Genomic DNA, 53,281 nt, shown 5'->3' with positions numbered 1-53,281 from the left:
CTTCACGACCTGCGGCACCTGGTCACACTGGTGGTCGTGGTTGCCCAGCACGGTCACCACCGGCACGGCCAACCCGCCGAACTCCTGCGCCACGCAGCGCGCCTCGGCCTCGGTGCCGTGCCGGGTCAGGTCGCCGGCCAGCAGCAGCACGTCGGCGCACTCCGGCAGCTCCTCCAGCGCCGGGCGGAACCGGCCGACCACGTCCTCGTCCAGATGCACGTCGCCCACGGCGGCGATCCGGATCACCATGAAACCTCCCTCAGGGCAGTTGCTCGATCTCCGTGGGCGCCTGGGCGCGGATCACACCGATGTCGCTGGAGATCGGCACGTCCGGGAAGCGCTCCGCCACCCGGCGCAGGATCTCCTCCCGCCGGTGCGCGCTCTCCACCTCGCCGTACAGCACGAGGGTGTCCTCCCGGCGGATGACGGTGATCCCCTGTTCGGCGACAGCCGGATCCTCGGTGAGCAGCCGTTGGATCTCCGCTTCGACGTACTCGTCGGGTGGCGCCGCGCCACCGGCCTGATCGCTCGTCACGGTGTCTCCTCTCCTGCCGTGGTGCCGGGCTCGGGCACCACCTCCAGCCGGTCCAGCAGCACCAGGAACGCCTCGGCGTACGGCGAGTGCTGCGTCTCCTTGCGTACCCGTTCCCAGTCGATCTGCTCCCGCAGCGACCGGGCCAGTGGCAGGCCGCGGGCGAAGTCGCAGTAGTGCTGGGAGAAGCTCAGCAGCTTGTGCACCATGAGCTGGGTGGCGGAGAGGACCGGCATGTGGATGGCGTCCACCGGCCGCACGACGGTGTCGGCGAACGTCTCCTCGGTCACCGGCGTCTCGATCGGCCGGTGGATCAGATCCACCATCCGCCCGTCGTCGAAGACCTTGACCAGCCAGTCCTCCGGCGGCCGCTCGGCGCGGAAGCCCGCTGCCACGAGCGCCTCCAGGGACCGCTCGACGTCGGCCTCGCGGATCAGGAAGTCGACGTCGTGGTCGCTCGAGTGGCCGCCGTGGGCGTAGACGGCGAAGCTGCCGCCCAGGGCGAACGGGATCTCGGACTGCTTGAGCACGGCGGCGACCTTCTTGAGGGTGTGCACCAGACTCTCGTCCCCGCGCTCAGCCATCTGGATCTCCCGTCGGTCGTGTTGGTGGACAGGCGGTTGGATTCGAACTCCCGTACCCGGCATTCCGGTCGCCCACACCTGCTGTCGTCGCGCTCGGGTGCCAACGGGGACAAACAGCCACAAAAAGCGCGGCGCGCAAGCATCGGTCGGATATTCTGTCGAGGGTGGCCAGATCATCGGGGATGCGACGCGGCCGAGCCCGATTGCGCACCGTCGCCCTGATCGGCATCGACGGCTCGGGCAAGACCACGCAGGCACACCGGCTCGCCGACGCGCTGACCGCCGCCGGCCGCCCCGCGACGTACCGCCGCAACGCCAGCGGGCGTCGCTGGCTCGGCCGCGTCGCGCACCGGCTCGGCCTCCCGGACGCCCAGCGGCTCGTCGGGCGCGACGGCGTGCTCGCGGTGGAGTCCGTGCTGCGCTGGCTCGCCATCGCCGTGGCCCTGCTCAGTTGCCTGCTCACCGGCCGCACGGCGGTGATGGACCGCTACTCGGCCTGCCAGTACGCCAGCATCCGCGCGCACGGCGGGCACCGCTGGGAGCGTCTGGCCCGGGCCGGCTACCGGCTGTTTCCGACGCCCCAGGTGACCTTCCTGCTCGCCGTCGACCCAGCCGTGGCGTACCAGCGCATCGAGGAGCGCGGCACCGACCACGAGTCGATGGGTTGGCTCACGGCGGCGGACACCGCCTACCGGACCCTGCCCGAGTACCCGAGCTTCGTCCTCGTCGACGCGGGCCGCTCGACCGAGGAGGTGACCGAGCAGATCCAGGCGCACCTGGCGACCTGGCTGCGCTCGGACGTCCGCCCGGATCCCACAGGTGCAGCGGCGGAGGGACCGCCGCCCCCCGACGAGCCGCAGCCGGCGCCCCCGCCCGCGTCGGCGCAGGCGGCGCCCCCGCCCGCCGCGCCGCCGCAGGAGCGCACCGGGCGCGGCGAGGTCGCGTCCCTGCTCGTTCAGGCGCGTCCGTAGACCGGAACGCTGGCCCCGGTGGTCGGCGCGGAGTCCGTCGAAGCGAGGAAGCGGATCACCGGCGCGATCTCGGCAGGCGTGACCCAGCGGGAGTGGTCGGCGTCGGGCTGCGCGGCCCGGTTCGCCGGGGTGTCGATGACGCTGGGCAGCACGGTGTTGCAGCGCACGTTGCGGGAGCGGTATTCGACCGCCACCGCGTTGGCGAACGCCAACACCGCAGCCTTGGCCGTGACGTAGCCGGCCGCTCCGGCGAACGGGGTGAGGGCCGCACGGGCCGAGACGCACACCACCGCGCCGCCACCGGCCGCGACCAGGTGCGGCAGCGCGGCCTGGGTGACCAGGTAGGTGGGTCGCAGGTTGACGGTGAGCATCCGCTCGAACTCCTCGACAGGTGTCTCGTGCACCAGGCCACCGCTCGCGTACCCGCCGACGAGGTTGACCACCGCCCGCAGCGGCGCCGCGGGGTCGCCGACGGCGGCCTCGACGACGCGGGCCGCGCCGGCCGGATCGGTCAGGTCCGCGACGAGCGGGACCACCCCGTCCGCCGCCGGCTCCGAGCCGGGCCGGGCGGCCCGCTGCGGTACGACCACCCGCCAGCCCGCCTCGACGAACGAGGCGACGACCGCCCCGCCGAGCCCACCCGTGCCTCCGGTCACCACCACGCTGCGCTCCGCCATGCGCCACACGCTAACGCGTCCACCGGGCGGGGTGCTGTCTGCCGAGAGCAGAGGGATTCGTCTTTCTGGTCGGCCTCGGCGCAGGATCGGCGGATGCGGATCCTGATTCTCGGTGGCACCCGGTTTCTCGGCCGGGCGGTGGCCCGGCTCGCCGTGGCGCAGGGCCACGACGTGACCTGCGCGGCTCGGGGCGTGTCAGGTGTCGTGCCGACCGGTGCGCGGTTCGTGCCGGTCGACCGCGACGACCCCGAGGCGCTGGTGCCGCTCGCCGGCGCCGGGTTCGACGCGGTGGTGGACGTGACCCGCCAGGTCAGCCATGCCCGGCACGCGCTCGCCGCACTTGCCGATCACGTCGGCCACTGGTCGTTCGTGTCCACGATCTCGGTGTACGCGGACAACACCACCCCGGGTCAGACCGCTGCGGACGCGCCGCTGCTGTCGCCCGCCCCGCCGGACGTGGACGCTCCGGTCGGCCCGGACCACCGCTGGTACGGCGAGTGCAAGGTCAGCATCGAGCGGCTGGTCCGCGAACTGAGGGGCGCGCGGCCGTCGTTCATCTGCCGGGCGGGGCTGATCGTCGGCGCGGAGGACCCGAGCGACCGCTTCCCGTACTGGGTGCGCCGGTTGGCGCGCGGCGGGGAGGTCTCGCGCCCGGACGGCCGACCGACCGGGTGCAGTTCGTGGACGTCGCCGACCTGGCCGGCTGGCTGCTGCACGCCGCCGACTCCCGCCTCGCCGGCACCTACGACGGCATCGGCCCGGCGATGTCCCGCGCCGATCTGCTGACCGGTGTGGCGGCCGGTCTGGGTGCCACCGACGCGCGCCTCACCTGGATCGATCAGGACTTCCTGTCGGCCCACGACGTACGCGAATGGTCGGGGGAGCGGGCGTTGCCGCTCTGGGTGCGGCTGCCGGAGTCGGCTGGCCTGATGGACCGGGACGCCCGGCCGGCACTGGACGCGGGTCTGACGGTCCGTCAGTTGTCCGACACCGTTCGGGCGACAGTGTCCTGGATGACAGCGCGGCCCGACGCCGTACGGCAAGGTGGACTCGACCCGGCGGATGAGGCGGCGATTCTCCAGGAGTGGCAGGCTGGGCGGAACGCGTGATCCCGGTCGTCGACACTTTTCCCACTACATGTGGTCATGGTTGACGCTCACGCCTCGTGAAAGTAAGTTTCATCCGTGGCGAAGAGTCCGAAGATTTCTGCGAGTCACGAGCCTGGTGGGCTGATCGTCCACATCAGCGGGCTGTTGCCATCGCTGTCGCCCGCCGAGCAGCGGGTCGCCCGGCTGGTCGTGTCCGATCCGGCCGCTGCCGCCCGGCGGACCATCACCGACCTCGCCACCGCAGCGGAGACGTCGGAGGCGACAGTCATCCGGTTCTGCCGGTCGGTAGGCATGGACGGCTATCCACAGCTGCGGATCCGGCTGGCAGCCGAGGCCGCCCGCCGCATCGAGCCGCCGGACGCCCGGGTCGTCGGCGGCGACATCCCGCCCGGCGCGGACCTCGCCCAGATCATCGCCACCATCGCGTTCAATGACGCCCGAGCCGTCGAGGAGACCGCCGAGCAGCTCGACCCGGCCGTCTGCGAGCAGGTGGTCGAGGCGATCGCGGGCGCGGGCCGGATCGACATCTACGGCGCCGGCGCCAGCGGCTTCGTCGCCTCCGACTTTCAGCAGAAGCTGCACCGCATCGGGCGGATCGCCTTCTACTTCCCGGACGTGCACACCGCGTTGACGTCGGCCGCCCTGCTCGGCCGCGGTGACGTCGCGGTCGGCATCTCGCACACCGGCAGCACCTCCGACGTCATCGAGGTGCTGGAGCAGGCCCGGACGCGGGGCGCGGTCACCGTGGCGCTGACCAACTTCCCGCGCTCGCCGATCACCGAGGTCGCGGACTTCGTGCTGACGACCGCGGCCCGCGAGACCACCTACCGCTCCGGAGCGACGGCCAGCCGGCTCGCCCAGCTCACCGTCGTCGACTGCCTCTTCGTCGGGGTGGCCGCCCGCAACCGGTCCCGGGCCCGCAAGGCCCTGGAGGCGACCGCCGAGGCGGTTCAGTCGCACCGGGTGGGTGCCAGTCGGAGGCGGGCATGACGCCCGGTTCGGTGGAGCCGGACGAAGACATGTCAGCACCGCCAGCCCGCCCGACGGTCCGGGTGGGAGCGCCCACCGAACGGCGCAACCCCCTCAGCGCGGACCTCGACCTGATGTCGACCCGGGACGTGCTCACCGTGATCAACGAGGCCGACCGGCGGGTGCCGGCGGCTGTCGCCGCGGTGCTCGACGAGATCGCCACCACAGTCGACCTGGCGGTGGCGGCGTTGCGCGGCGGGCACCGGGTGCACTACTTCGGGGCCGGCACCTCCGGCCGGCTGGGCGTGCTCGACGCGGCCGAGCTGGCTCCCACCTTCAACTCGCCCCGGCACTGGTTCTGCGCCCATCTGGCCGGCGGCCCGGACGCCATGTGGCGGGCCGTGGAGGACGCCGAGGACGACGACCGGAACGGGGCGGACGAGGCTGCCGGTTGTGTGCGCGCCGGTGACCTGGTGGTCGGTCTGGCGGCCAGCGGACGCACCCCGTACGTCCTCGGGGCGCTCGCCGCGTCCCGCGCCGCGGGCGCCTCGACGGTGCTGCTGTGCGCCAATCCGGAGGCGGAGGCCGCCCGGTCGGTCGACGTGTTCATCGGGGTGGACACCGGACCCGAGGTGGTCACCGGGTCGACCCGGATGAAGGCGGGCACCGCGCAGAAACTGGTGCTGAACACGTTCTCGACCGCCGTCATGGTGCGCCTGGGTCGGGTCTACTCGAACCTCATGATCGATATGGTGGCCACCAACGCGAAGCTCCGGGGACGAATGATCTCGATCCTGGTCGAGGCGACCGGCTGCTCGGAGGAGGTCTCCCGGCGGGCCCTCAACGAGGCCGACGGCGACCTGAAGACGGCGCTGGTCTCACTGGTCTCCGGAGCCGAGGTGGCGGCCGCCCGAGCCGCCCTGGCGCGCTCCGCCGACCAGGTTCGCGGGGCTCTCGCCCTGCTCGCCTCCTAGCCCGTACCGCCTGGGAAGCGAACGGGGCTCCGGATTGTTCATCGGGGCGGGGGGTAATAACACCCCCGTGGATGAACCGACGGCTCCATCGCTGCGTATCTGGCAGTGACCAGGATCGCAGCACGGAGGTGACCCGGGTCGCTGTGCCGGCACAGCGGGCGGTGTTGCCATGGTGCGGGCGATCAGCGATTCGTCGACCCACCAACCCGTTCGAGGTGCCCAGCGGCGAGCCACCCGACGGGTGCTGACAGCAAACATGGACCGTGCTCTCAGCAACTACTCAGGCATTCGTGACACTTTCGACTCACGACATGGAATCCCCGACACGTCTCATCTGTTGTGTAGGTGTCAGCGACGGTGGGCACAGCAGAAGTTACCAGGGGCTGACCGGACGTGGGGAATGGCAAGGAACCGGGCAACCGGCGCGAGCGAGGGGACCGTGGGCAACGTGGACAAGAACATCGGCATGCGCACCGACGAGGTTGCCGAGGAGCGCGACCTGGTCGGCGTCTACCTGCACGAGATCTCCCGGACGCCACTGCTGGACGCCGCCAAGGAGGTCGATCTCTCCAAGGCGATCGAGGCCGGCCTCTACGCGGAGCACCTGCTCGGCGAGGACGCCGTCCCCGACGGTGTCGACCGGGCCGACCTGGAGCGGCTGGTCGTCGAGGGTGAGCGCGCGAAGGACCTCTTCATCCGCGCCAACCTGCGACTGGTCGTGTCGATCGCGCGTCGTTACGTGCGCTCGGGCATGCCCATGCTGGACCTGATCCAGGAGGGCAACACCGGCCTCGTCCGGGCGGTCGAGAAGTTCGACTACGAGCGTGGCTACAAGTTCTCCACCTACGCCACCTGGTGGATCCGCCAGGCCATCAGCCGGGCGATCGCCCAGCAGGAGCGCACCGTCCGTCTGCCGGTGCACCTGGTGGAGGACGTCAACCGGATGCGGAACGTGACCCGGCAGCTCACCCGTGAGCTGGGCAGCGACCCGGAGCCGGAGCAGATCGCGGCGTCGCTCGGCGTCACCGTCGAGCGGGTCAACGAGTTGCGCCGCTGGTCGCAGGACACCGTCTCGCTGGACACCCCGGTGGGCGACGACGGCGACACGAACCTCGGCGACCTGGTCGCCGACAGCGACGCGCCGTCGCCGGAGGACATCGTCCTCAGCGGGCTGGAGCGGCAGCGCATCGAGGGGTTGCTCAACCACCTCGACGACAGGTCCGCGGGCATCATGCGGGCCCGCTACGGGCTGGAGGACGGCCGCGAGCACTCGCTGACCGAGGTCGCGTCCCGCTTCTCGCTGTCCCGCGAGCGGATCCGGCAGCTGGAGATCCAGGCCCTCGGCCGGCTCCGCGAGCTGGCCCGCGCAGAGGGGCTGCAGGCAGCCTGACCTGGTAGTAATGACGGCGAACGGCCGGCGTCCGATAGGGGGACGCCGGCCGTTCGCCGTCACTGGGTCGGGCTAGCGGACCCGGCCGTAGCCGTGGATGGACATCATGTTCATGCCGCGTTTGAGCACGTTGCGACCGGCGCTCGGCGCGTCGATGACCTGACCGTCGCCCACGTACAGAGCGACGTGCCCGAGCCCGCTGTAGAAGATCAGGTCTCCCGGCCGCAGGTCACCCCGACCGATGTGGGCGACCGCTCCCCACTGCAGCCGTGCGCTGTGCGGCAGCGACCTGCCGGCCGCCCGCCAGGCCGCGAGGGTCAGTCCGGAACAGTCGTAGCCGTTCGGCCCGTCGCCGGCCCAGACGTATGGCTTGCCGATCGCCCCGAAGGCGTAGCGCACCGCCGCGCCGGCGTCCCCGGCCACTGCCGGCACGTTCCTGGCCTCGGCCTCCGCCGCCTTGGGCGCGGGTCGCTCGGTGGCGGCCCCGTACGCCTGCCGGCGCAGCTCGTACAGGTCGGCCAGGTCACTCTCGATGCGCTTCTTGCCCGCCGCCAGCTCGCGGGCCTGGGCGGCCTGCCGGGCCAGCGTGGCGTCCAGGCGTGTCTTCTCGTCGAGCAGCCGCCGCTGGTTCGCGGTGAAGCCGGAGATGCGCTCCTGGCGCTGGCGGGTCAGCTGATCGAGGGTGCCGAGCCGGTCGAGCAGAGCGACGGAGCCGCCGGGACGCAGCAGCGCGTCCGCCGTACTCAGGCCACCGCTCTTGTACGCGGTGTTGGCGAGTGCCGCGACGTCGGCGCGGCTCTGCTCGGCCTGCTGTTCCAGAGGGCCGATGCGGGCCTGTAATCGGGCCACCGCGGTCTTGTTGACCTTGATGTCCTCGGTGAGCTTGTTGTAGGACTCCACGATCCGTTCCAACTCGGCCGAGGAGGTCTCGATCCGGTGGGTCAGGTCGGCGGGGGACGGCTCGGCGTGGGCCACCGCCGTCGGGGCGATCAGTGCGGCCGACATGCCGGCCAGCACCGCGGTACGCAGCAGGGTTCTCAGGGATGACAAGAGCGAAGGGCCCCTCTCCCACGGTCGCCGACGGGGCTGCTGACGCCCTCGGCGACACCGGCCGGGGCCACCCGGGTGGACGGCACTGGGCCGGACCGGCTCGCCCAACCTAACCCGGGACGGTTGTGCCGCGCAGTTGAAGCAGGGGCGAATGTTGGCGAAGTGGCGGGAAGTGCCGCTGCTGTCGGTGACACCAGCGGGGCTGCTGACGCGGAACGGGGGATCGTCGTGAGTCCCTTTTCGCATTCACTGACCGATATCTGACTTTCGTCGTTCCGGGCGTATGCCGTCGGATGACCTCCGCCAATATCCGATAAAAGCTGAAATGGATGCTGTTTCGCGACGATGTCCCCCGGTCGGGTGAGCAGGTCGGAATCGTAAATGCCCAGGTGGAGTGGCGGTGCCCCAACACAATGGAGCCGCAGCCGGGAATCCCGTCCCCGGGCAGCGATGCCCGGCCACGGACCGAACCCGGCAGACCGCCCCACGGGAGGAACCGTGAATCGTGAAGGCGCAAAGACGCGACCGCAACGAACGGTGCCCGGAGCCAGGTCCACGCTGCTGTACGCGCGGCCCGGCATCATCGTCACCGTCGACCGGTTCACCGTCGGCCGCACCAGCTATCGCATCGTCGACCTGACCCACCTACGCACCACCCGGGGCCCGCACGACCGCATCGCCGTCCGGGCCGTGGTGATCACCGCATCCATGATCGGCGTGGTCGGCCTGCTCCTCGGCTTCAGCGGCGGCCTGCAACGGTTGACCGCCGAGGCGTACCTCATCCTCGGGGCGGTGCTCCTGCTGCCGGCGGCACTCGCCCTGGTCGGGGACCGCTGGCGCCCACCGCCGTACGAGCTGTGGGGATGGCATCGGGGCGCCGAGGTGCTGCTGTTCACCGCCGACGACGAGAGGCAGTTCGGCCAGGTCACCCGGGCGCTGCTGCGTGCCCGGGAGGTCAACCGGTACGGCGGCTGGGTCGACCCGCTCGCCTCGGCCGACCCCTGGCGGCCGAACCGCTGATCAGACCCGACGGTGGTGTGCCTGGCCCTGCTCGGCCCCCGGCGGCCGGTCAGCTGGCGACCGGCTCCGGCGTACGGGTCGCGGGCCGGTCCAGCCAGGCGGTGACGCGACGCTCGGCGTAGAACGAGACGAACGGCACGGTGCCGGCGAGCATCACCAGGAGCATCCGCTTCAACGGCCAGTCGGCCCGGCGGCTCAGGTCGAACGCGGCCACCAGGTAGATCATGTAGAGGAAGCCGTGCGCCGGCCCGACCGTCTCCACCACCACCGGGTTGTCGAACGCGTACTTCAGTGGCATGCCGACAACTACCAGCAGGATCAGCACCACGCCCACGATCCAGGCGATCACGCGGTACCGGGTAAGGGCTGCGCCCACCTTCGTCCGTCCTTCCGAGCCCCGGCTCAGCCGGGATAGTCACCGGGCCGGGCGCCCGGATTGGCGTTCAACCATGACAGGTAGTCGTTGTAGGCGGCCAGGTCGGCGTCGTCGCCGCGCGTCGCGTCGACCGGCACCCGGGCCACCCGCACCGGTCGGCGTACCGCCGGACGGGAGCCGACGGTCGCGGCCGGCGGCGGCTCGACGGCGGGGTCCGCCGGTGGCTCGGCGGCCACCTCCGCGCTGCGGCGGGCCAGCCGCACCTCGCGCCACCAGACGTACACCACGAAGCCGGCGAAGATCGGCCACTCGACGGCGTACCCCCAGCTGAGGTTGTTGCCGGCCGTGGCCCGGCTGATCTGCCACCAGCCCAGCCCGAGGAAGCCCACGACCAGCACGACCATGGCCACGTGACGTGCGATCCACGCCGGGGTCCAGAGCCACCTCATGGCGTCGAGGGTACCGGGAACGACTGCGGTCTCCGACACCGTGTCGTAGGTGCCACGTGGGTCCGATGGTTTGGCGTCACCCGGTGTGGGCATCCGTCTAGACGCCAGCCCAAACGAGACCAGGGGGGCGATGATGACCGGATCGGTACGCGAGGACGGCTTTGGGTCCAGCGGCAGCACGGAGATGAGCCCGGAGCAGCGGGTGCCCGAGTGGGGCGGCGACCACCTCGCCGACTCCGGTGGTGCCGATCTCGACGGCGACGCGCTCGGCGTCGACCCGACGGAGCTGACCGACGACGATCTGATCCGCGAGATGCACAGCCTGCACCGCACCCGGCTGGACACCCTCCGGCACGCGGCGGACTCCGCGCTCGCCAACCACCTGCGGCGCACTGCCGAACTGGAGACCGAGTACCTCGCCCGTCACCCGGGCCGGGAGGTCGACCCGAGCCGCCTGCGGGACGCCTGATGCCGGCGCGAGCCGTGCGCGGCGTGTCCGCGCCACCCGAGGTGGTCTTCAACACGGCCACCGACCCGGCTCGGGCGTCGGCCTGGTTGCCGGCGCCACTGCGCTCCGACGGGAGCCCACCCGCCGAGATCAGCGGCGAGGAAATGCGGGCCCGCTGGGGCGACGCCGACTGGGCCGCCGAGATCCGGGTGGCTCCGGCCGACTCCGGTGGCGCCCGGGTCCAGCTCGACCTGACCGACGGCTCGGACGCCGACCCGGACCAGTTGGCCGACGAGGCGCTGACCAACCTCGCCCGCGAGGTCGCCGACAACCTCCAGGCCGGCTGACACCGGCACCGACGGCCGCTTTCGCACCACGACGACATGTGAGGAGAACGGTGAGCGACACTGGCCTGCGACAGAAGGCGGCGCGGCTGCGCCGGGCGTACGCGCCGCACGAGCACCGGCCGCTCGGCGGCTACCTGGTGGCGATGGGCACCTACGCCGGGGTGACCGGGGCGCTGGCCGGTCTGGTCAAGGTGACCGGCCGCCCGGTGCCCGAACGTCCCGCAGCCGCCGACGTCGTGTTGCTCTCCATCGCCACGCACAAGCTCAGCCGGCTGCTGTCCAAGGACGCGGTCACCAGCCCGTTGCGGGCACCGTTCACCCGCTATGACCGGCCGATCGGCAGCGGTGAGGTGATGGAGCAGGTCCGCGACTCGGGCAGCTCCACCCGGCACGCCATCGGCGAGCTGCTCAGCTGCCCGTTCTGCCTGGCGGTCTGGGTCGCCACGGGGCTGACCGGGGGCCTGGTGCTCGCCCCCCGCCTCACGCGTCTGGTGGCCACCGCGCTGACGGCGGTGGCCGCGTCCGACTTCCTCCAAATGGCGTACGCCACGGCGCAGCAGGCCGCCGAGGGTGGGCACGACGACGAGGACTGAAGCGACCTGACGAGCGCAGCACAGCGGGGGCCGGCGGATTCGCCGGCCCCCGCTGTCGTACGCGTCAGCGCTGCATGCCGGACCAGCCGTGCGGCGACTCCGGCTCCCGTTCGTCCTCGTCCTCGCCGGTGATGATGTCCCGGTCCACCGCCGTGCGGTCGTGCTCGTTGGCGAAGTCCGGCTCGGGCGTGGTGTCCCGGCCCTTCGGCGGCTGACCCAGCGCCGGGACCTTCTCGTCATGGTCCTCGTGGTGCGTCATTGTGGTGTCCCTTCGGGTCGCTGGCTTCGCTTGTTGCGCTGGCGCGGCTCAGGCGACGGTGCCGCCCAGCAGGTCGCTGGCCTCGTCCACCGCGTACTCGCCCTCGGGCAGCGCGTCGATGCGCGCGAGCAGCTCCGCGGGAAGGTCGGCGGCCACCGCCCGGCGGTAGATGTCCGCCTGGGTGACCCGCTCCTGACCTCGGAAGATGTCGTCGAGCAGGTCGTCGAGGGCGCGGGTGTCCGGCTCGTCGGCCACAGATGCGTCGTCGGTCACGCCGATCAGCTACCCGGGGCGGAATCGGTCAAACGTCGCGCCGGTGGCCCGCGTTCCGGGCAGCGGCACAGCCCGCGTTCCGGGCAGCGGCACCGCAACACACAGCGCCGCCCCCGAGCCTTGTGGGCCGGGGGCGGCGCTGGTGTCGGTGTGTAGGTCGCCTCTCGGCGAGTGGCGCGACGCGGCTCCAGCCGAACGGTATTCCGCGAGGGCTATTTAGGTGAGGCCCGGGGACACTGAGCACACCGACACCTCAGTTAACCAGGCCCCACCGTCGCATGTTCCGCGCACCGCAGTGCCGGCCGTCACACAGTCACGCCCGGGTCGGCAGCGTGGCCCGGCGGGCCCGTACGGCGGTGGCCAGGTGGTCGAGCACCTCGGCGGTGTCGTCCCAACCGAGGCAGGCGTCGGTGACCGAACGGCCGTACACCAGCTCACGGGTCGGGTCGAGGTCCTGCCGGCCGGGCAGCAGGAACGACTCCAGCATCACACCGGTGATCCCGCGCTGGCCGGCGGCCATCTGCGCCGCCACGTCCGCGGCGACCAGCGGCTGGTTGCGGTGGTCCTTGCCGCTGTTGGCGTGGCTGGCGTCGATCACCAGGCGCTCCGGCAACCCGGCCGCCCGGAGCAGGTCCAGCGCGCCCGCCACCGACTCCGCGTCGTAGTTGGGCCGACCGCCACCGCCGCGCAGCACCAGGTGCCCGTCGGTGTTGCCGCGGGTGTGCATGATCGCCGGCGTGCCGGAGAAGTCGATGCCCGGGAAGACGTGCGGCACTCCGGCGGCGCGGATCGCGTCCACGGCGGTGCCGATGCTGCCGTCGGGGCGGTTCTTCATGCCGATCGGCATCGACAGGCCGGAGGCGAGCTGCCGGTGCACCTGGCTCTCCACGGTACGGGCGCCGATCGCACCCCAGGCCACCGTGTCCGCGATGTACTGCGGGGTGATCGGGTCGAGGAACTCGCAGCCCACCGGTAGGCCGAGGCGCAGGACGTCGAGCAGCAGCGCCCGTGCCCGGCGCAGGCCGGTGTTGACGTCGCCGCTGCCGTCCAGCCCCGGGTCGTTGATCAGGCCCTTCCACCCCACGGTGGAGCGCGGCTTCTCGAAGTAGACCCGCATGACGATCAGCAGGTCGTCGGCGACCCGGTCGGCGGCGGCGCGCAGACGCTCGGCGTAGTCGAGGGCGGCGGCCGGGTCGTGCACCGAGCACGGGCCGACCACCACCAGCAGGCGGTCGTCCTCGCGGTCCAGCACGCGGCCCACCGCGCGTCGGCCGGTCAGCACGGCGGCGGCGAGCGGGGCGTCCAGGGGCAGCTCGTGGTGCAGGAGGGCGGGTGTGGTCAGCGGCACGACACGGTCGATCCGCTGATCGCTGACCCGATCGGTCTCCGGGGTCGTCACGGTGGGCATCCTTCCGCCGACCGTGCCCGGGGCCGGTGCCCGGGACGAGCCGGCTGCTCGTACGCAAAAGGGCAGGAACGACAGCTCCTGCCCAGCCGGCTCGGTCCGTGGTGACGTCAGTTCATGGTGAAGTCACCGGCGTGGGAGCCGGCTGCCTAAACCATCGATAGGAACGCGTCACGGGGGCCAGCGTACCCGACCGGGCGGGGATGCCCGGGGCATCGTCCCAAGATGCGGGGTGAACATCGCGTGCCGAGGCCGGGCCCGGGGTAACAGCTGTGCCATGAGTGACGAGCAGAGCGATCAGGAGCGGGTGGAGTCCCGCGCGCACCACCTCCTCCCCGAGGAGGCGGCCGTGGGCAGCGATGACCCCCAGGCGCAGGCGGAGGCCATCCTGGCCGAGTCGGACATCCGCGAGGAGGACCAGAACGCGGCCCCGGACACGGTGCTGGAACGTCGTACCTCGGATCAGACGGTCGCCGCCGTCGAACCGCCGGACTGAGCCCGCGCGCCGCGGGCCCGGCGTGACCCCCGGTAGGTCTGCTCGCGCAGCCAGGTGAGTGGGCCGGCCGCCCGCAGCTCGGGTGGCAGGTTGCCCACCGGGTCGAACGCGAGCGCGGCGTCCTCCCCGGCGTCGAGCGGGGCACCGATGCTGACCTGGCCGACCGGCCGCCACGGCCCGACGGCGGACGCGACCGCGAGCACCACGCGCGGCGCGTCCGCCCGGGCCGCGGCGGCGACGGCGGCCAGCGTGCGGCCGAGGTCCACCGAGTCCGGGTCGGCCAACGCGGCCAACCAGAGGCGACGCCGGCCCACGCGGTAACACATGATCGTGCTGTACGTCCCGGTGAAGCCGCGGCGGGGCAGCGGCAGGTTCCGCAGCACCGGAGCGGCGCCGCTGGAGCTGACCAGCAGGTCGAACGGGCGGCCGGTCCGGGAGTGCACGCGCACCGCCAGGCCCAGCACGTCCGGCCAACCGCCCGGTGTGGGCGTACCCCTGGAGAGCCGGACCGTGGCCGCGTACCGGCCGGGGTCGTCCAGCAGGGCGACCCCGGTGGGCGGTCCGGGCGTACCCCAGATCGTCACCTCGCCGGCGAACGACAGCCCGGCCGGATGCAGCAGCCGCCGGCCGTGGCGCAGCCGGCCGAGCGCGGCGGTGGCGCGTTCGACGGCCCGGGCGGCCGGTCCGACGGTGCGGCGCGCGGGCGGGGTGGGGGTCGGTGGGGTCATTGCTCTGCGGTACCCCGACCGGCGGAGTCGATGCCGGCTCGCCGACCGGCGGCACGTCACCTTTCCGCCCGCGAGATCGGATAGCGTCGTGCCATGCCCGACAGTGGTTACCCCTGGCCCATCGAGACGTCCCGACTGGACAACGGCCTGCGTGTGGTGGTGAGCGAGGACCGCACCGCACCCGCGGTGGCCGTCAATCTCTGGTACGACGTCGGATCCCGGCACGAGCCGGCCGGGCAGACGGGTTTCGCCCACCTCTTCGAGCACCTGATGTTCGAGGGCTCGGTGAACGTGGCGAAGACCGAGCACATGAAGCTGATCCAGGGCTCCGGCGGCTCGCTCAACGCCACCACCAACCCGGACCGGACGAACTACTTCGAGACGGTCCCGGCCGAGCACCTGGAGCTGGCACTCTGGCTGGAGGCCGACCGGATGGGTGGGCTGGTCCCGGCGCTCACCCAGGAGACGCTCGACAACCAGCGCGACGTGGTGAAGAACGAGCGGCGGCAGCGGTACGAGAACGTCCCGTACGGGGACGCCTGGCTGCGGTTGCTCCCGCTGCTCTACCCGCCGGGGCACCCGTACCACCACTCGACGATCGGCTCGATGGCCGACCTGAACGCCGCCGACCTCGCCACCTTCCAGGCGTTCCACGAGACGTACTACGCGCCGAACAACGCGGTGCTCACCGTCGTCGGCGACGCCCCGGCCGCCGAGGTGTTCGCGCTGGCCGAGAAGTACTTCGGGGCGTTGCCCGCCCGCGACGACATCCCGCCAGCGCCCGACGGCCGCAGCGTCCCGGCGACCGGTGAGCCCGCCGTGGAGATCGTGACCGCCGACGTGCCGGCGCCCCGCGTCTACATCGCCCATCGGGGCCACCCGTTCGGCAGCCCCGGCTACGACGTGCTCACCGTCCTCGCCACAGTCCTCGGCAGCGGCCGGGGCAGCCGGCTCTACCAGCGGCTCGCCGACGGTGAGCGGATCGCGCAACCCGACCTGGTCGGCGCGTACGGGGTGGACCTCGCGCACGCCCCGGCGCCGCTGATCGCCACCGCCACCGCCCGCCCCGGCATCAGCGGCGAGCGGCTGGCCGAAGGGCTGGCCGAGGTCGTCGACGAACTGGCCACCGTGCCGGTGACCGCCGCCGAGCTGGACCGGGCGAAGGCGTTGCTGAGCACCGCGTGGTGGCGGCAGATGTCGACAGTGGACGGCCGCGCGGACACGCTCGGCCGGTACACGACCCAGTTCGGCGACCCGGCCCGGGCCGCCGACCGGCTGCCCGCCTGGCTCGCGGTGACCGCCGAGCAGATCGCCGAGACCGCCGCCGAGGTGCTCGGCGCCGCCGACCGGGTGACCCTGACCTACCTGCCCGAGGAGACCGCATGACGCTGATCGCCGACCGTCCCGGCCCGGGCGCCGCTCGCCCGTACCGGTTCCCGCCGGTGGTCCGCCGCGCGGCGGGTGGCGGCCAGGTGGTCGCCGCGCACCTGCCCGGGCAGAACCTCGCCGTCGCGCTGCTGCTGCTCGACGCCGGCGCCGGCCGGGAGCTGACCGGCAAGGAAGGGCTGGGCGGCGTGCTCGCCAAGGCCCTGGAGGAGGGCACCGCGCAGCGGGACGCCACGGCGTACGCGCTGGCCATCGAGGCGCTGGGCACCGAGCTGGTGACCGGGCTGGACTGGGACTCGTTCCAGATCAGCGTCCAGGTCCCGGTGGACCGGCTGACCGCCGCGGTGCAGCTCCTCGCCGAGGCCGTCCGGACGCCCCGGCTGGACCCGGCCGACGTCCGGCGCGTCCGCGACGACGAGGCCACCGCGTTGCGGATGGACTGGGCCAACCCCGGCCCGCGCGCCGACGCCGCGCTGCGCGCCGACCTGTTCGGCGCCGACACCCGCTGGGGCCGACCGATGTACGGCGATCCGGACTCGGTGGCCGCCCTGGACGTGGAGGACATCACCGTCTTTCACTCCGAGTGGTTCCTGCGCCCCGGCACGCTGATTGTCGCCGGTGACCTGGACCGGATCGACCTGGACGCGTTGGCCGGCGCGGCGTTCGCCGGCACCGGCGGCGGTCCGGCCGAGCGGGGCGGCCCGATCGAGGTCCCGCTGCACACCAACCGCCGGATCATCCTGGTGGACCGGCCCGGCTCGGTGCAGTCCACGCTGCGGCTGGGCCACCCGTCGCCGCACCGGGCGCACCCCGACCACGTGCCGATGACGCTCGCGAGCACGGTGCTCGGTGGGGCGTTCACCTCCCGGCTCAACCACCTGATCCGTGAGGTGCGCGGCTACACGTACGGCATCCGGGGCGAATTCGCCTCGTCCCGCCGGTTCGGGCGGTTCGCGGTCAGCTCGGGCGTGCAGACCGCCGTCACCGCGCCGGCCCTGGTCGAGGCGGTGGGCGAGATCACCCGTACGCAGGCGGGCGGCGTGACCGAGGACGAGCTGGCGGTGGCCCGTTCCTGGCGGGCCGGGCAGCTGTCGGTCGAGTTGCAGAGCCCCCGGGCGATCGCGTCCGCGCTGACCACGCTCGTGGTGCACGACCTGCCGGACGACTACCACGCCCGGCTGCGCGAGGAACTGCTCACCGCCGACGTGGACCAGGTCTCGGCGGCGGCGGCCACCCACCTGCACCCGGAAGCGCTGACCCTGGTCATCGAAGGCGACGCCGCAGTAATCCGCAACGACCTGGAATCGGCCGCCCTGGGAGACCTCCTCCCCTGACCCACGGTCCCTGTTGATCATGAAGTTGTTGTCACTCGTCACGGCGTGTCGCGGCAACAACTTCATGATCGACGGGGGAGGGGGTCGGGTGTGAGGTGGGACCCGGGGGGTGGGAAAGGGGTCCCGGTTTCGGCTGTGGGGTGGGTAGCCTCCGGGCATGAGGATCGGCATTGTGGGGGCCACCGGCCAGGTCGGTGGCGTGATGCGGCAGGTGCTGGCGGAGCGGGAGTTCCCGGCGGAGCAGGTGCGGTTGTTCGCCTCGGCGCGGTCCGCCGGGCGGACGCTGCCGTGGCGCGACGGCGAGGTGACAGTCGAGGACGCCGCGAGCGCTGATTACTCCGGGCTGGACATCGTGCTCTTCTCGGCGGGTAAGGGCACCGCCCGGGAGTTGGCGCCCCGGGTCGCCGAGGCCGGCGCCGTGGTGATCGACAACTCGTCGGCGTTCCGGATGGACCCGCTGGTGCCGCTGGTGGTCGCCGAGGTCAACCCGCACGCCGCCGCCGACCGCCCGAAGGGCATCATCGCCAACCCCAACTGCACCACGATGGCCGCGATGCCGGTGCTGCGTCCGCTGCATGCCGAGGCTGGGCTGGTCGGCCTGGTCGTCTCGACGTACCAGGCGGTCTCCGGCGCCGGCCTGGCCGGCGTCGCCGAGCTGGACGAGCAGGTCCGCAAGGTCGCCGAGCACGCCGCCGGCCTCGCCTTCGACGGGTCGGCCGTGGAGTTCCCCGCGCCGCGCTCGTTCGCCGAGCCGATCGCCTTCAACGTGCTGCCGCTGGCCGGCTCGATCGTCGACGACGGCTCGTTCGAGACCGACGAGGAGCAGAAGCTCCGCAACGAGAGCCGCAAGATCCTGGAGATCCCCGACCTCAAGGTCTCCGGCACCTGCGTCCGGGTGCCGGTCTTCACCGGCCACTCGCTCCAGATCAACGCCCGCTTCGCCCGTCCGCTCACCCCGCAGCGGGCCCACGAGCTGCTCGCCGACGCGCCCGGTGTCGCGCTTACCGCAGTGCCGACGCCGCTGCAGGCCGCCGGGCAGGACCCGACCTACGTGGGCCGCATCCGCGCCGACGAGACCGTCGAGTACGGGCTGGCGCTCTTCTGCTCCAACGACAACCTGCGCAAGGGCGCCGCCCTCAACGCCGTACAGCTCGCCGAGCTGGTGGCCGCCGAGCGACGCTGACAGTTGCGACAACTGCGGGCTCCCGGCCGGTCTCGGTGGGGGGCCCGCAGTCCGTGGCGGGCGGCGGCTCATCGGGGGCGGGAGCACGCCGGTCATGTTTGGATGGACGTAGCCAACCGTGCCACCTGGAGGAAGCCGTGCCGGAGGACCCCACCCAGCAGGCGTTGACCGACCTGATCGCCAGCCGCTCGATGGGCGTGCTGGCCACAGTCAAACGCGACGGGCGACCCCAGCTGTCCACAGTGGTCTACTCGTTCGACCGGGCGGCCGGCCTGATCCGGGTGTCCGTCACCGAGGGCCGGGCCAAGACCGCCAACCTTCGCCGGGACCCGCGGGCCAGCTTCCACGTCAGCAGCGAGGATGGTTGGGCGTACGCGGTGGTCGAGGCTCGGGCCGAGCTGACCGCTCCGGCAGCCGGCGTCGACGACGCCACGGTCGAGGAGCTGGTGGGGCTCTACCGGGCGCTTCGGGGCGAGCACCCGGACTGGGCCGAATACCGCAACGCGATGGTCGCCGAACGGCGGCTGGTGCTGCGCCTGCACGTGGAGCGCGTCTACGGGATCGCGCCCCGCGCCTGAGAGGGTCGGGAACCACGCCCGTGCCTGAGCGGCCGCAGACCGCGCTTCGCGACTGACGACCGCCCCCGCCCGGCTCAGCCGGGCTCGATCACTGTCACGCCGGGCCAGCGTTGCGCGGGCCGGTGGCGAGCCAGTCGCTGCCGGGACAGCGGGACGCCGACCCGGGCCGGGTTGTGCCGCCACACTCCGCCCAGCAGATCCGCCAGGCCGTACGGGGCGCACACCTCCAGCCCACCGCTCGGGCGTAGCCGCACGGCCACGGCTGTCGCGTACTCCGGCCAGGTGGCCACCGCCTCGGCGACGCTGCGGTACGGGGCGATGGGATCGCCGCCGAACTTCGACGCGTACCAGGTGTGCACCGCCGCCTGGTTGCGTGCCTCCCACGGCGGCACTGCCCACGCCGCGGCGAGTCGGGCGGTGGCCCGGCGGTCGTCGTCGCGGGACAGTCTCGTCGGGTCGAAGAAGACCACGTCCACGTCGCGGACCGTCGCCGGGTCGAACCCGTCGCCGTACCGCTCGCCCCACACCAGGTCGCGGAGGGCGCCCGCGCCGATCCAGGCGTCCGGCAGGCCGGAGTCGCGGACCACGGTCAGCGCCCGGGTCAGCCAGGCGTTGCCGCCGACGAGGTCCCTCAGCTCCCGCTCGCCCGTCAGCACCCCACCACGCTAGGCGGTGCCGCCCTCGGCGAGTTAGTGGGGTCTGTGCCATTAACTCGCCCGGCGTCACAACGGTTGTCGATCAGGCGGTGTCGCGGGGTTTCTTCCCGCCGCCCCACGCGAATGGCGGCCCGCACCGCACCGCCGCCGGCGTTACCCCCTCCCGGGCGGCGGGTAGACGGGGCGTGCCGACACCGAGAGGGGAGCACCATGACAACGGTCGGAGAGTTCATGACGACCCGGTTGGTGACGATGGACGGCAACGACACGCTCATCGCCGCCGCGCAGGAGATGCGCGACAGCGCGATAGGTGACGTGGTGGTGACCGATGGCGACAGTGTCGTCGGTATCGTCACGGACCGGGACATCACGGTCCGTGGTGTCGCGGAGAACATGGACCCGGGCTCGACCCGGCTGAACGAGATCACCAGCCGCGACGTGATCACCGTGAGCCAGTACGACGACGCGGTGTCCGCCGCGGACCTGATGCGCACGTACGCCGTACGCCGGCTGCCGGTGATCGACGACGGGCGCCTGGTCGGCCTCGTCTCGATGGGCGACCTCGCGGTCGAGCGCGAACCGCAGTCGGTGCTGGCCGACATCAGCGCGGACGATCCGAACAACTGACGACCCGCAGCCAACGCGCCGGCCCTCTCCCTTCGGGGGGAGGGCCGGCGCCGCCCTGCCCCCACCCCGCCCTCGGCGCCCCGCCCGGCCCTGCCCCACCTCGCCTTGCCTCGGTGATCAAGAGGTTCGCGTCACGACACGCCGGAAGCGGTGACGCAAACCTCTTGATCACCGGAACGGGGCGGGGCCGGGCGGGGCGGGGCCGGGCGGGGCGGGGGGTGGTGGGTGGGGGTGGGGTCACCCGATGTGGGCGAGGTTGGGCGTGCGCGGCTCGGGGACCCGTGCGGGGACGTGCAACGCCGGCCGTGCGCGCGACGCGAGCGCGCCGGGTGGGATCCCGGGCCCGGCCAACTGGGAGGAGTGACCCGATGGTGGACGCGACCACGAGGTTCTTTGAGGACCTGGACCGGCGGGGGTACGAGCCTCTGCTGGCGAAGACCTCCGGGACACTGCGGATCGACCTGCACGAGGGGGCGCAGACCCGGCACTGGCTGCTCGCGATCGACCACGGGCGACTCAACGTCAGTCAGGAGGACCGGGAGGCCGACACGGTGATCGGCGCCAGCCCAATGCTGTTCGACGAGATCGCGGCCGGCCGTGAGCACGGCCTGGCCGCCCTGTTGCGCGGGGACATGACGGTGTCCGGCGACGCTCGGCTGGTGGTGCTGGTGGAGCGGATCTTCCCCGGGTCGCCGGACGCCCGTGGGCCGCGTCGCCGTTTCGCGGGGGAGGTGCGCTGATGGGCCAGAGCAACACGATCCGGATCCTGGACGGCAACACGTTCGTCGTCTGTGAGGACACCGGTGACATCGAGGCGACACCGAGTGAGCCGACCGGCCTCTTCTCCATCGACACCCGGTTCCTGTCCACGTGGGTCCTGAGCGTGAACGGTGAACGACTCAACTCGCTGTCGTACGACGACCTGCAGTACTTCGAGTCGCGGTTCTTCCTGGTGCCGGGAATGGCCACGCACTACGTCGACGCGAAGTTGTCGATCATCCGGGAGCGTGCGGTCGGCGGCAGCTTCCGGGAGCAGCTCACCATCCTGAACCACGACGAGAAGGCTGTCGACCTGGAAATACGGATGGACGCGGCGTCCGACTTCGCTGACCTGTTCCAGGTCAAGGACGAGATCCTGAACAAGAAGGGCGAGATCTACACCGAGGTCGAGGCCGACAAACTGCGTCTGGGCTACCGCCGGGGCAACTTCCGGCGTGAGACGATCATTTCCTCGTCGATGGCGGCCCGGTACGACAGTCAGGGCTTCGCGTACACCGTGCACCTGGAGCCGAACGAGCAGTGGGAGGCGGCGATCGACGTGCAGACGCGCGCGGTCGGGCCCGGCGACCGGGACCTGCGGATGGGGCTGCGGGTGCACGGCGGTGAGCGGCTGGCCCTGCAACATGACCTGGAGCAGTGGATCGCGGACGCCCCGAAGGTCAACAGCGAGCACGGCCGGGTGGCCAGCACGTACCGGCGCAGCCTGATCGACCTGGCGGCGCTGCGCTTCTCGCCCCTCTCGCTCGGTGGCGCCACGCTGCCCGCCGCCGGCCTGCCCTGGTTCATGACCATGTTCGGCCGGGACAGCATCCTCACCTGCCTGCAGACGCTGCCGTTCACCCCGCAGTTGTCGAAGACGACCCTGCGCATCCTGGCGTCGCTGCAGGGCAGCCGGTTCGACGACTTCCGGGACGAGGACCCGGGGCGGATTCTGCACGAGATGCGCTACGGCGAGACCGCCGCGTTCGAGGAGCAGCCGCACTCGCCGTACTACGGGTCGGTGGACGCCACGCCGCTGTTCGTCGTGCTGCTCGACGAGTACGAGCGGTGGACCGGGGACGTCGCGCTGGTCAAGGAGTTGGAGCAGGAGTCCCGGGCCGCGCTGAAGTGGATCGACAGCTACGCCGACCTGGTCGGCAACGGCTACATCTGGTACGAGCGGCGCAACACCGAGACCGGCCTGGAGAACCAGTGCTGGAAGGACTCCTGGGACTCGATCTCCTACTCCGACGGCACCCTGCCGCCCTTCCCGCGGGCGACCTGCGAGGTGCAGGGCTACGCGTACGACGCGAAGGTCCGCGCGGCGCGGATGGCCCGCGAGTTCTGGGGTGACCCGGAGTTCGCCGACCAGTTGGAGCGGGAGGCGGCGGAGCTGAAGGAGCGGTTCAACCGGGACTGGTGGGTGGCCGACGGCGAGTACTACGCGCTGGCCCTCGACCCGGACGGCCGTCAGTGCGACGTTCTCAGCTCCAACATCGGCCACCTGCTCTGGAGCGGGATCGTCCTGCCCGAGCGCGCGGAGAAGCTGGCGGCGCACCTGGTCGGGCCGCGACTGTTCTCCGGCTGGGGGGTGCGGACGCTCGCCGAGGGGGAGACGCGGTACAACCCGATCGGCTACCACAACGGCACGATCTGGCCGTTCGACAACTCCTTCATCGCCTGGGGCCTGCGCCGGTACGGCTTCGCCGAGGAGGCCGCCACCCTCGCCAACGGCATCCTGGACGCGGCCACCTACTTCGACGGGCGGCTACCTGAGGCGTTCGGCGGCTACCCGCGGGAGCTGACGAAGTTCCCGGTGGAGTATCCGACGGCGTGCAGCCCGCAGGCCTGGTCGACGGGCACGCCCCTGCTGTTGCTGCGCACCATGCTCGGCCTCGAACCGCACGAGGGGCACCTGGCGGTGGAACCGCGGTTGCCGGTCGGGATGGGCCGGATCGAGGTGCTGGACATCCCGGGCCGCTGGGGTCGGGTGGACGCCTTCGCCCGGGGTCGGCTCGATCTGAACAGTCTCGCCGACTGAGCCATTGCCGGCGTACCGGCGGCGGGGCGCCACCCGCGTCGCCGCCGGGCCGCCACCCAGGCGATCCCCAGCCGGGCAGGGTAGATTCTGCGGATGCCGGAGCTCGTGTACCCGCCCGTTATCGCCGCCGCCAAGACGATGTTCCGGGTCCTCGACCTGAAGATCACCATCGAGGGCGCCCACCACGTACCCCGCACCGGCGGGGCGGTGTTGGCCAGCAACCACGTCAGCTACCTCGACTTCATCTTCGCCGGCCTGGGTGCCAACGCGTCGGGTCGGCTGGTGCGGTTCATGGCCAAGCAGTCGGTCTTCACGCACCGGATCTCCGGCCCGCTGATGCGCGGCATGCGCCACATCCCGGTGGACCGGGAGGCCGGTGCCGCCTCGTTCCGCTCGGCAGTCGCCGCGCTCAAGCGCGGCGAGGTGGTGGGCGTCTTCCCGGAGGCCACGATCAGCCGGTCGTTCACGGTCAAGGAGCTCAAGAGCGGCACCGTCCGGATGGCCCGTTCGGCGAAGGTGCCGGTGCTGCCGGTCGCGCTCTGGGGCACCCAGCGGCTCTGGACCAAGGGCCGGCCCCGCACCCTCACCCGTCGGCACACGCCCATCACCATCCTGATCGGCGAGCCGATCCAGCCGGCGGACTTCCCGGACCCGAACCTGCTGGCCGCCGAGCTGACCACCCGGTTGAGCGCGCTCGTCGAGCGGGCCCAGCGCGACTACCCGGACGCGCCGGCCGGCCCGGAGGACAGCTGGTGGCTCCCGGCGCACCTCGGTGGCACCGCGCCGACGCCGGAGGAGGCCGCCGCGCTGGACGCCGTCGGCGAGGAGCGCACCCCGAGCGTCTGAGAACGATCAGACCTGTCGCGCGGCGCGGCCTCACCAACGCCCGGACGCCGCGCCGCCTGCGAAACCGTCCCAGGAGGTCGGCTCCGGTCCCGAGCGGTAGTAGTCGTCGCGGGAGCGGAACTCCACCGGCAGCGAGCCGGGCAGGGTGATCCGGGTTTCCCCGGCGGGCAGCGCGGGACCGGCCCGCAGCAGCAGAACGTCGCGCTCCTGCGCGGAGAGGTCCACGAGTTGCGGGCGGGTGAGCCGGAACATGGCCACCGCCCGGCGCACCTGCCGGGCCAGGGCGATGATTTCACCAGGTGACCCGCCGAGGGCCAGCGCCGGCTGCTGAATGGTCCGCAACGCGTCGCAGACGATCATCAGCTGTGCCGGATCGGTGGGGGGAAGCTCCAGCCGGGACGGCCACTGCCAGCGGATCTGGCCGGTCATCAGCCCGGTCAGCCGCCCCGCCGGCCGGGGCCGCGGCGCGTCGTCGGCGACCAGGGACAGTTGCGAGCCGGTGCCCACCCAGCAGATCCGCTGGTCGGTGACGGTCACCGAGACCGGCCCCGGAAGCTGCCAGCCGCGTCGTGTCTCGGTCGGCCCGAGCAGGTAGCCCGCGACGAGCAGCCGGTGTCTGCCGAGCACCTTCTCGCCGGGCAGCGGGCGCATGTCGTAACGCCGGTCGAGGGTCGGGCCCACATCGTCGTCCGGCGCGTCGAACCGGTGTGGGCCGATGAAAAAGGGGGACGCGTCGGCGTGCATCGTCACGACCTCCCGGTCAGCTGGCTGTGGGTTGAGCCTCGCCGATCCGCCGGCCACTGTCATGACGCCCGTTAGGGGGTCGGCCGGTCGTGCGTCGCCTGTGACCGGTAGATGCCGATCTCCTCCGGGCGGACGAGCCCGTCCTCGATCGCACGGGCGAGCAGCGCCGCCTTTGTGGCTGCCGGCCGCCCCGCCCGGGTGTACTTGATCCGCGCACGGTCCACATACTGCTTCACCGTGTGCTCGCTGATCCGCATGCGACGGGCCACCGACGCCTTGGACATCGACTGGAACCACAGCAGCAGCGCCTCACGCTCCTTGTCGGACAGCATCGGCCGGTCCGGCCTCGGATCGCCGACCATCGCGCCGGCCAGCGCCGGTGGCACGTACGGGCGGTCGCTCGCCGCCGCCAACACGGTCGCCACGCAGTGCTCCCGACCTTCGTGCTTGGCCAGGAAGGCAACGGCTCCGGCGTCCAGCGCGGCGAGCATCGTCCCCGGGTCGGTGTGCTCCGAGTAGACCACCACCCGTCGCCCGGTGGCGCTCAACTCGGCCAGCTTGTCCAGCGCCATCCGGCCGTGCAGCCGCAGGTCGAGCAGGACGACGTCGGCGTCCGGTGCCGCGCGCAGCACCTCGTCCGGGTCGTCCCCGGTGGCCAGCACGGTCAGTCGCGGCTCGCTGGCGAGCCAGGCGCGCACCCCCTCGACGACCACCGGGTGGTCGTCGACGATCGCCACCCCGACCAGCCGGTCACCGGTCACCCCAACCACCGGGTCTGCGCCCATCTGATGTCCCCGTCCCGTTCGTAGAGGTGCTGCACCGGCCCGTCGTCGTGCTCCCCGGGTGGAGGGCCGGTCGCGTCCGGTCCCTCCCGGTCCGGCGTGACCAGACTGACCACCACCTCGTCGGGGCCGGACACCACGGTCAGACGCGCCCACCCCCGGGCGTCGGCGAGCAGGCCGGTGAGCGGGTCGGCCAGCCGGCGGCGGATCTGGACCGGCAGCGGCGGTGGGGTGCCGATGGCGATCAGGTCGATCGGCAGTCCGTTGCGTTCGGCCAGGTCGGCGGCGGCCCGCAGTTCGTGCAGCAACGGGTCGGGCACGTCGTCGGACTCGGCGATCAGGCGACGCAGCCGGGCCGCGGCCAGCACGCAGCGGCGCTGCGCCTCCGGGTCGTCCGGGTCGACCTCGCCGGCGGCCAGCTCGCCGAGCACCCGTCCGGCCGCCGCGCCGACCAGGGCGAGCCGGTCACGGCGTTCCTGCCGGCTCCGCTCTGCGGCCGCTCGCTCGGCGGCGAGCGTGTGCATCGCGGCAGCCGCGGCAGCCCGCTCCCGGGCCAGGCCGACGATCACCGCGCTGCCAACGAAGACCGCCACCGGCAGCGAGAAGGTGCCGTAGACGTACATGGTGTAGCGGGCCAGGTCGGCCGCGCCGGGGCCGTGCGCGAGGACGGCGGCGAGCGCGATCAGCGCGTGCGTGGTCAGCAGCGCGACCAGACCGCTGACCCGCCGACCCCACAGCGCCAGCACGAAGAACCAGCCGAGCGTGCCCCACACCCAGTTCGCGGCGGCGAAGAGCTGCCGTTCGCCGACCGCCGCGAAGACGGCCGCGTCGACGGCGAGCAGCAGCCCGGCGAGCGGCCAGGGCGGCAGCGGCGCTCCCCGCAGCAGCCGGACGCCCGCCACCGCGCCGGTCACGGCGACCAGGATCCAACCGCCGAGCACCACCGTCGGCGCGGTGAACTGCGTCCGCATCGCCAGCACCGCCGGAAGTCCGATCGCGACATGCCAGGCCAGCGCGATGGCGACGGCGACGATCCGGGCCCCCCGGTCGGAGGCGTGCGCCACCGCGGCCGGCGCGGCGAGCACCGCGGGCTCGGGCGGCGTGGACCCGTCGGCCGGGCCGGGCGGACCCGGAACGCGTACCTTGCGGGTGCGGATGCGCTCCGCCGAGGCGCCGAGGTCAGCCGACACCGGGCCACTCCAGTCGGATCCGGGTGCCCGCACCGGGCGCGGAGCGCACCTCGGCCCGCCCGCCGACCGCAGCCATCCGACCGCGGATCGACTCCCGCAGCCCGTACCGGTGCGCCGGGACGGTGCCCGGGTCGAACCCGGGGCCGTCGTCGACCACCTCGACCACGACGGCGACCGCGTCGCGGGTCAGCCGCAGGGTGGCCTGCGCGCCCGGCGCGTGCCGGACCACGTTGGACAGTGCCGCGTAGGCGCTCTCGGTGATCGCGTCGGCCACCCCGGCGGGCACCGCGCACGAGGCCAGCTCCAGGCCCACCGACAGTTCGGGCAGCCGGTCGGGCACCGTCCGCAACCGAGCGTCGAGGGGGACCGGGCCGTCGCCGGGCGCCGGACCCAGGTCGGTCAACGCGACGAGAGTACGCAGGTCGGTGGCGCAGCGATCGCGGAACGCGGCCGACGGCCCAGCCACCGCGCCGAGCCCCACCATGGTGAGCGTACCGAGCACTGTGTCGTGCAGGTCCCGATTCTGCTGGCGCTCCGCCTCGCGGGCGGCGCGGGCGACCAACGCCTCCCGGGTCAACCGCTGGTGCTCGGCGAACGCCCGGTCGGCCCGCCCGATCCGGCGGCGCATCACCCCCGTCATCATCGCCGTGCAGGCCGTCTGCACCAGCAGGGTGGCGGCGTGCGCCCGGGACTCGGCGGGGTTGCCGGCCGCCTGCGCGCCGACCACGTACGTCGCGGTGACCAGCAGCCCGGCCGGGACCGACCAGCGGGCCGGGGCGGTGGCCTGCGCGTTGATCACCGTGGTGCTGGCGAGCACCGCGATCCAACTGCCCTCGCCGGGCAGCACCTCGGGCGCCACCAGGCGAGGGATGAGCAGGCAGGCCAGCGCGGTGATCCCGACGTCACCGGCGACCAGTGCCGGGGTGATCCCGTGGCGCAGCGCGCGGCCGGCATACCAGAGCGACCATCCGGTGAGCGCGGCCACGCCGGGCCACAGCAGGGCCTCATCGACCGGCGGGGTACGCACCGACAGCGCCACCGCGGCGCCGACCAGCCCGCACGTCAGCCGCAGCAGCGCCGGCAGCGTGGTGAAGATGAGACTGAACGCCCCGCCGGCCGGACTGTCCAGGACGGGCGGTGGCACGGTCGGGGCGGCAGTCGCCGGCATCGGGAGCTGTCCTTCCGACAACGACCCGGTCCGGGTCCGCGCTGCAGAGATCGACATCGGAGAATAGCATGGCGTACGGTGAGCGTTCACCCACCGTACGCATGGTGTCGCCTTGTCGTCACTCTGCGCTGCGAGGCTGGATCAGGTCCCACCGATTGCCGTACAGGTCGACGAATACCGCCACCGAGCCGTACGCCTCGTGCCGGGGCTCCTCCAGGAACCGCACCCCGGCCGCGACCATCCGGGCGTGGTCCCGGGCGAAGTCCTCGGTGTGCAGGAACAGGCCGACCCGGCCGCCGGTCTGGTCACCCACCCGCGCCTGCTGCTGGGCGCTGCTCGGCCGGGCCAGCAGCAACGCCGTCTCCCGAGCCCCCGGGGGCCGCACCACCACCCAGCGCGAGCCGTCTGGACGGGCCGTGTCCTCCACCAGCTCGAAGCCGAGGCCGCCCACGTAGAAGTCGATCGCCTCGTCGTACTCGCGTACCAGTACCGAGACCAGTCCCAGATGTGCCATCGGGCCATCATGCCGACGGGCGAGGTGGTCCGACCGGCGGCGCCGCCCGGCGTCGGCGACATCACCCTTGGCCAGCGGCTGGCTCGTCTACTGGAAGGCGACCGGGTGGGACTGGACTGACCAACTCAGCTGACGATTGTCTCGGCCCGGCTCGGTCCAGTAGCTGAGCACGGCGTACCGGCGTCCCTGCTCGGGCACGGTGAGCCGCTGGTGTGTCTCGGCGCCCGTCGGCGAGGTGGCGGTCACCTCGTGGCTGCCCAGCGGGAGCTTGATGGGGAACAGGATCCAGTTGTGCTGGCCCTGCACGTCGAAGGGCTGATCGACGAGCCGGGTGCCGTCGATGCTGACCACGACGGTGACCCGGTCGTCCTCGAACGACTGATTGCTCACCCACAGGTGCAGGTCGGCCGAGTCCTCGTCGACGAGGCGGATGGCGGCTGGTGTCGCGCTGGGAGGCGGGTGCGAGACCACGGACCCTGGCGTTGCGCCGCGCGATACCGGGGGAGGCGGGTTCGTTGACGTGGCGAACCCTGCGCAGCCTGCCGCGGCCAGCAGCGGCGCAACGGCGAGAGTGGCCATCCGGGCGAGGGTCTTCGCATCCATTCCCATGCGACGCGGCAGGACCGGCACGCGTTCCCGCAGGGGTCGGACTCGCCAGTCGGGGTGAGCATCGCGCCGGCCGTCTCGACGGCCGGAACCGGGGAGCGGCACCCGCCGTCTCATCTCCTGGCGAGAGGTGGTGAGCCGGATGCGCTCGGGCGGAACGACACTTGCGGCGGCGCTGCTCGGCATGGGGCTGTGCGGCCTGTTACTGAGCGGCTGCGCGGGCCCGGCCAACACGCCCAACGATCCCGGTCCGGCCGAGGTCGTCGGGAAGTGGACCTCCTGCGCCGAGGTCGCGCCGCAGGCCGGCGTCGTGCTGCCCGTACCGCCGGGGTCGGACGGGCCCGCGGCGCCGACGCCCGCCAGGACCGAGCCGACGATCGGGCGGATCGACCCCGCGTTCGTTCCGGTCGCCGCAGTGCTCTGCGGCCGCGAGGTCCGGCCACGGGCCGGTGGCGGCCGGGAACAGGTGGCCACCGAGCGCCGCGCCGACGAGATCGCAGCGCTGCTGGCCGCGTTGCGCCTGCCCGACCAGGGCCGCGGTCGAGGGGAGATCGCCTGCACCCTCGACCTGCTCATCCCACCCTGGCTGGCGCTGCTCGACGACCGGGGCCGCTGGCTGCGGCCGTACCTGCCGACGGACGTCTGCGGCAAGCCGCGCCCGGAGGTGCGTGCGGCGTTGGACGGGCTGCGCCTGACCACTGTCGACACCCGCACGGTCGGGCTTGTCGAATCGTCGGCGGCCGAGACCGCCGGCTGCGAGCAGCGGTGGTCCGACATGGTGTGGGTGGAGACCCACCTCGGACATCCCGGACGTGTCGTGCCCGGCGCGAGTCCGAAGGCCGGGCCGCTGCGCCTCTGCGTCTACGAGGTGCCCCCGTCCGAGCGCGGCGGCGGCAAACCGGCAGGTGACTTCGTGTACGGCGGGCCGCTGCCACCGCAGCGGCAGGCGAAGGCGCTCCAAGCGCTGGCCACGACTCGACCGGCGGCCGACTGTGCCACCCCGGCGTCCCGCTTCGCGGTGCTCCGGTCCCTGGACGGGGGTGGGCCCGAGTGGTACGTCGAGCTGGACGCCTGCCGACGCTTCCTGGTCGTGGCCTCACCCGGTGGAACGCAACTCGGGCAGGGTGACGCCGCGTTGGCGGCGCTGCTGGGACCGATCTGACCCGCCTCAGCGGATCGGCAGCGCCTTCGTGCCGCCGCCAGCGATCGAACGCTTGATCATGGGGCCGCCGGACCAGTAGTAGCATCGCACGCCACGATCACCGCGTTCCCACAGCAGGCGGTTCGGGAAGCGGTACGAGGTCCCGGTGCGGTATTGCAGGTTGCTGTCCACGGGCACCTTCGCGTACCGGGCGATGACCGTCCGGCAGGCCGAGTGGATGGAGGGCTCGTCCCGGGTCGCGTCCGCCCAGGAGCGATCCGGCGCGGTCCAGGCGCCGGCGTACTCGAACTGATGCCCGGCAGTGCACGCAACCGGACGCAGCATCCCCCACTTGTCCTCGTTCATGCACCCGTAGTGCAGCGGGGAACTGCTGGCCAGGGCGTTGCGTAGCGAGCCGGACCGCTGGATCGCCGCATCGCTCTCGCCGTTCGGGCCGTTGATCTCGTCCAACTCGAAGATGTCGCACCGGTACCAGCGCGCGCCACCCGCCCAGGCGGCTGGCGACGTCGGCGCGACCTGCACCGATAGTCGGGCATCGCGCCATTCGCCGCCCACGAACTTCTTGGCGCGGCTGTCACAGTCGGCAAAGGTCGACCGCATCGACGCCGACTCCGTCTTGGGCGGCGCGGTCCGGGCGGCCAGAGCTCCGGTGAAGGTGCCGACGTAGAAGGTCTCCACCTTGTGGGTCTGGACGCAGTTGACGGGGGAGTAGCTGCTCAGGTACGACGTGGCCTCGTCGATCACGTGGCACTCGTCGGCCTTCGGGGTGAACTGCTGCGCCGCCGCCATCGGTCGCCAGTCGTCGGACAGGTCACCGTCCGTGCCGGCCGGCGTGCCGCAGCCCGCCAGCGCCACAGTGAGGAACGCAGCCGCGAGCGCTGCCCTGCCGTACCGTCGCATGTGATTCTCCCCGTGGCCCCCGTGTGGACGCGCGCAGCATATGGCACCGGCGCGACGGGTCGGCACCGGCTTCCGGTGGGGCTGAGCCGGCCTTACCGCCACTGTTCGTCCCTCGTGCGGACGACAAGCACCAGCAGGATGGTGCCGACGGCGGCGAGGAGGAGCCCGACCGGAGGGATCGTCCAGGACATCAGGAACGACAGCGAGCCATCGGTGTGCCCGTTTGCCGCCACGAACGTGCCAGGTGCGTCCGGGTCCACCCACACGTCCATCGTCGGGCCGGGAGTCCGGCGGCAGCCGGTCTCGCCAGCGCAGGGGATCCAGGTGCTGTACGACCTCGACTCGTAGAGGTAGGAGACCTCGATCCGGTCGACACCGCTGCCCCGTCCCTGGCCCCCGGCCCGATCGGAGACGTAGGCCGTGACCCGAACGCCCTCGGCCCGCAGACGGTCCGCCTCCGACGACACGCGCCAGCGGTAGGCGACCGCGCCGACAACGAGGCCCACACCTAGCAGCAGCACAGGCAGCGCGGTCAGCAGCACGCGCGTGCGCGGACGCAGACCGGTCGGAGCGGGTGGCGGCGACTGACGCCGTCGTCTGGTCATCCGGCCATCGTCCATCGCACGCGCAACAGTCGACGTCACCAGGAGTCGGGGTGGTCGACGTCGCCTGTCGGCCGTTGCTACAGGCAGATCCAGCAGTAGACGTGCTCCCCGTTCGTGCGCGCTCGTCGGGCCAGTCCAACGAACTCCCGCAAGCGCGACAGCATGACCTCCGGTCCCGTGTCGCTGTAATGGGACAGCTCCTCGATGCGTGACCACTGCTCGGCCAGGCTCGGCAAGCGGTCATCCGGAATCTCCGCAAGCACGTCCCGGGTGCGATCGCTCAACGCGACGACCCACGGTCCTTCGTACTCACGGTCCTCGGCAGCACCGTCCGGCCAGATAAGCCGCTCCCCGACAAGGTTGGGCTCCCACGGCACGTCGAGGGCGAACGAGACGACCTGGCCGAGGACGACGGGCGGATCGATCCCCTTGCCGTCCACCGCATCCTCGACGGAAGAATCTCCCTCGCACACCACCGGGCCGCCGTCGGTGACGGCCATCAGCTTCGCGACGGCCTCGTCGTCAGAAGCGCGGAAGTAGTCGTACAGCACACCCACGAAAGCCTCCCGATCGGCTGACACGTCACCATCTGTGGGGCGACCGGGAGAACGTACACGCGGGCTACGCCAATGTGCCGACTGACCGAGTCGACGCTGCCGCCCCGCGCTGAAGACCACGTCGCTCGCCGGACGTGACCTGAACGGCCCATCGTCCGAACCCACCAAGACCACGGGCAGCATGATGGCTCGGGTGCGCCCGGCAGGATTCGAACCTGCGGCGTTGTCATGAGAAGGACATCGCGGATGGTGGTGGCGGCATGCAGGAGGGGCGGCAATGACCGAGGACGACAACCGCCCGCTGAAGCGGGTCGACAGCCTGGACGACCTGGTTACCTGGCTGCGGTGGATAGCTGACGATGTCGCTCGCGATCCGGACACGGTCGAGAACATGACCACAGACCGCTACCTGGAGGCGTGCGCCGCGTACCTCCAGGACCGAAGCCGCCTGCAGAAGCGTGCCGGCCAACCTCTCCCGGCGCAACCGACCTGGCAACTCCTCGCGGACGCCCTGCACGCTGGATGCTTCTACGAGTAGGCGCTACGCCTTTCGCCGCAGACGAACGGAGTCGTCAGAGCTGCTGGACGATCTGGATCGGGTTGCCGTCCGGGTCGGCCGTCCACGCGATCAGCAGGCGATCGAGCCACCGGTGCGGTGCGGCCAGGGCCGGGGCGCCGTTCGCCGTGAGGGCCGCGTACGCGCAAGCGGTGTCGTCGGTCCAGAGGATCACCGCGGCCCGCTGCCCCTGCGGTACGGGGTCGAGTCCGTGGTCATCACGCGTGGAGGCCACCGAGGCGATACCGATCTTGTAGCCGTCGAGCGCCAGGTCGATGTGGATCGGCTCGCCCTCGGTCGGCACCCGGAAGGTCTCGGTGAAACCGAGGCCGGCGTAGAACTCGGCGGCGCGAGGGACGTCCTCGCTGAAGAGGATCACCTGCGGAGTCCGGAACATCGACACGCGACGACGCTATCAGCGTGGGTTTCGGCCGATCCGCGTCAGCGCCCCGTCCTGGTCGGGTCGAGCAGATCAGCCAGTCGGTACCGCGACGCCGCAGGGTGGCGGATCGCATATCGGAAGGTGAAACCGCTGCATTCGTGATTTCACCCCGTCGTTTTCAGTGGCAGCGCCGTGCGTCCTCAGCGCGTCCTGTCCGGACGCCGTGCGCGAAGGAACGCCGTGGCCATCGTGCGCCGCGTTGGTGTGCCGGCCGCAGCCAGAGCGGTCATGTACGTGTCGAGACGCTCGCGTTCGTCGTCGGTCAGGGCGGCGGCGATCGCTTCGCCGTACGTGGGGACCAGCGGGTTGGGCGCCACGCGCTTGAGTGTTTCCCAGTCCCCGACCGGGTCGGCGGGCACGTCGATCTGGGCGCGATAGTCCAGTTCCACCGCCTCGAAGCCGGCGGCCAACGCCCAGTCGACGAGATTCCGCTCGTCGAAGTCCATCATCGGTCGGGTGGTTTCCGCAGTGGTGCTCCGGTGGAAATCGCTGACCTTGGCGACCACGTCGTTGACGGGCGAGTCGCCCAAGCCGAACAGATCATCGGGCCGGAGCCGCTCCGCGAAGCCGTTGATCGGCTCGAACAGGGAGATCCGTCCGCCCGGCCGCAGGACCCGGAAGAACTCCGCGAAGGCGGCGGCCTTGCGCTCGGAGTAGATGAGCACCGACCGAAGGGTCACGACGTCGACAGAGGCGTCAGCGATTCCGACGAGATCATCGGCCGACGCGACCACGAAGCTGCACCGCCCGTCGCCATCGGCGGTACGCCGGCACTCGTCGAGCACATCCGGTGAGACATCACTGAAGATGACTCGGCCGTCCGGGCCGAGCCGATCCAGCGCGCCGAAACCGATCAGGCCCGTCCCGCAGCCCACGTCGAGGACCACGTCGTCGGCCGCCAGGCCAGCTCCCTCAAGGACGCCGTCCCGGAACGCCGCCAGATCCAGGGCGTTGCGGGCGCGCAGGCCTGCGCTGTCGCCGTCCCGGCGGGTCAAGAGCCACTGGGCCCACTTGTCCCTCGCCACCGGGTCAGCGTAACCCCCGATGCATTGTGGCCCGATCGGCGCAGGCGAGCCGCTGACCTGTGGTGGTAAGGGTGCGCCCGGCAGGATTCGAACCTGCGGCCTTGGGATTAGAAGTCCCCTGCTCTATCCGCTGAGCTACGGGCGCGCGGTGTGGATGTCGCGCCCAGAGGGTACCGCCGTCCGGCTGCCCGACGACGAAAAGGGTGCCCGCGTCCACGTTGCCGAGCAGGGTCTCACGGAGCCTCCCCGCCTGGCATCCGGGTTCCCGCCGAATGGCCGTGCGTCGGCCCGTACCCTCGGCTGGTGTTGCTGGACCCCGACGCCGAGAGCGGCGTCGCCTACGAGCTGTGCCAGGTCGTCGGCCGCGCCATCCTGCCGTACCGGACGGCCGACGCCTACGGCACCGCCTTCTTCTTTCAGGACGGCGACGACCCGGTGGGGGAGGCGCTGTTGACGGCCGCCGACCTCGTCGGCCCTGCGGGCGGGGAGCTGGGCCTGCGGGGGAGCGTCACCGAGCCGGCCGGCGTCGCCCCGGACGTCATCGCGGAGGGCGAGATCGTGCCCGGTTGGGCGCGCTTTGCGAGCGATGGCGTCGCGGTGCTGCCGACCGCTGGCCTGCACCGGTACGCCGGCGACGGCGGCTGGCGGTGGCGCGTGCAGCCGGTGCCGGCGGGGATCGCCGCCGGGCCCGAGGCCGTCGCCCGCCTCGGCGCCGACGGCAGTTCCGCTTTCGTGCTGGCCCATGGGGTACGCGAGGACGCCTCGCGCCCCCTGGAGGTGGGGATCGAGCGCGTGGTCCGCGACGGGGACGACGTGCGGATCACCACGGAACTGCCGTCGGGGTACGTCGGTGCGCCCGTCTTCGTCGTGCAGGCCGACGCCACCGGCGACGTCTCGCTGTACTGCCTGGGCCTGGTGCTGCCCGGCGTCGACGGTCACCCGGTGGCGACCTTCGACCGGATCCGGGCCGTCCTCCCGGCCACGCCCGGCGACGCCTGAACCCGGCTCGACTGACCTGTCACCGAGCGCCGGCGCTCCGGCGTGCGGTCGCCTGAGCTGCGGCGGGGTCAGCGGCCGTCGAGCGCCGTCGCTTCGCCGGGGCCGGTCGTTCGAGCCGGGGCGGGTCAGTCGCCGAACGTCGTGGCTTCGCCGCGGCTGGTCGTTCGAGCTGCGGCGGGGCGGCGGGGCGGCGGTCAGGTCGGCAGCGGGGGCGTCGCGCTGCGCGGCCGTGGCGGTCAGCTCGTCAGTCGCCGATCGCCGTCGTCTCGGCGTGGCCGGTCGACGGGCGTCGGCTCTGCGGCAGCGTGGGTGCATCGGCGGGATCGTCGGCGGTGGGGTCGGCGGCCGGGGCGGTGGGGCCGGCGGCCAGGAACGCCTCGGCCCAGCGGCCGACCTCGTCGAAGACCTTGGCGCGTACGGCGGGGCCGGAGAGCGTGAGATCGTGCAACCCGCCGTCGAAGCGGGCGACTGTGACGTGCCGGCCGAGGCGGGGCGCGTACCGCACCATGTGTTCGACGTCCAGCACGGCGTCGGCCACTGTCGCGTTGTCGTGCCACCTGGTGCCCCGGAAGGAGCGGGTCGAGCAGGCCAGCAGCACCGGGACCGGGATGTCCAGGCCGGCGCGCAGCCGGCGTTGACCGGTGCGGATCGCGTTCAGCCAGCCGGCCCGCACCGGGAACCCGGCCAGCGGCTTCCACGCCAGGTCGTAGGTCCACTCGCCGCGGTGGTCGGCGTGCAGGCTCTCGCCGTACACCGTGCCCAGGCCGAACGGCAGGATGCGGTGCGGCGCCCTGCGGCCCAGCCGGGAGACGGCGGCCGCGAGGGGTCGACGGACCGCCCAGGGAGCGTTGATGTCGAAGAAGGGGCTGTTGAGGACCAGGCCGTCAACGGTGCCGGTGTCGCGGCGGGCGTCCGCCCAGAGCGAGATGATCAGGCCGCCGGTGGAGTGGCCCATCACCAGCAGGGTGTCGTGCCCGTCGTCGGAGCGGATGATCTCGGCGGCGGCGTCCAGCTCGGGGAAGTAGTCGCTGATGTCGCGGCAGAAGTTCGGCGTCTGGTGCGCGAGCAGGCTACGACCGTATTTACGCAGGTCGAGCGCGTAGAAGTCCCAACCGCGCTCGGCGAAGAAGTCGGCCAGGTGGGTCTGGAAGAAGTAGTCGACGAAGCCGTGCACGTAGAGCACCGCCCGCCCGGTGGGGCGCTCGGCCCGCCGCCGGACCAGTGTCGCGACGACGGGGCCTTCGTCGTCGGTGCCCAGGTCGATCGTCTGCCGCTCGTACGGCGGCCCCAACACGTCCGGTTCCACGAACGCGACGCTACGCCGACCGACCTACCCGGCGGTAGCCCCCGCCCTCTTCCCCGCGATCTTGCACTTTCTGCCCCGACAGAACGGGGCAACAGCCTCGATTCGCCGTCCGAAAGTGCAAGATCGCGGGGCGGGGCGTGGGTTATGCCGTTTCCGCGTCGACGCGGGCCGGGTCCGCGGACTCGTCGACCTCGCCCTGCGGCTGGGGGATGTCCCGCAGGTGCTTGTTGTGCCGGGGCTCCTGGCGGGTCTTGGCGTCGTTGAGCCGCCGGCGCAGGTCGTCGCGGACGTCGTTGAGGGCGGCGTGCAGGTCCTCCTCCGAGGAGGTGGTGACGATCTTCTGACGGCCGGCGATCCAGCACTCCAGGGTGACCTTCTGGCCCCGGGCCTCCCGGTCCTTCACCGAAACCTCAAGCTCGGTGGCGTCGGCGTGGAAACCGGCCAGCCGGGCGTCGAGGGTGGCGAACTGCTCGGCGATCCAGTTGCGGTCGCCCTGGGAGAACCCCGCACCCACCCGCAGGCACTCGCCCACGGTCGCCGGGTTCGCCACGGCGCTCATCGCCGCACCTCGGAGACGGTTGCGGAGCCGAAAGTAGTGATCATCATGGCGCTGACCTCTCGTCGACGTGGAGCTTGTCGGTGGTGCGTTGATCAAATCCATACCCAGTTCGGGCGGCTCCGGAACCGTCGGTGTCCGGACAGATGGGTCGGGCGTACCACACCGGGGGTGTGATCAGGGCGTTGTCCACAGGTGGCCTCGTCATCCACAGGTCGGGGTGGTGGCGCTGGCGGCAGCCGACGAGAACGCACAGGCTCGGTGCCGAGTCGACTCGCTGGCAGACCCCGGATCCCCCTGGAGGGACGATGTTCGACACGTACGTCACGATTGTCGGCAACATTCTGACGGCGCCCGAGTGGCGGCGTACGACCCAGAGCAACACCCTGGTGGCCAACTTCAAGGTCGCCTCCACCGCCCGCCGGCTCGACCGCGACAGCGGTCGGTGGGTCGACGGCAACTCACTGCGCGTCCGCGTCAACTGCTGGCGCAAGCTCGCCGAGGGCGTGGCCGCCTCGGTGATGGTCGGCGACCCCGTGGTGGTGTGCGGCCGGCTCTACACCCGCGACTGGACGGACGACGCGGGCAACCACCGCACCCTCTACGAGCTGGAGGCGGTCGCCGTCGGCCACGACCTGTCCCGGGGGCGGGCCCGCTTCCTGCGCAACCGGCCGACCATGACCACCAGCACCGTCGAGGACGCCGCCGCCGAAAGCCGCGTGCAGGGCGAGCCCACCGAACCGGTGCCCGACGAGCAGGCGCCGGTGCTGCGCGACGACCGCCCGCTCGACGACGACTTCGAGTTGCCCGAGTACGGCTCGCCGCGGACCAGTCCGCTGCGCCACGGCGCGCTCGACGACGTCTCCCTCGGCGATGGTGACTCTTTCGACGACGGCTTCCCGGGCGGCGGCGATGGGCACGCGGTCCTCGACGACGAGCTGGCCCTCGCGGTGAGCACGGACGACTCCGACCCGGAGGTCGACCCCGACGACGAGTTGGGGCCGGTGCCCGAGGAGGGCCGGCCGGAGGTTCCGCAGTCCGGTCGGGGCCGGCGGGGCCGGGGGCGGGTTCCGCAGCCGGCGTGACGGACCGCGTCCGGCGCCTGCACCGTACGGCCAGGCCGCCTGAGGCCGGTGTCGACGACGGTACGCGCCGGCGGCACGACGGGGGCGGGGTGGCGACGCGATCGGCGTCGTCACCCCGCGTGACGGAAGTGGGGTTCGATGGAGCACGGCGGCCGCGGCTGGCGCACGGCGTGCTCGTCTAGGCTGGCCGGCCGGGGGGTGGTACGCGTGCGACGGACAGCGCCGGTGGCGAACGCGGTGGGCCTGGTGGCCGGTTACGCGCTGGACAGGCTGTTCGGCGACCCTCGCCGGTGGCATCCGGTCGCCGGGTTCGGGCAGGTGGCGGGCGCTCTGGAGAGTCGCCTGCACCGACCGGACCGGACGGCCGGCGCGGTGTTCACGGCACTGGCCGTCGGCGGGCCCGTGGTGCTCGGGGCGGTCGCCGCGGCGGCCACCCGGCACCGGCCGGTGAGCCGCGCGGTGCTCGTCGCCGCCGGCACCTGGACCGTGCTGGGCGGCCGTACGCTCCGACACGAGGCCGCCGTCATGGGCCGAACGCTTCGTGACGGTGACCTGCCCGCCGCCCGACAGCGCCTCGGCAACCTCTGCGGCCGGGACCCCTCGACGCTGGACGAGTCGGAGCTGGCCCGGGCCACAGTCGAGTCGGTCGCGGAGAACACCTCCGACGCGGTGGTGGCCCCGCTGCTCTGGGGCGCGGTCGCCGGCCTGCCCGGGCTGCTGGGCTACCGCGCCGCCAACACCCTCGACGCGATGGTCGGGCACCGATCGGAGCGCTACGCGCGGTTCGGCACCCCGGCCGCCCGGCTGGACGACCTGCTCAACCTGGTGCCGTCCCGGCTGACCGGGCTCCTCACCATCGCCGTCGCGCCGGTCGCGAATGGTGACCGGGAGCGGGCCTGGCGGGTGTGGCGACGGGACCGCAACGATCACCCGAGCCCCAACGCCGGCCAGTGCGAAGCGGCGATGGCCGGCGCGCTCGGCGTCCGCCTCGGTGGCCGCAACATGTACTTCGGGCGCTCCGAGGTCCGCCCGTTCCTGGGCGACGGCCCCCGTCCCGAGGCGCGGCACCTCAAGCGGGCAGCCCGCATCTCCGGCGCCGTCGGCCTGGCCGCACTCGGGCTGGCGGCCGCGTACCCGGTGACCGTCGGCCGCCTGGCCGGCGCGGTCGCTCGTCGGAGCCTGCGAGCCGTCGGAGCCAGGCCCGGGAGCGGCCTGCTGTCCGGCGGGGTCGGGTCGGAGCGCGGCCTGTTTCGCGGCGCGGTGCGGCGGGAGAGCGGGCGGTGAGCGGCGGGTTGCTGGTCGCCGGCACCACCTCGGACGCGGGCAAGAGCGTGCTCACCGCCGGCATCTGCCGATGGCTGCACCGGCAGGGCGTGAAGGTGGCGCCGTTCAAGGCGCAGAACATGTCGAACAACTCGGCCGTCGTGGTCGGGCCGGACGGGCGCGGCGGCGAGATCGGCCGCGCACAGGCCATGCAGGCCGCCGCCTGCGGCCTCGCCCCGGACCTGCGCTTCAACCCCGTTCTGCTCAAGCCCGGTAGCGACCTGGCCAGCCAGGTGGTTCTCCTCGGCACGGCGGTCGACACGATCACCGCCGGCACCTTCCGACAGTTGCGGCCCCGGCTCGCCGAGACCGCGTACGCGGCGCTGACCGAGCTGCGGGCCGCGTACGACGTGGTGATCTGTGAGGGCGCCGGGAGCCCGGCGGAGATCAACCTGCGGGCCGGGGACTACGTGAACATGGGCCTCGCGCGGCACGCCAACCTGCCCGCCATCGTGGTCGGCGACATCGACCGGGGCGGCGTCTTCGCCTCGATGTTCGGCACGGTGGCCCTGCTCGACCCGGCGGACCAGGCGCTCATCGCCGGCTTCGTGATCAACAAGTTCCGTGGCGACCTCGGTCTGCTCCAGCCCGGGCTGGACATGCTGCGTCAGGTGACCGGCCGTCCCACGTACGGGGTGCTGCCCTGGTCGCTCGACCTCTGGCTGGACGCGGAGGACTCGCTCGCCTACGGCCGGGTGCTCGGCCGCCCCGCCGCTCCGCACGGCACCGACTGGCTGGACGTGGCAGTCGTCCGGCTACCCCGGATCAGCAACGCCACCGACGTGGAAGCGCTCGCCACCGAACCGGGCGTGCGCGTACGCCTGACCGTCGAACCGGCCGAACTGGCCGCCGCCGACCTGATCGTCCTGCCCGGCTCGAAGTCGACAGTCGCGGACCTCACCTGGCTACGCGAGACCGGCCTCGCCGACGCGGTGACCAGACACGTGGCAGCCGGCAAGCCGCTGCTCGGCCTCTGTGGCGGCTTCCAGATGCTCGGTCGGGCGATCCACGACCCGGTCGAGAGCCGGCAGGGCAGCGTGCCCGGGCTCGGTCTGCTGCCCATCGAGATCACCTTCGATCCGCGCAAGACCGTCCGGCAGTCGGTAGGCACCGGCCCCGGCGACGTGGCGGTCCGCGGCTACGAGATCCACCACGGGTACGTCTCGCAGACCGACCCCGCCCTGACTCCGCTGCTGACCGGAGCCGACGGCAGCGGTGAGGGCGCGGTGCTCGGCGCGGTGCACGGCACGCACTGGCACGGGGCGTTCGAGTCCGACGGATTCCGCCGCTGGTTCCTCACCGAGGCCGCCCGGCTGGCGGGGCGTACCGGGTTCCGGGTCGCGCCGGGCACCAGCTTCGCCGCAGCCCGGGAAGGCTCGCTCGACCTGCTCGGCGACCTCGTCGAGGAGCACCTGGACACCGACGCCCTCTGGCGCCTCATCGAGAGCGGCGCACCCCCCGGTCTTCCCTTCATCCCACCCGGCGCCCCGTCGAGCTGAGCCCGACCCAGCGCCGGCCGACCTGAGCCCGACCCGGCGTCCCGTCGAGCTGAGCCCGACCCGGTGTCGGTCGAGCTGAGCCCGACCCGGGCGTCCCGCCGACCTGAGCCCACCCGGGCGCCGCAAGATCGTGCTCGATCCATGAAGTAGTGGTGTCGACGACGCCGGGATGCCACTACATCCATGTTCCAGCGCGATCTTCAGCGGCGGGGGCGGACGGTGTCGTGCGGGCCCGCGATCAGCGCGGCCTCCAGCGGCGGGTGCGGACGTGTCGCGCAGGCCCGCGGTCCCAGGGCCGCCTCCAGCGTCGGGGCGCGGCCGACGCGGCGCGGGTGCGGTGGACGCGGCGCGGGCGTGGTGGACGCGGCGCGGGCGCGGTTCAGGGCCGGATGTCGGCGGGGCGGTCAGTGGTGGGCAGCCCGGCGGCGAGCCACGCGTCGACGCCGCCGATCATGTCGGTGGCCCGGCGCAGGCCGAGGGTCTGGAGACTAGCGGCGGCCAGGCTGGAGCTGTAACCCTGGCGGCACACCACCACGATCTCCCGGTCGTACGCGGTGGCCTCCGGGATGCGCCAGGCGCTTGCCGGATCGAGCCGCCACTCCAGCACCGTGCGGTCGATGACGACCGCCCCGGGCAGGTCGCCCTGTTCGCGGCGCTGGGTGTCGGTGCGGGTGTCGACCAGCAGGGCGCCACCGCGGACCGCCTCGACGGTCTGCTGTGGAGTCAATCGGTGCAGCCCGGCGCGGGCCTGTTCGAGCAGGGCGTCAATGCCGGGGCTCATCACGTCTCGGAGCACCACCCGATCATGCCGACTCGGGTACCAAGCCGCGCGCCGAACGGGCCGCCCGTCACCCGTCGCCGCCCCAATTCCCCCGGTCGTGAGAGTGACCGGTCCAGGGCCGTCAGCCGGACGTGTCAGGCTGGCGAAACCGGGGTGATCGACTCGGTTTCCGTGATGTCGGGGTGTCCTGGCCGACGGGATACCCCGACATCAATGATGCCGAGTTGATCTGGGCGGTGAACCGCCGGCGCGGGGGCTTGCGCGAGGCATACTTCGGTCGTGCACGGACTCGTCACCAGGGAGCCTGCCCGCAGGGGCCCACAGCGGCGCAGCCCCGACGGCACGTGCCGGAACGGGGATGAGGGCGTGGGCGAGGGCGGGTCGCAGGACGGTGACGGGGGCGCGGGGAGCGGGAACGAAGGCGTGACCGGGGACAGGGCGGGGAGCGGGAACGAAGGCGTGGGCGAGGGCGGGTCGCAGGGCGGAAACGAGGACGGGCACGGGGGCGTGGACGTCGGCGGGCCGACCGGGCGATCCGCCGGGCAGGTGCCGCCGGTGGTGGTCGTCGAGGCGTACGCCGAGTTGGCGCGTCGGGTGCTCGCGGGCCCGGCGCGGTTGGGGCGGACCCGGCTCGTCGCGGTCGACGGGCCGAGCGGCGCGGGCAAGAGCCGGTTCGCCGCGCACCTCGCGGACGCCCTGGCGGCGCTGCCCGGCGGGCGTCCGCCGGTGGTGCACACCGACGACCTGCTCGACGGCTGGGACGATCAGCTCACTTTCTGGCCTCGTCTCGACAGCGAGGTGCTGACCCCGCTGCGCCAGGAGGAGCCGGGGGCCTACCGGCGCTACAGCTGGGTGCGGCGGTGCTTCCTGCCCCGCCCGGTGCCGGTGCCGGTGACGCCGGTGCTGATCATGGAGGGGGTCAGCGCGGCACGTGCCGTCGTCCGGCCGGAGCTGACCCTCGCCGTCTTCGTCACCGCGTCCGCGCCGCTGCGGCTGGCCCGGGCGGTCGAGCGGGACGGGCCGGAGATCCTGCCCGAGCTGCGCCGCTGGCATGCCGGGGAGCGGGCGCACTTCGCCGCCGACGACACCGCCACGCGCGCCGACCTGGTGGTCGACGGTGCGCCGACGGTGCCGCTGGACGCGTCCCGCTACTACGTGCGGGTTCGCTGACCGGGCATGGACGTTGGCCACCCGCTGGGGCACGATGCGAGGACTCACGGCGAACGGGGACCCATCATGACGGCAGCGGACGCGCCAGCGCGGCGCCGGATCACCCTCACCGGCATCAGCTCGCGGGCCTGGGAGCATCCGGCCGACCGGGGCGCCCTGGTCGCGTTGCGCGAGTTGCGTGGTTTCGACGACGTGGTGCGGGCGTTCTTCGGCATGTGGAACGAGCGGGGTTTCCGGCTGTCCGTGCTGGCGTCCGGCATCCGCGTCGATCACCGGCAGTATCCGGCGGTGTGGCAGCGCTACACCGAGGCCGCGGCGGCGCTGGACGTCGCCGAGCTGCCCGAGCTGTACGTGACGCAGTCGCCCTGGCTGGGCGCCGAGGCGGTCGGTCTGGACCGGCCGTTCATCGTGCTGAACTCGGCGTGCGTGCAGCAGCTCGACGAGGACGAGCTGCGCTGCCTGCTCGGCCACGAGTTGGGGCACGTGGGCAGCGGGCACGCGGTCTACAAGACCATGCTCATGATCCTCACCCGGTGGGCGGCCAACCTGAGCTGGTTGCCGGTGGGCGCGTTCGCGCTGCGGGCGATCATCGCGGCGATGCTGGAGTGGTGGCGCAAGGCGGAGCTGTCCGCCGACCGGGCCGGCCTGCTCGCCGGGCAGGACCCGGCCGCCGCGCTGCGGCTGCTGATGAAGCTCGCGGGCGGCGGCGACCTGTCGCAGATCGACACGACAGCCTTCCTGGAGCAGGCCGCCGAGTACGCCGGCGGCGGCGACCTGCGCGACAGCCTGCACAAGATCCGGATGACGGCGTGGAGCACCCACCCCGCGCCCGTGGCGCGGGCCGCGCAGGTGCGGCAGTGGATCGACTCCGGGGCGTACGGGCGGGTGCTGGCCGGGGACTATCCGCGCCGCGACGACGACGCCTCGACAAGCGTCTCGGAGGAGATCAAGGCTGCCGCCGAGTCGTACCGGGAGGAGTTCAGCAGTTCCACCGACCCGCTGGTCGGGTTGCTGCGCCGCCTCGGCGACGGGGCCAGCGACGTCGGCGAGTGGGTGGGCGGCACGGCCGGCCGGGCCCGCTCCTGGATGGATGCCGCCACCGACGCGGCCGCCCGCGCGCACCGCGCCGGCCGAGCCGCCCCGGGCGCGCGGGCGGGCTCCGGCCCAGCGAGCGGCGGTGACGGTACGGGCTCGGCCCGCATGCCTGAGTAAGGCCAGCATACGATTCCGGTCATGACCTCACCGATCATGTCCGAGTCCGAGGTGCGGGCCGCCGTCGAGCGGGAGATGCCCGGCGTCCGCGCTGACCTGGAACGCCTCGTCCGCATCCCCGGCATCGCCTTCGAGGGCTTCGACCACTCACACGTGGAGCGTTCCGCCGAGGCGGTCGCCGAACTGCTGCGCGGCTGCGGCCTGGACGTCGACATCGTGCGCTCCGGCGGGCAGCCCGCCGTGATCGGCCGTCGGGCGGCCCCACCCGGTGCGCCCACCGTGCTGCTCTACGCCCACCACGACGTGCAGCCGGTCGGTGACCGGTCGCTGTGGGAGTCCGACCCGTTCGAGCCGGTCGAGCGCGACGGCCGCCTGTACGCCCGGGGCGCGGCCGACGACAAGGCCGGCATCATGGCGCACGTCGCGGCCCTGCGGGCGTACGGGGACGCGTTGCCGGTCGGTGTGGTGCTGTTCATCGAGGGCGAGGAGGAGTACGGCTCCGACTCGCTGGAGCGGCTGCTCGTCGAGCACCGCGACGAGATCGCCTCGGATGTCATCGTGATCGCCGACTCCGCGAACTGGGACATCGGCGTACCGGCGTTGACGACCTCGCTGCGCGGCATCGTGAACTGCTTCGTCGAGGTGCGCACGCTGGACCACGCCGTGCACAGCGGCATGTTCGGCGGGGCGGTCCCGGACGCGCTCACCACGCTGGTGCGGCTGCTGGCCACGCTGCACGACGACGCCGGTGACGTGGCGGTCGACGGGCTGATTGGCCGGGTGGGCGCCACCGTCGACTACCCGGAGGACCGGTTCCGGGCCGAGGCAGGGCTGGCCGAGGGCGTGCGGTTGATCGGCACCGGCCGGATCACCGACCGGATCTGGACCAAGCCGGCGCTGGCCGTGCTCGGCGTGGACGCGCCGTCCACCGGCGAGGCGCCGAACGCCCTGGTCCCGGCCGCGAAGGCGAAGCTCAGCGTCCGCCTGGCCCCGGGTGACGACCCCAAGCGGGCGTACGAGGCGGTGCGCGCGCACCTGGAGAAGCACGCGCCGTGGGGCGCGCAGGTGACGGTCAGCTTCGAGCACGACGGCGACCCGTGTGTGATCGACGCGTCCGGGCCGATGTTCGACGCCGCGCGGTCGGCGTTCCGGGCCGCCTGGGACGGCACCGATCCGGTGGACGTCGGCATCGGCGGGTCGATCCCGTTCATCGCCACGTTCCAGGAGATGTTCCCGCAGGCGGCGATCCTGGTGACCGGCGTCGAGGATCCGCACGCCCGCGCGCACGGCCCGAACGAGAGCCTGCACCTCGGGGAGTTCGCCCGGGTGTGCCTCGCCGAGGCGCTGCTGCTGGGCAAGGTGGCGGCTGCCGCCGCCTGACAACGGAGAGTTTGCGTCTGATCTGCCCGTATGCGGCGTGTCGCCGATGGGATTGCTATAGGCTTTCGAACATGAGTACGAACGAGGTGATGGCCCGGTTGGGGGCCGCCGTCAGCGCACTGGGGGACGTCGACGTCTCCGCGTGGTCCGAGGACACGCTCAACGACCAGCTCGGTGAGCTGTCCGCCGCCCTGGTCGCCCTCGACTCGGTGCTCTCCCGGGTCGCCGGCGAGGTCCGCGCCCGAGGGTTGCGCATCGAGGAACCCGTCTCCGCCTGATTCCCGCCGCCCTCCGTGGGCTGCGGCACCGCGCCGACACCGCCCGGGCACGGCAATGCCCGGGCGGTGTCGGAGGTGGCTGGCAGGATGGGCTTCGTGCGGTTCATCGACCTGGCGGCCACCTCCGCCGCCGTGGGCGCCACCAACGGCCGGCGGGCCAAGGTGGAGCTGCTCGCCGACGCGCTGCGCCGGCTCGACCCGGCCGAGGTGGAGCCCGGCGCCGGCTATCTCGCCGGTGAGCTGCGCCAGCGACAGACCGGCGTGGGCTACGCGAGTCTGCGTGACCTGCCGCCACCGGCCACCGAGCCGACGCTGACCGTGGCAGCCGTCGACGCGGCCATCGCGCAGATCGCCGCCGTGCAGGGCGCCGGGTCGCAGGCCCGCCGCCGGGCTCTGCTCGGCAGCCTCTACGCGGCGGCCACCGCCGACGAGCAACGGCTGCTCACCGGCCTGTTCGGCGGTGAGCTGCGCCAGGGCGCCCAGGCCGGGCTGCTCGCCGACGCCGTGGCCCGGGCCGCCGACGTACCGGTGGCCACCGTCCGTCGGGCCCTGCTGCTCGCCGGTGACCTGCGTGCCGTGGCGGTGGCCGCGCTGGCCGGCGGCGAGGCCGAGCTGGCCGGGTTCGGCCTGCAGGTCGGCCGGCCGCTGGCGCCGATGCTCGCGCAGAGCGCCCCCTCGGTCGACGAGGCGCTGGCCGCGACCGGCACGCCGGCGGTGGTGGACGTGAAGCTCGACGGCATCCGCATCCAGGTGCACCGCTCCGGCGCCGACATCGCCGTGTTCACCCGCAGCCTCGACGAGATCACCCGCCGGGTGCCCGAGGTGGTCGCGGCGGTCCGCGCCCTGCCCGGCCGGGAGTTGGTGCTCGACGGCGAGGCGATCGGCCTGGACGAGACGGGCCGCCCGTTGCCGTTCCAGCAGACCTCCAGCCGGGCTGCCCGGCGCACCACCCCGAGCACCACCGGGCGCACTCCGGTCGCCCCGGCGGTGCTCGCGGCCGCAGCCAGCACCGGCGCGACGGTGCTCACCCCGTACTTCTTCGACCTGCTGCACCTCGACGGTGAGGATCTGATCGACCTGCCCGGTCGGGAGCGGTGGGCCGCGCTCGCCGGCGCGGTGGACGCGTCACTGCTGGTGGGGCGCATGGAGGTTGACGGGCCGGAGCAGGCCGGCGCGGCGTTCGCCGCCGCGCTCGACGCCGGCCAGGAGGGCGTGGTGGTCAAGGACCCGGACGCCCCCTACGACGCCGGCCGGCGCGGGGCCGCCTGGGTCAAGGTCAAACCGCGGCACACCCTCGACCTGGTGGTGCTCGCCGTCGAGTGGGGCAGCGGCCGGCGCAAGGGCTGGTTGTCCAACCTGCATCTGGGTGCCCGCGACCCGCGCACCGGCGACTTCGTGATGCTCGGCAAGACGTTCAAGGGGCTCACCGACGAGCTGCTGCGCTGGCAGACCGAGCGGTTCCTCGACCTTGCCGTGGAACGCGGCGACTGGGTGGTCCGGGTCCGCCCGGAGCAGGTGGTGGAGATCGCTTTCGACGGGGTGCAGACGAGCACCCGTTATCCGGGTGGGATGGCCCTGCGCTTCGCTCGGGTGGTGCGCTACCGGGACGACAAGTCCGCCGCCGAGGCGGACACGATCGACGCGGTCCGCGCCATCCACGCCGGCCGCCCCGGCGGGTGACGGGCCCCGCCGACCCGGGCGGGCCGCCCGGTCAGGCGGACGCGCTCGGCGTCGGCTCGGCCGCCCGGTCCAGCGGGGTGCTCGGGCGGTCGAGCCCGGCGGCCCGCCGTGCCTCGCGTCGGGCCACCCAGCCGTAGCCGAAGATCGCCATGGCGGCGAAGAGCCACCACTGCACGACGTAACCGAAGTTCTGCCAGTTGTTGGTGTGCCCGACCGGCACGGCCTTGAACACCGGGTCGGCGGCCGGGGTCTGGTCGTCCAGCAGCAGGTAGCCGCCGTAGACCGGGTAGGGCAGCTCGCGGGCCAGCCGCGGTACGGCGATCCGCCGCGTCTCCAGCCGGCCGTCGCGGCGGTCCACCGCGCCGCCGCCGCTCTCGGTCTCGTGCACCCGACCGCTGACCGTCACGTCGCCGCCCGGCGGGGTGGGCACCGACGGCTGGGCGGTCGCCCCGCCCGGCGCGGGCGGGATCCAGCCCCGGTCCACCAGCAGCGCGCTGCCGTCGGCGAGCACCAGCGGGGTGAGCACCTCGAAGCCGACCCGGCTGTCGACAGTCCGACCGCGGACCAGGACGGTGTTCGACGTGTCGTACCGGCCGGTGGCGGTGATCCGGGTCCAGACCTTGTCCTTCGCGGGGGCCGGGCCGGCGGTCCCCGGACCGCCGGTGGGCGTGCGGAACGCGTCGGCCAGGGGCCCGGGGGCCATCCGCTCGCCCGCGTCGATCCGCTCGTTGATCTCGGTGCGGCCCCGGTAGCGGTCCAGCTGCCAGTTGCCCAGCCACACCATGACGGCGGCGGCGACCAGGGTCAGCGCGAGGGCGCCCAACCAGCGTGGGCTCAGCAGGAACCGGTACACGGCACCGAGGCTACCCGTATGACCGGGGCCACTCACCGCGACCGGGCCGGGACGGTCCGCCGACCCCCGGTTGGCGGTGCTCGCCCGTCGGATCGGACGGGTATCGTCACGCCGACGGATCGACCTTTTCGGTTGTCCGTCGCGTACCCGCCGCCGCCCGCGAGGAGTCGATGATGACCGTCGTGCCGCGCCTGGTGCTCAGCGCACCGTCCTCCGGGCACGGAAAGAACGCGCTGGCGATCGGGCTGCTCGCCGCACTGGCCGAGCGGGGTGTCGACGTCGCCGGGTTCAAGCTCGGCCCGGACCATGTCGACGCCGCGTACCTCGGTCTCGCCGCCGGTCGGCCCGGTCGGGTGATCGATCCCCGGCTGGTCGGCGTCGACCGGCTCGCCCCGCTCGTCGCACACGGCGCCGCGGGCGCCGCGCTCGCCGTGGTGCAGGGCAGCATGGGCCTGTACGACTCCGTCGGTGGCCGCCCGGAGCAGGAGTCCACGGCCGCCGCGGCCACCGCGCTGCGCAGTCCGGTGGTGCTGGTGGTCGACGTGGCCGCGATGGGCCAGTCGGTGGCCGCCCTGGTGCACGGTTTCCGCTCGTACGACGAGCAGTTGTGGCTGGGCGGGGTGATCCTCAACCGGGTGGCGTCGTCGCGGCACGAGGCGATGCTGCGGGAGGCGCTGGACGACGTCGGCGTGCCGGTCTACGGCGCGTTGCGTCGCCAGGACCTGCCGGCCGTGCTGCCGTCACGCCGGCACGGGGTGGCGCCGGTGGTCGACTCCTCGGCCGACGCGGGCCGTGCGGTGCGCCGGCTGGGCGAGGCGGTCGCCGCCACTGTCGACCTGGAGCGGCTGCTCGGCCTGGCCCGTTCCGCCCCGCCGCTGCCGGCGGCGGCGTGGTCGCCGCAGGAGGCGCTCGGTGAGCTGGTCGTCCCGGCGCAGCGTCCGCTGGTGGCGCTGGCCGGCGGGCCGGGTGGCAGCTTCAGCCACCCGGAGACCGCGGAGCTGCTGACCGCCGCCGGCGCCGAGGTGGTCACTGTCGATCCGCTGCGCGACGAGGCGCTGCCGGTGGGCACCCGCGCGCTTGTCGTCGGGGGTGCGCTGCCCGAGTCGTACGCCGAGCAGTTGTCGGCCAACCGGCGGCTCTGCATCGCGGTGGCTGAGCTGGCCCGCACCGGGCGGCCGGTGGTCGCCGAGGGCGCCGGCCTGCTGTGGCTGGCCCGGGAGCTGGACGGACTGCCGATGTGCGGCGTGCTGGATGCGGTGGGCGTGAGCCGCGACGGCCTCGTGGTGGGCTACCGGGAGGCGACCGCCCAGACCGACAGCGTGGTCGCCGCGAGCGGCACTGTTGTCGTCGGGCACAAGGAGCACCGGGCGGTCCTCACCCCGCGCGCCGGTCAGCGGCCGGCCTGGAGCTGGGACGGCGGCACGCCGGAGGGTTTCGTGTGGCGCAACGTGCACGCCTCGCAGCTCACCCTGCACTGGGCGGGGCACCCGGCGACCGCCGCCCGGGTGGTTGCGGCGGCCAGCGAGCCGGCTGTCGAGGCGGTGCCCGCGCAGACTCCCGTGGTGCCCGCGTGATCGGTGAGTTGGCGGTCCGCCGGTTTCCGGCGTTGACCGTGTCCACCCCGCGCACCGAGGTGCGTCGGCTCACGGCGGCGGACGCGTCGGCGGCCGGGGAGATCTTCGCCGACAAGCTGACCCGCAGGTGGCTGCCGCTTGCCGACGACTCCGGCCCGATCGACGGGCACGCCTGGTGCACGGATCTGGCCCGGCAGCGACGCGACAGCGGCGAGGGCGACCACTACGCGGTGGTCCGCCGGGAGGACGACCAGGTGGTCGGCTCCCTCTGGACGCGGCGCACCGACTGGGGCGCCCGGCTCACCGAGATCTCCTATGCGATGGCCCCCCACGCGCGGGGCTTCGGCCTGGCCGCCGAGGCGGTGGACGCGGTGGCCATCGCGTTGATCCTGGAGCACGGCTTCCAGCGGGTCGAGCTGCGGGTGGCGCCGGGAAACCTGGCGTCCCGCCGGGTCGCCGAGAAGGCCGGCTTCAGCTACGAGGGGCTGCTGCGCAACGCCGGTTTCGTCGGCGGTGGACGGGTCGACCTCGAACTGTGGTCGTTCGTGGCGGCGGATCTGCGCTGATCCGCGTCGTCATCCGACGATGGCGTCCGACGGTGGCGTGAACTGTCGGGTCGGTGTGCCCTTCAGGCCGTCGCGCAGTGTCTCGGCCACCGCCGCGATCGGGATCTGGGACTGCCCGTCACCGACGGCGTTGAACGGGTTGTCCGGGTCGGAGATGAAGCTCGCCGCGGCCAGCTCCGGGGTGTAGCCGACGAACCAGGCGGACCGGGTGCTGTCGGTGGTGCCGGTCTTGCCGGCGACCGGGCGGCCGACCGTGCCCCGGACGCTGTCGGCGGTTGACCAGCCGCCGCAGCCGCCGCGTGCCGGAGTGTCCCCGGTCGGGCAGCGGGCGGCGTCGGTGGCCGCCCTCGCCGCGTCGGCGCTGACCACCTGCCGGCAGCGCGGCTTGGCGACCTCGCGGTGCAGACCGCCCGGGGTGGCGTACGTGGCCGGGGTGCCGTCCCGGTTCATGATCGCCTGTACCGGGATCGCCTCGCAGTAGCGGCCGTCGGCCGCCACTGCGGCGTAGGCGTTCGCCATCTCCAGCGGTGTGGCGTCGGAGACGCCCAGGGTGAACGCGCCCCACTTCTTGGCCTTGCCCGGGGACGCCTGTTCCCGGTCGACGTCGGTGCGCCAGCGCAGCCCGAGCTGTTCGGCCAGCCGGACCGCCCGGTCTGCGCCGACCTTTTCCTCCAGCCACACGAAGTACGTGTTGACGGACTTGCCGAAGCCGGACCACATGGTCTGCTGTCCGGTCATCGCGCCGCTGGCGTTGGAGGGCGCCCAGCCGTCGTAGACCGACGACTTGTAGCGGTACGGGGCGTTGAACGAGGTGGACAGCGTCATCCCCGAGTCCAGCGCGGCCAGCATCGGGAACATCTTGAACGTCGACCCGGCCTGGTAGCCCGGCAGGTCGCCGCCGCCGAGCAGCGGCGCCACGGTGTTCGGATAGTTGGCCTTCACCTTGGGTCCGGCCTCGGGGTTGGAGCTGGGTGGGTTGTCGGCCAGGTCCAGGGAGTAGTTCCGGTTCACCGCCATCGCCTTCACGCGCCCGGTCCCCGGCTCGGAGACCACGATCCCGTTGGCGAACGGGCTGCCGGTGCCCTCCTTGGCGCCGACGTTCTTCTCGGCCGCCTCCTGGATCTTGGGGTCGAGGCTGAGCACGATGCGGTAGCCGCCCCGACGCAGCTTGTCCATCCGTTCCAGCCGGTTGGCCCCGAACGCGGGCTGCGAGCTCCACCAGTTCTTCAGGTAGTCGCAGGCGAAGCCCCAGCTCCGGTACTTCTCGATGAGCGAGGCGCAGTCACTCGGCGGGGTGGTGAGCTTCAGCCGGATCGGCTCGGTCTTCGCGGCGGCGGCCGAGTCGGGGGAGAGGTAGCCGAGCTGACTCATCCGGTCCAGTACGTAGTTGCGCCGCCCGGTGGCGTCCTTCTGGTCGGTGTCGGCCGGGTCGTACTCGGAGGGGGACTTGACCAGCCCGGCGAGGGTGGCCGCCTCGACCGGGGTGAGGTCCTTCGGGGTCTTGGAGAAGAAGATCTCGCTGGCGGCGTAGATGCCGTACGCCCGGTGGCCGAAGTACGCGGAGTTCAGGTAGCGCTCGAGGATCTGCTCCTTGCTCATCTCCTTCTCCAGGTCCAGCGCCATGCGCATCTCCTTGACCTTGCGCAGGCTGGTCTGCTGGGTGGCCTCCTGGACCTCCTTGGGGGTGGTCGCGCTGTCCCGCAGGGCCATCCGGACGTACTGCATGGTCAGCGTCGAGGCGCCCTGGGAGCCGCCGGAGCGGGCGTTGGACACGAAGGCGCGGGCGACGCCCTTCGGGTCGACGCCGTGGTGCTGGTAGAAGCGGTTGTCCTCGGCGGCGACGATCGCCTGCTGGATGTTCGGCGACATGTCCGACAGCTTCGTGTACTGCCGGTACTCCTCGTAGAACATGGTCAGCACGGTCTTGCCGTCCGGGGCGTAGAGGTAGGAGGTCTCGGCGGGCAGGGCGGTGGTCAGCAGTCTGGTCTTCTGCTCCGTGGCGTGCGCGGTGGCCTTCGCGCCGAGCCCGGTGAAGGCGACCACCGGGTACGCGACGGCGGCGATCACGATGCCGGCGATGAGCCCGGCGCGGAGAAGAGGGACGAGTCGACCAGCGGCAGCAAGGGGTCGGGTGCTCACGTGGCCAAGTTATGACATTTCCGATTCGTACATGAGAAGAACTCATAAACCCGTGAGGTGGTGACATGGCTTACGCCGACAGTGACTGTCCCGCCGGCCACCTTCCCGGCAGGATCGCGGACATGCGTGATCAGTTCGAGGCCGTCGCCCCGCCCACCGGGGCCGAGCCGGACCTCGCGCACCACGGGGACGCCGAGGTGGGCGCCGGTCTGATCGACCTCGCCGTCAACGTCCGCCAGGCGCCGCCGCCGGCCTGGCTGGCTGATCCGATCGCCGCCACCCTCACCGACCTGGCCCGCTACCCCGACCCGGCGCCGGCCCGCGCCGCCGTCGCCGCCCGGCACCGGCGTCACCCGGACGAGGTACTGCTCACCGCCGGCGCCGCCGAGGGCTTCGTGCTGATCGCCCAGGCGTTGCGGGGCATTCGCCGACCCGTGGTGGTGCACCCGCAGTTCACCGAGCCGGAGGCGGCGCTACGGGCCGCCGGTCATCCGGTCGAGCGGGTGTTGCTGGACCCGGCCGACGGGTTCCAGCTCGATCCGTCAGTGGTGCCCGACGACGCCGACCTG

The 53,281-nt window shown here is 72.7% G+C and carries 61 protein-coding genes and 1 tRNA gene (2 of these 62 cut by a window edge); 33 read left to right on the top strand and 29 right to left on the bottom strand.

Annotated elements, in window-relative coordinates; genetic code table 11:
- The 3 genes in view from ACLQ27_RS07265 to ACLQ27_RS07255 are tightly spaced (at most 10 nt apart) and all read right to left on the bottom strand, a layout consistent with a single transcriptional unit that may run on beyond the window.
- Window positions 1-249, bottom strand: the start of a protein-coding gene (locus tag ACLQ27_RS07265) for a metallophosphoesterase family protein (protein ID WP_234582087.1). The gene continues 528 nt to the left of window position 1, outside the view; the window shows 249 of its 777 coding nt (coding positions 1-249); its start codon is at window positions 247-249; its stop codon lies beyond the left edge, outside the window.
- A 10-nt stretch (window positions 250-259) separates the two neighbouring features.
- Entirely contained in the window at window positions 260-535 is a 276-nt protein-coding gene (locus ACLQ27_RS07260; RefSeq protein WP_234582088.1) for a hypothetical protein, read from the bottom strand.
- A complete protein-coding gene (locus ACLQ27_RS07255; RefSeq protein WP_255786510.1) occupies window positions 532-1,179 on the bottom strand; it encodes a nucleotidyltransferase family protein in 648 nt (215 codons plus the stop codon). Before ACLQ27_RS07255 ends, ACLQ27_RS07260 begins: the two co-directional genes overlap by 4 nt.
- A 119-nt stretch (window positions 1,180-1,298) precedes the next feature.
- On the opposite strand from ACLQ27_RS07255, the gene ACLQ27_RS07250 reads away from it, so the two are divergent.
- On the top strand, window positions 1,299-2,087 hold the full coding sequence (locus ACLQ27_RS07250) for a dTMP kinase (RefSeq protein ID WP_357575748.1): 789 nt from the start codon (window positions 1,299-1,301) through the stop codon (window positions 2,085-2,087).
- Here ACLQ27_RS07250 and ACLQ27_RS07245 read toward each other — a convergent pair.
- A complete protein-coding gene (locus tag ACLQ27_RS07245) occupies window positions 2,072-2,764 on the bottom strand; it encodes an SDR family NAD(P)-dependent oxidoreductase (RefSeq protein ID WP_357496099.1) in 693 nt (230 codons plus the stop codon). The genes ACLQ27_RS07250 and ACLQ27_RS07245 overlap by 16 nt on opposite strands.
- A 93-nt stretch (window positions 2,765-2,857) precedes the next feature.
- On the opposite strand from ACLQ27_RS07245, the gene ACLQ27_RS07240 reads away from it, so the two are divergent.
- The 5 genes from ACLQ27_RS07240 (at window position 2,858) to ACLQ27_RS07220 (ending at window position 7,206) form a co-directional block, all read left to right on the top strand.
- Window positions 2,858-3,550 carry an NAD-dependent epimerase/dehydratase family protein gene (locus ACLQ27_RS07240; RefSeq protein WP_425866026.1) on the top strand — a complete coding sequence of 231 codons (693 nt, stop codon included), beginning with the start codon at window positions 2,858-2,860 and terminating at the stop codon, window positions 3,548-3,550.
- Window positions 3,445-3,873, top strand: a complete 429-nt coding sequence (locus ACLQ27_RS07235) for a hypothetical protein (RefSeq protein WP_425866024.1) — start codon at window positions 3,445-3,447, stop codon at window positions 3,871-3,873. The genes ACLQ27_RS07240 and ACLQ27_RS07235 overlap by 106 nt, the downstream gene beginning before the upstream one ends.
- Window positions 3,874-3,948: 75 nt before the next feature.
- A complete protein-coding gene (locus ACLQ27_RS07230; protein ID WP_234582093.1) occupies window positions 3,949-4,863 on the top strand; it encodes a MurR/RpiR family transcriptional regulator in 915 nt (304 codons plus the stop codon).
- Complete coding sequence (gene murQ, locus ACLQ27_RS07225; RefSeq protein WP_374109243.1) at window positions 4,860-5,816, top strand: N-acetylmuramic acid 6-phosphate etherase; 957 nt, start codon at window positions 4,860-4,862, stop codon at window positions 5,814-5,816. The genes ACLQ27_RS07230 and murQ overlap by 4 nt, the downstream gene beginning before the upstream one ends.
- 400 nt (window positions 5,817-6,216) lie before the next feature.
- Window positions 6,217-7,206, top strand: a complete 990-nt coding sequence (locus tag ACLQ27_RS07220; RefSeq protein ID WP_083915936.1) for a sigma-70 family RNA polymerase sigma factor — start codon at window positions 6,217-6,219, stop codon at window positions 7,204-7,206.
- A 72-nt stretch (window positions 7,207-7,278) separates the two neighbouring features.
- Here ACLQ27_RS07220 and ACLQ27_RS07215 read toward each other — a convergent pair whose 3' ends face one another.
- Window positions 7,279-8,256, bottom strand: coding sequence for a C40 family peptidase (locus ACLQ27_RS07215; RefSeq protein WP_374109244.1), 978 nt, complete (start codon window positions 8,254-8,256; stop codon window positions 7,279-7,281).
- Window positions 8,257-8,793: 537 nt separating this feature from the next.
- Here ACLQ27_RS07215 and ACLQ27_RS07210 point away from each other — a divergent pair.
- Window positions 8,794-9,276: a DUF6232 family protein gene (locus ACLQ27_RS07210; RefSeq protein WP_425866021.1), complete on the top strand. Its 483-nt coding sequence runs from the start codon at window positions 8,794-8,796 to the stop codon at window positions 9,274-9,276.
- Window positions 9,277-9,325: 49 nt separating this feature from the next.
- On the opposite strand, the gene ACLQ27_RS07205 is transcribed toward ACLQ27_RS07210, so the two are convergent.
- Together ACLQ27_RS07205 and ACLQ27_RS07200 are read right to left on the bottom strand one after the other, a co-directional pair.
- On the bottom strand, window positions 9,326-9,652 hold the full coding sequence (locus tag ACLQ27_RS07205) for a DUF3817 domain-containing protein (RefSeq protein WP_234582096.1): 327 nt from the start codon (window positions 9,650-9,652) through the stop codon (window positions 9,326-9,328).
- A 26-nt stretch (window positions 9,653-9,678) separates the two neighbouring features.
- Window positions 9,679-10,101 (bottom strand): hypothetical protein, encoded by a 423-nt coding sequence (locus ACLQ27_RS07200; protein WP_425866019.1) that lies wholly within the window; start codon window positions 10,099-10,101, stop codon window positions 9,679-9,681.
- 130 nt (window positions 10,102-10,231) lie between these two features.
- On the opposite strand from ACLQ27_RS07200, the gene ACLQ27_RS07195 reads away from it, so the two are divergent.
- Genes ACLQ27_RS07195 through ACLQ27_RS07185 form a run of 3 tightly spaced genes read left to right on the top strand, consistent with a single transcriptional unit; the run spans window position 10,232 to window position 11,489 of the window.
- Window positions 10,232-10,570, top strand: coding sequence for a DUF6158 family protein (locus ACLQ27_RS07195; RefSeq protein ID WP_234582098.1), 339 nt, complete (start codon window positions 10,232-10,234; stop codon window positions 10,568-10,570).
- On the top strand, window positions 10,570-10,896 hold the full coding sequence (locus ACLQ27_RS07190; RefSeq protein WP_234582099.1) for a hypothetical protein: 327 nt from the start codon (window positions 10,570-10,572) through the stop codon (window positions 10,894-10,896). The genes ACLQ27_RS07195 and ACLQ27_RS07190 overlap by 1 nt, the downstream gene beginning before the upstream one ends.
- Before the next feature lie 50 nt (window positions 10,897-10,946).
- A complete protein-coding gene (locus tag ACLQ27_RS07185; protein WP_234582100.1) occupies window positions 10,947-11,489 on the top strand; it encodes a DUF1360 domain-containing protein in 543 nt (180 codons plus the stop codon).
- 64 nt (window positions 11,490-11,553) lie between these two features.
- On the opposite strand, the gene ACLQ27_RS07180 is transcribed toward ACLQ27_RS07185, so the two are convergent.
- From ACLQ27_RS07180 to ACLQ27_RS07170, 3 genes are all read right to left on the bottom strand, one after another.
- Window positions 11,554-11,748 (bottom strand): hypothetical protein, encoded by a 195-nt coding sequence (locus ACLQ27_RS07180; protein WP_007464327.1) that lies wholly within the window; start codon window positions 11,746-11,748, stop codon window positions 11,554-11,556.
- A gap of 48 nt (window positions 11,749-11,796) precedes the next feature.
- A complete protein-coding gene (locus ACLQ27_RS07175; RefSeq protein WP_255786514.1) occupies window positions 11,797-12,030 on the bottom strand; it encodes a hypothetical protein in 234 nt (77 codons plus the stop codon).
- Window positions 12,031-12,334: 304 nt separating this feature from the next.
- Complete coding sequence (locus ACLQ27_RS07170) at window positions 12,335-13,429, bottom strand: 3-deoxy-7-phosphoheptulonate synthase (RefSeq protein WP_357496113.1); 1,095 nt, start codon at window positions 13,427-13,429, stop codon at window positions 12,335-12,337.
- Window positions 13,430-13,703: 274 nt separating this feature from the next.
- Between ACLQ27_RS07170 and ACLQ27_RS07165 the strand changes: the two genes are divergently transcribed.
- Window positions 13,704-13,922: a hypothetical protein gene (locus tag ACLQ27_RS07165; protein WP_357496115.1), complete on the top strand. Its 219-nt coding sequence runs from the start codon at window positions 13,704-13,706 to the stop codon at window positions 13,920-13,922.
- Here ACLQ27_RS07165 and ACLQ27_RS07160 read toward each other — a convergent pair.
- Window positions 13,889-14,650, bottom strand: a complete 762-nt coding sequence (locus ACLQ27_RS07160) for a phosphodiesterase (protein WP_357575728.1) — start codon at window positions 14,648-14,650, stop codon at window positions 13,889-13,891. The genes ACLQ27_RS07165 and ACLQ27_RS07160 overlap by 34 nt on opposite strands.
- A gap of 93 nt (window positions 14,651-14,743) precedes the next feature.
- On the opposite strand from ACLQ27_RS07160, the gene ACLQ27_RS07155 reads away from it, so the two are divergent.
- The 4 genes from ACLQ27_RS07155 (at window position 14,744) to ACLQ27_RS07140 (ending at window position 19,131) form a co-directional block, all read left to right on the top strand.
- Window positions 14,744-16,036, top strand: coding sequence for a M16 family metallopeptidase (locus ACLQ27_RS07155; protein WP_234582105.1), 1,293 nt, complete (start codon window positions 14,744-14,746; stop codon window positions 16,034-16,036).
- A complete protein-coding gene (locus ACLQ27_RS07150) occupies window positions 16,033-17,370 on the top strand; it encodes a M16 family metallopeptidase (protein ID WP_425866015.1) in 1,338 nt (445 codons plus the stop codon). The genes ACLQ27_RS07155 and ACLQ27_RS07150 overlap by 4 nt, the downstream gene beginning before the upstream one ends.
- Window positions 17,371-17,527: 157 nt before the next feature.
- Window positions 17,528-18,553, top strand: coding sequence for an aspartate-semialdehyde dehydrogenase (locus tag ACLQ27_RS07145; protein ID WP_357496121.1), 1,026 nt, complete (start codon window positions 17,528-17,530; stop codon window positions 18,551-18,553).
- 137 nt (window positions 18,554-18,690) lie between these two features.
- Window positions 18,691-19,131, top strand: a complete 441-nt coding sequence (locus ACLQ27_RS07140) for a PPOX class F420-dependent oxidoreductase (RefSeq protein ID WP_357496123.1) — start codon at window positions 18,691-18,693, stop codon at window positions 19,129-19,131.
- A 74-nt stretch (window positions 19,132-19,205) separates the two neighbouring features.
- On the opposite strand, the gene ACLQ27_RS07135 is transcribed toward ACLQ27_RS07140, so the two are convergent.
- Entirely contained in the window at window positions 19,206-19,787 is a 582-nt protein-coding gene (locus tag ACLQ27_RS07135; protein ID WP_234582108.1) for a nucleotidyltransferase family protein, read from the bottom strand.
- 210 nt (window positions 19,788-19,997) lie between these two features.
- Here ACLQ27_RS07135 and ACLQ27_RS07130 point away from each other — a divergent pair, with 210 nt between their 5' ends.
- The 4 genes from ACLQ27_RS07130 (at window position 19,998) to ACLQ27_RS07115 (ending at window position 24,060) form a co-directional block, all read left to right on the top strand.
- Window positions 19,998-20,414: a CBS domain-containing protein gene (locus ACLQ27_RS07130; RefSeq protein ID WP_234582109.1), complete on the top strand. Its 417-nt coding sequence runs from the start codon at window positions 19,998-20,000 to the stop codon at window positions 20,412-20,414.
- Window positions 20,415-20,782: 368 nt separating this feature from the next.
- Complete coding sequence (locus ACLQ27_RS07125; RefSeq protein WP_234582110.1) at window positions 20,783-21,154, top strand: SCP2 sterol-binding domain-containing protein; 372 nt, start codon at window positions 20,783-20,785, stop codon at window positions 21,152-21,154.
- A complete protein-coding gene (locus tag ACLQ27_RS07120) occupies window positions 21,154-23,214 on the top strand; it encodes an amylo-alpha-1,6-glucosidase (protein ID WP_357496128.1) in 2,061 nt (686 codons plus the stop codon). Before ACLQ27_RS07125 ends, ACLQ27_RS07120 begins: the two co-directional genes overlap by 1 nt.
- Window positions 23,215-23,307: 93 nt before the next feature.
- Complete coding sequence (locus ACLQ27_RS07115) at window positions 23,308-24,060, top strand: lysophospholipid acyltransferase family protein (RefSeq protein WP_425866011.1); 753 nt, start codon at window positions 23,308-23,310, stop codon at window positions 24,058-24,060.
- A gap of 30 nt (window positions 24,061-24,090) precedes the next feature.
- Here ACLQ27_RS07115 and ACLQ27_RS07110 read toward each other — a convergent pair whose 3' ends face one another.
- From ACLQ27_RS07110 to ACLQ27_RS07085, 6 genes are all read right to left on the bottom strand, one after another.
- Window positions 24,091-24,804 carry a hypothetical protein gene (locus ACLQ27_RS07110; RefSeq protein ID WP_234582113.1) on the bottom strand — a complete coding sequence of 238 codons (714 nt, stop codon included), beginning with the start codon at window positions 24,802-24,804 and terminating at the stop codon, window positions 24,091-24,093.
- A 71-nt stretch (window positions 24,805-24,875) separates the two neighbouring features.
- The gene (locus ACLQ27_RS07105) at window positions 24,876-25,589 is read right to left on the bottom strand and encodes a response regulator transcription factor (protein WP_234582114.1); all 714 of its coding nucleotides are present in this window, start codon (window positions 25,587-25,589) and stop codon (window positions 24,876-24,878) included.
- Entirely contained in the window at window positions 25,562-26,671 is a 1,110-nt protein-coding gene (locus tag ACLQ27_RS07100; protein ID WP_425866801.1) for a hypothetical protein, read from the bottom strand. The genes ACLQ27_RS07105 and ACLQ27_RS07100 overlap by 28 nt, the downstream gene beginning before the upstream one ends.
- A gap of 94 nt (window positions 26,672-26,765) precedes the next feature.
- Window positions 26,766-27,944 (bottom strand): sensor histidine kinase, encoded by a 1,179-nt coding sequence (locus tag ACLQ27_RS07095; protein ID WP_357496133.1) that lies wholly within the window; start codon window positions 27,942-27,944, stop codon window positions 26,766-26,768.
- A 118-nt stretch (window positions 27,945-28,062) separates the two neighbouring features.
- On the bottom strand, window positions 28,063-28,458 hold the full coding sequence (locus ACLQ27_RS07090) for a VOC family protein (protein ID WP_425866008.1): 396 nt from the start codon (window positions 28,456-28,458) through the stop codon (window positions 28,063-28,065).
- An 87-nt stretch (window positions 28,459-28,545) separates the two neighbouring features.
- On the bottom strand, window positions 28,546-28,929 hold the full coding sequence (locus tag ACLQ27_RS07085) for a hypothetical protein (protein ID WP_425866006.1): 384 nt from the start codon (window positions 28,927-28,929) through the stop codon (window positions 28,546-28,548).
- A gap of 277 nt (window positions 28,930-29,206) precedes the next feature.
- On the opposite strand from ACLQ27_RS07085, the gene ACLQ27_RS07080 reads away from it, so the two are divergent.
- Window positions 29,207-30,226, top strand: coding sequence for a hypothetical protein (locus ACLQ27_RS07080; protein ID WP_425866004.1), 1,020 nt, complete (start codon window positions 29,207-29,209; stop codon window positions 30,224-30,226).
- A gap of 6 nt (window positions 30,227-30,232) precedes the next feature.
- Here the strand turns inward: ACLQ27_RS07080 and ACLQ27_RS07075 are convergent, their stop codons facing one another.
- From ACLQ27_RS07075 to ACLQ27_RS07065, 3 genes are all read right to left on the bottom strand, one after another.
- The gene (locus tag ACLQ27_RS07075; protein ID WP_425866002.1) at window positions 30,233-31,126 is read right to left on the bottom strand and encodes a septum formation family protein; all 894 of its coding nucleotides are present in this window, start codon (window positions 31,124-31,126) and stop codon (window positions 30,233-30,235) included.
- Between the two features lie 92 nt (window positions 31,127-31,218).
- On the bottom strand, window positions 31,219-31,731 hold the full coding sequence (locus ACLQ27_RS07070; protein WP_425866000.1) for a hypothetical protein: 513 nt from the start codon (window positions 31,729-31,731) through the stop codon (window positions 31,219-31,221).
- Between the two features lie 77 nt (window positions 31,732-31,808).
- Window positions 31,809-32,288 carry a hypothetical protein gene (locus tag ACLQ27_RS07065; protein ID WP_425865998.1) on the bottom strand — a complete coding sequence of 160 codons (480 nt, stop codon included), beginning with the start codon at window positions 32,286-32,288 and terminating at the stop codon, window positions 31,809-31,811.
- A gap of 277 nt (window positions 32,289-32,565) precedes the next feature.
- On the opposite strand from ACLQ27_RS07065, the gene ACLQ27_RS07060 reads away from it, so the two are divergent.
- Window positions 32,566-32,826 carry a DUF7660 family protein gene (locus ACLQ27_RS07060; protein ID WP_234582122.1) on the top strand — a complete coding sequence of 87 codons (261 nt, stop codon included), beginning with the start codon at window positions 32,566-32,568 and terminating at the stop codon, window positions 32,824-32,826.
- A gap of 34 nt (window positions 32,827-32,860) precedes the next feature.
- Here the strand turns inward: ACLQ27_RS07060 and ACLQ27_RS07055 are convergent, their stop codons facing one another.
- From ACLQ27_RS07055 to ACLQ27_RS07045, 3 genes are all read right to left on the bottom strand, one after another.
- A complete protein-coding gene (locus tag ACLQ27_RS07055) occupies window positions 32,861-33,241 on the bottom strand; it encodes a VOC family protein (protein WP_425866799.1) in 381 nt (126 codons plus the stop codon).
- Window positions 33,242-33,426: 185 nt separating this feature from the next.
- Window positions 33,427-34,311: a class I SAM-dependent methyltransferase gene (locus ACLQ27_RS07050; RefSeq protein WP_425865996.1), complete on the bottom strand. Its 885-nt coding sequence runs from the start codon at window positions 34,309-34,311 to the stop codon at window positions 33,427-33,429.
- Window positions 34,312-34,383: 72 nt separating this feature from the next.
- Window positions 34,384-34,456, bottom strand: a tRNA-Arg gene (locus ACLQ27_RS07045).
- A gap of 158 nt (window positions 34,457-34,614) precedes the next feature.
- On the opposite strand from ACLQ27_RS07045, the gene ACLQ27_RS07040 reads away from it, so the two are divergent.
- Window positions 34,615-35,310 carry a hypothetical protein gene (locus ACLQ27_RS07040; RefSeq protein WP_425865994.1) on the top strand — a complete coding sequence of 232 codons (696 nt, stop codon included), beginning with the start codon at window positions 34,615-34,617 and terminating at the stop codon, window positions 35,308-35,310.
- A 244-nt stretch (window positions 35,311-35,554) separates the two neighbouring features.
- Here ACLQ27_RS07040 and ACLQ27_RS07035 read toward each other — a convergent pair whose 3' ends face one another.
- Both ACLQ27_RS07035 and ACLQ27_RS07030 read right to left on the bottom strand, forming a co-directional pair.
- A complete protein-coding gene (locus ACLQ27_RS07035; RefSeq protein ID WP_357496155.1) occupies window positions 35,555-36,616 on the bottom strand; it encodes an alpha/beta hydrolase in 1,062 nt (353 codons plus the stop codon).
- 142 nt (window positions 36,617-36,758) lie between these two features.
- A complete protein-coding gene (locus ACLQ27_RS07030) occupies window positions 36,759-37,175 on the bottom strand; it encodes an HPF/RaiA family ribosome-associated protein (protein WP_357496157.1) in 417 nt (138 codons plus the stop codon).
- Between the two features lie 305 nt (window positions 37,176-37,480).
- On the opposite strand from ACLQ27_RS07030, the gene ACLQ27_RS07025 reads away from it, so the two are divergent.
- The 3 genes from ACLQ27_RS07025 to ACLQ27_RS07015 all read left to right on the top strand — a co-directional run bounded on the left by ACLQ27_RS07025 (window position 37,481) and on the right by ACLQ27_RS07015 (window position 41,079).
- Window positions 37,481-38,257 (top strand): single-stranded DNA-binding protein, encoded by a 777-nt coding sequence (locus tag ACLQ27_RS07025; protein WP_357575715.1) that lies wholly within the window; start codon window positions 37,481-37,483, stop codon window positions 38,255-38,257.
- Window positions 38,258-38,464: 207 nt separating this feature from the next.
- The gene (locus ACLQ27_RS07020; protein ID WP_425865992.1) at window positions 38,465-39,541 is read left to right on the top strand and encodes a cobalamin biosynthesis protein; all 1,077 of its coding nucleotides are present in this window, start codon (window positions 38,465-38,467) and stop codon (window positions 39,539-39,541) included.
- Window positions 39,538-41,079 (top strand): cobyric acid synthase, encoded by a 1,542-nt coding sequence (locus tag ACLQ27_RS07015; RefSeq protein ID WP_425865990.1) that lies wholly within the window; start codon window positions 39,538-39,540, stop codon window positions 41,077-41,079. Before ACLQ27_RS07020 ends, ACLQ27_RS07015 begins: the two co-directional genes overlap by 4 nt.
- A gap of 379 nt (window positions 41,080-41,458) precedes the next feature.
- Here ACLQ27_RS07015 and ACLQ27_RS07010 read toward each other — a convergent pair whose 3' ends face one another.
- Window positions 41,459-41,860, bottom strand: coding sequence for a rhodanese-like domain-containing protein (locus ACLQ27_RS07010; protein ID WP_039908933.1), 402 nt, complete (start codon window positions 41,858-41,860; stop codon window positions 41,459-41,461).
- A gap of 507 nt (window positions 41,861-42,367) precedes the next feature.
- Here ACLQ27_RS07010 and ACLQ27_RS07005 point away from each other — a divergent pair.
- The 5 genes from ACLQ27_RS07005 to ACLQ27_RS06985 all read left to right on the top strand — a co-directional run bounded on the left by ACLQ27_RS07005 (window position 42,368) and on the right by ACLQ27_RS06985 (window position 47,580).
- Window positions 42,368-43,030: a uridine kinase family protein gene (locus ACLQ27_RS07005; RefSeq protein WP_425866798.1), complete on the top strand. Its 663-nt coding sequence runs from the start codon at window positions 42,368-42,370 to the stop codon at window positions 43,028-43,030.
- Between the two features lie 66 nt (window positions 43,031-43,096).
- Window positions 43,097-44,242 carry a M48 family metallopeptidase gene (locus ACLQ27_RS07000; RefSeq protein WP_357496165.1) on the top strand — a complete coding sequence of 382 codons (1,146 nt, stop codon included), beginning with the start codon at window positions 43,097-43,099 and terminating at the stop codon, window positions 44,240-44,242.
- Between the two features lie 36 nt (window positions 44,243-44,278).
- Complete coding sequence (locus ACLQ27_RS06995) at window positions 44,279-45,622, top strand: dipeptidase (RefSeq protein ID WP_234582171.1); 1,344 nt, start codon at window positions 44,279-44,281, stop codon at window positions 45,620-45,622.
- Between the two features lie 71 nt (window positions 45,623-45,693).
- On the top strand, window positions 45,694-45,900 hold the full coding sequence (locus tag ACLQ27_RS06990; RefSeq protein WP_007464240.1) for a hypothetical protein: 207 nt from the start codon (window positions 45,694-45,696) through the stop codon (window positions 45,898-45,900).
- A gap of 87 nt (window positions 45,901-45,987) precedes the next feature.
- A complete protein-coding gene (locus ACLQ27_RS06985; RefSeq protein WP_357496267.1) occupies window positions 45,988-47,580 on the top strand; it encodes an ATP-dependent DNA ligase in 1,593 nt (530 codons plus the stop codon).
- 31 nt (window positions 47,581-47,611) lie between these two features.
- Here ACLQ27_RS06985 and ACLQ27_RS06980 read toward each other — a convergent pair whose 3' ends face one another.
- Complete coding sequence (locus ACLQ27_RS06980; RefSeq protein ID WP_357496167.1) at window positions 47,612-48,433, bottom strand: SURF1 family cytochrome oxidase biogenesis protein; 822 nt, start codon at window positions 48,431-48,433, stop codon at window positions 47,612-47,614.
- Window positions 48,434-48,606: 173 nt separating this feature from the next.
- Here ACLQ27_RS06980 and ACLQ27_RS06975 point away from each other — a divergent pair, with 173 nt between their 5' ends.
- The gene (locus ACLQ27_RS06975) at window positions 48,607-50,007 is read left to right on the top strand and encodes a cobyrinate a,c-diamide synthase (protein WP_425865988.1); all 1,401 of its coding nucleotides are present in this window, start codon (window positions 48,607-48,609) and stop codon (window positions 50,005-50,007) included.
- Window positions 50,004-50,573, top strand: a complete 570-nt coding sequence (locus tag ACLQ27_RS06970; protein ID WP_234582132.1) for a GNAT family N-acetyltransferase — start codon at window positions 50,004-50,006, stop codon at window positions 50,571-50,573. Before ACLQ27_RS06975 ends, ACLQ27_RS06970 begins: the two co-directional genes overlap by 4 nt.
- A 9-nt stretch (window positions 50,574-50,582) precedes the next feature.
- On the opposite strand, the gene ACLQ27_RS06965 is transcribed toward ACLQ27_RS06970, so the two are convergent.
- Complete coding sequence (locus tag ACLQ27_RS06965) at window positions 50,583-52,712, bottom strand: transglycosylase domain-containing protein (RefSeq protein ID WP_234582133.1); 2,130 nt, start codon at window positions 52,710-52,712, stop codon at window positions 50,583-50,585.
- 122 nt (window positions 52,713-52,834) lie between these two features.
- Between ACLQ27_RS06965 and cobC the strand changes: the two genes are divergently transcribed.
- Window positions 52,835-53,281, top strand: partial view of an Rv2231c family pyridoxal phosphate-dependent protein CobC gene (gene cobC, locus ACLQ27_RS06960; protein ID WP_357575712.1) — the 5' portion only. The gene runs 636 nt beyond the window's last position; the window shows 447 of its 1,083 coding nt (coding positions 1-447); its start codon is at window positions 52,835-52,837; its stop codon lies off the right edge, out of view.

Origin of the sequence: Micromonospora sp. DT63, assembly GCF_049841615.1 — a bacterium.
GTDB lineage: Bacteria > Actinomycetota > Actinomycetes > Mycobacteriales > Micromonosporaceae > Micromonospora.
Note: the sequence above shows the minus strand (reverse complement) of the source record. Positions and strands in the feature narration are given on the sequence as shown.

Excerpts from the sequence above, each read along its gene's own strand:
- ACLQ27_RS07255 (WP_255786510.1), bottom strand. The coding sequence starts at position 1,179 with ATGCCGGGTACGGGAGTTCGAATCCAACCGCCTGTCCACCAACACGAC.
- ACLQ27_RS07250 (WP_357575748.1), top strand. The coding sequence starts at position 1,299 with ATGCGACGCGGCCGAGCCCGATTGCGCACCGTCGCCCTGATCGGCATC.
- ACLQ27_RS07245 (WP_357496099.1), bottom strand. The coding sequence starts at position 2,764 with ATGGCGGAGCGCAGCGTGGTGGTGACCGGAGGCACGGGTGGGCTCGGC.
- ACLQ27_RS07240 (WP_425866026.1), top strand. The coding sequence starts at position 2,858 with ATGCGGATCCTGATTCTCGGTGGCACCCGGTTTCTCGGCCGGGCGGTG.
- murQ (WP_374109243.1), top strand. The coding sequence starts at position 4,860 with ATGACGCCCGGTTCGGTGGAGCCGGACGAAGACATGTCAGCACCGCCA.
- ACLQ27_RS07220 (WP_083915936.1), top strand. The coding sequence starts at position 6,217 with ATGGCAAGGAACCGGGCAACCGGCGCGAGCGAGGGGACCGTGGGCAAC.
- ACLQ27_RS07200 (WP_425866019.1), bottom strand. The coding sequence starts at position 10,101 with ATGAGGTGGCTCTGGACCCCGGCGTGGATCGCACGTCACGTGGCCATG.
- ACLQ27_RS07195 (WP_234582098.1), top strand. The coding sequence starts at position 10,232 with ATGATGACCGGATCGGTACGCGAGGACGGCTTTGGGTCCAGCGGCAGC.
- ACLQ27_RS07190 (WP_234582099.1), top strand. The coding sequence starts at position 10,570 with ATGCCGGCGCGAGCCGTGCGCGGCGTGTCCGCGCCACCCGAGGTGGTC.
- ACLQ27_RS07180 (WP_007464327.1), bottom strand. The coding sequence starts at position 11,748 with ATGACGCACCACGAGGACCATGACGAGAAGGTCCCGGCGCTGGGTCAG.
- ACLQ27_RS07170 (WP_357496113.1), bottom strand. The coding sequence starts at position 13,429 with ATGCCCACCGTGACGACCCCGGAGACCGATCGGGTCAGCGATCAGCGG.
- ACLQ27_RS07165 (WP_357496115.1), top strand. The coding sequence starts at position 13,704 with ATGAGTGACGAGCAGAGCGATCAGGAGCGGGTGGAGTCCCGCGCGCAC.
- ACLQ27_RS07160 (WP_357575728.1), bottom strand. The coding sequence starts at position 14,650 with ATGACCCCACCGACCCCCACCCCGCCCGCGCGCCGCACCGTCGGACCG.
- ACLQ27_RS07155 (WP_234582105.1), top strand. The coding sequence starts at position 14,744 with ATGCCCGACAGTGGTTACCCCTGGCCCATCGAGACGTCCCGACTGGAC.
- ACLQ27_RS07150 (WP_425866015.1), top strand. The coding sequence starts at position 16,033 with ATGACGCTGATCGCCGACCGTCCCGGCCCGGGCGCCGCTCGCCCGTAC.
- ACLQ27_RS07145 (WP_357496121.1), top strand. The coding sequence starts at position 17,528 with ATGAGGATCGGCATTGTGGGGGCCACCGGCCAGGTCGGTGGCGTGATG.
- ACLQ27_RS07130 (WP_234582109.1), top strand. The coding sequence starts at position 19,998 with ATGACAACGGTCGGAGAGTTCATGACGACCCGGTTGGTGACGATGGAC.
- ACLQ27_RS07125 (WP_234582110.1), top strand. The coding sequence starts at position 20,783 with ATGGTGGACGCGACCACGAGGTTCTTTGAGGACCTGGACCGGCGGGGG.
- ACLQ27_RS07120 (WP_357496128.1), top strand. The coding sequence starts at position 21,154 with ATGGGCCAGAGCAACACGATCCGGATCCTGGACGGCAACACGTTCGTC.
- ACLQ27_RS07115 (WP_425866011.1), top strand. The coding sequence starts at position 23,308 with ATGCCGGAGCTCGTGTACCCGCCCGTTATCGCCGCCGCCAAGACGATG.
- ACLQ27_RS07110 (WP_234582113.1), bottom strand. The coding sequence starts at position 24,804 with ATGCACGCCGACGCGTCCCCCTTTTTCATCGGCCCACACCGGTTCGAC.
- ACLQ27_RS07105 (WP_234582114.1), bottom strand. The coding sequence starts at position 25,589 with ATGGGCGCAGACCCGGTGGTTGGGGTGACCGGTGACCGGCTGGTCGGG.
- ACLQ27_RS07095 (WP_357496133.1), bottom strand. The coding sequence starts at position 27,944 with ATGCCGGCGACTGCCGCCCCGACCGTGCCACCGCCCGTCCTGGACAGT.
- ACLQ27_RS07090 (WP_425866008.1), bottom strand. The coding sequence starts at position 28,458 with ATGGCACATCTGGGACTGGTCTCGGTACTGGTACGCGAGTACGACGAG.
- ACLQ27_RS07080 (WP_425866004.1), top strand. The coding sequence starts at position 29,207 with ATGCGCTCGGGCGGAACGACACTTGCGGCGGCGCTGCTCGGCATGGGG.
- ACLQ27_RS07075 (WP_425866002.1), bottom strand. The coding sequence starts at position 31,126 with ATGCGACGGTACGGCAGGGCAGCGCTCGCGGCTGCGTTCCTCACTGTG.
- ACLQ27_RS07070 (WP_425866000.1), bottom strand. The coding sequence starts at position 31,731 with ATGACCAGACGACGGCGTCAGTCGCCGCCACCCGCTCCGACCGGTCTG.
- ACLQ27_RS07060 (WP_234582122.1), top strand. The coding sequence starts at position 32,566 with ATGACCGAGGACGACAACCGCCCGCTGAAGCGGGTCGACAGCCTGGAC.
- ACLQ27_RS07055 (WP_425866799.1), bottom strand. The coding sequence starts at position 33,241 with ATGTTCCGGACTCCGCAGGTGATCCTCTTCAGCGAGGACGTCCCTCGC.
- ACLQ27_RS07030 (WP_357496157.1), bottom strand. The coding sequence starts at position 37,175 with ATGAGCGCCGTGGCGAACCCGGCGACCGTGGGCGAGTGCCTGCGGGTG.
- ACLQ27_RS07025 (WP_357575715.1), top strand. The coding sequence starts at position 37,481 with ATGTTCGACACGTACGTCACGATTGTCGGCAACATTCTGACGGCGCCC.
- ACLQ27_RS07010 (WP_039908933.1), bottom strand. The coding sequence starts at position 41,860 with ATGAGCCCCGGCATTGACGCCCTGCTCGAACAGGCCCGCGCCGGGCTG.
- ACLQ27_RS07000 (WP_357496165.1), top strand. The coding sequence starts at position 43,097 with ATGACGGCAGCGGACGCGCCAGCGCGGCGCCGGATCACCCTCACCGGC.
- ACLQ27_RS06995 (WP_234582171.1), top strand. The coding sequence starts at position 44,279 with ATGTCCGAGTCCGAGGTGCGGGCCGCCGTCGAGCGGGAGATGCCCGGC.
- ACLQ27_RS06990 (WP_007464240.1), top strand. The coding sequence starts at position 45,694 with ATGAGTACGAACGAGGTGATGGCCCGGTTGGGGGCCGCCGTCAGCGCA.
- ACLQ27_RS06985 (WP_357496267.1), top strand. The coding sequence starts at position 45,988 with ATGGGCTTCGTGCGGTTCATCGACCTGGCGGCCACCTCCGCCGCCGTG.
- ACLQ27_RS06975 (WP_425865988.1), top strand. The coding sequence starts at position 48,607 with ATGACCGTCGTGCCGCGCCTGGTGCTCAGCGCACCGTCCTCCGGGCAC.